Genomic DNA, 54,820 nt, shown 5'->3' with positions numbered 1-54,820 from the left:
ACCCGGCAGAAAGCGCGATGATCGCGGGGCTTTTGACCGCGCCAACACGGCTCGCGCCCACCAATGACATTGAACGTTCGCAGGCGCGCGCGGCAACGGTCTTGCGCCTGATGAACGAGCAGGGGTTTCTGGATGATGCGGAAACCAAGCGCTGGCAGAACAATCCAGCCGAGCTTTCGCAGGTGGCGCAGGCCAAGGCGGGCGGGTATTTTGCCGATTGGGTGATGAGCACGGGACCGGAGTTCTTTACCAAGAACACCACCGAAGACGTGGTGATCTCCACCACGCTTGATCGCCGGATTCAAAAAGCGGCCGAAGAGGGGCTGCGCTGGGTATTTGACAATAAGGTGCGCGAAGGCTCCAAAGCGGAAGCGGCGATTGTGGTGATGTCCGCCGATGGCGCCGTGCGCGCCATGGTGGGGGGGCGCAAGACCAAAGTGTCGGGTGCCTTCAATCGCGCGGTGCAGGCCAAACGCCAGACAGGCTCGGCTTTCAAACCCTTTGTCTACGCAACCGCGCTTGATCTGGGCTATTCCCATGTCGATACGGTGCTGGATGAACCTTATTGTCTGAATATCCCCGGCTCCGGCCAATGGTGCCCGCGCAATTACACCAACAAGCATTATGGCCAGGTGTCCCTAGAATGGGCGCTGCAGAATTCTCTGAACGTGCCAGCGGTGAAAATCTCCGAGGCGGTCGGGCGCGACAACGTACGCAAAGTGGCGGAAGATTTCGGCATCGTCAGCGATCTGGCCAACGGTCCGGCGCTGGCGCTGGGCGCCTCCGAGGCCTCGCTGCTGGAAATGACGGGTGCCTACGCCGGTATTCTGAACGGTGGCTCTTCGGTGACGCCCTATGGTCTGGTGGAACTGCGCTTGCAGGGCGATACCGAGCCGATGATGGGCTCGGGCGGCGGCATTGGTGAGCGGGTGATCAGCGACGACGCCGCGCGCGAGCTGATCTATATGATGGAAAAAGTTGTCTCGCAGGGCACCGGGTCGCGCGCCAAGATCGCGGGCTGGGAAATTGCGGGTAAGACCGGCACCACAAGCGCCGCCAAAGACGCCTGGTTCATTGGGTTCACCGCAGATTATGTCGTCGGCGTCTGGATGGGCTATGACGATAACACCCCGCTGACGGGCGTCACAGGCGGTGGCCTGCCCGCCGAAATCTGGCACGAAGCCATGGTGCGCATTACCGACGGGATGTCGCCGCGTCCGCTGCCTGCCTTTACGCCGAAACGCAAACCAGCGCCGCCGCAGGCCACGACGCCGCGGCGCAACAACCGCGAGAATGTGCTGGAGCAATTGCTGAAAGGCCTGCTGGGCGTGAATTGACGGCGCTAGTTGCCAAGCACAACCGCTTCGACTCGGCGGTTGGCGGTGCGGCCCGCGTCAGTCAGATTGGACGCCACGGGTGCCAGATAGCCGACGCCCTGCGCTTCGAGTTGCGAGAGGGCGACGCCGTGATTGGTGACCAGGTGGTCACGGACTGCGGTGGCTCGTTTTTCCGAAAGGGCGATATTGTTTTCCAGGGCCCCGACATTGTCGGTGTGCCCCACCAGCGCGATGCGCAGATTTGGGTGATCTGCCAGATAGGCCGCGAGCGCATTCAGCGAGGCAAAATCGCGATCCTCAAGCACCGCTGATCCGGTTTCAAAGGCCAGATCATGCAGGATCGCATGTCCGCCCACGTCCAGCGCCTTGGCGACGTCACCGGGGATGGCGGGGTTTGCGACACTGGCCGGTGGCAGGGTCGGGGCAGCAGTGTCCTTAGCCAGCGACAGCGCAAGGCTCTCAGCGCCCGGCTGCACCGCGATCAGCTGGATCAGCCCGGCGCGATCGGTGCGACTGACCAAAACGCTGAGTGCTTCTTTGCCGGCCTCCGTGTCGCGCCGCGCAGAAAAGAAACGATAGTCGATCAGATCAACAAACATCTCTGGCGCAGGTAGCACCTCGGTTGCAAACCGAAAATCGAACCCGCCGCAGCTGCTTGCGTCGCAATCCAAGAGCACATCAAAGCCCGCCGCCAGGGCCTGGCGCCGCAACGGTTCGATCAATTGTTCGGTCGCAATACGCTGCCCATCAAGCTGCCAGATCTGGCGCGAAACATAGCCGGTCATCGGCAGGCTGGGCAGATGCCCGTCAGCGAACCGACCCGTGGGCACATCATAGCTGCCCTGTTCGGTCACTTTATCAACCGTCAGAAAACTGCCCGCTGGCATTGAAATTTCCAATGCGCCCAGCGTGCCGGGAAAGAGGAAGACTGCGACAAGGCCAAAAATTCGGATCATCGGAACTGTGCGTGGTACTCAGGGTTGGGTTGCATCATCGTGGCGCTGGCCACACGGTTGGACATGTTGAAAAAGCCTGCAACATTGGCAATGTCCCAAATATCGCGATCCGTAAAGCCCACGTCACGCAATTTTTGTCGGTCCTGGTCCTCGATCGTGGCGCTTGCGGTTGTCATCAAGGCGGCAAAGTCCAGCATGGCGCGCTGCTTTTGGCTCAGGTCGGCCACGCGATAATTCATCACCAGTTGTTCGCCCAATGCCGGGTTGCCCGATAGCTGCCGCACCGCCGCACCATGGGCCACAAGGCAGTAAACGCATTTGTTGATTGCGCTGACGACCACTGCAATCATCTCGCGTTCAAGTTTGCTTAGGCCGCTCTCGGCCAGCATCAGGTTGTTGTAGATGCCGGTGAAGGCATTCAGCTTTTCGATGTCAAACGCATAGGCCTTGAGCACGTTTGGAATAAGACCGAGCTTTTCTGCGCAAAGGTCAAAATAGGCCTGAGTTTCTTCGGGCAGCGGCGAGACGATGGGCAGATCAAGTGCGGTTGGTGTGGCGGTGGCGGTCATGTGGGTCCTCTGGCAGGCTACGATAGTGATACGATCCGATCACATCCATGCCGAGAGACGAATACAAGCCATTCGCTGCGTCATTTGCCTCGGTGCAAATGACGCAGAGCGTTTCGGCCCCATTGGCCAAGGCCCAGAAAGCTGCACGCCTGACGGCCCAGCGGCCCAGCCCCTTGCCGCGATATTCCGGCAAAATTTCCAAAGCATGCAGCATGGCGATATTCTGGTGCCGCGCGACAAACCCGGTGCCCGCCGGGCTGTCCTGCCACCGGCTGATGAGACCAGTCTTTGGAAAGGGCGCGCGGCGCATGATTTCGATCCGATCAGGGCCGATGCCGCCCCGCGACCAGATGTCTTCCATGATTTTCAAAGGCTCCCATGCCGGGATGGCAACGGTGCGCGGCGGCAGTTCGGTAGCAAGGGCGCGGGCGGGGGCTGCGTAGATCACGCTTGGATCAGCGCGCAGGTATCCGGCCTGTTCCAGCCGCATGTCCAAGGCGCGCTGATCGTTGCGCACTTGAAACAGCGGGGTTTGACCAAGGGCGCGCATTGCCTTGGCCGCCCGGCCAAGATCAACGTCGGACTGAGGGCCCGCGAGTGTCGCCGCAGACACACGTTTTCCGCCGCCTTGCCCATCGCGTAGGGTGCAGCCGCCGCAGTCAAACTGCGCGGCGGCAGGCCAGGTGGCGTCCAGGGCAGCAAAAACCGCGTCAAGGGGGGCGCTGCTCATGAAAAAAGATTGGTCAGCTTCAGGACCGCGGCGTCGACCGCCGCTGCATCAGCGCAGCGCACGACGATATTGGACCCATAGGCCCCGTTTTCCTGAAACGGATAGGAGCCGATGGATACCTCTGGGAAGGCCCGCGCCAACTCTGCGAGAGGGCCGGCGATATCGCCTTCGCCCCGATCAACACGCACAGATTGCGAATAGAGCGCCGCGCCGCCTGATACGGTCGCCAGAACGCTGGCCACCATGGCCTGAAACACCGAGGGGACGCCGGCCATGACATGGACATTCTGCAAGGTGAACCCCGGTGCAATCGAGACAGGGTTGTCAATCAGCGTCGCGCCATCGGGAATGCGCGCCATTCTGAGGCGCGCGGCGTTCAATTCTTTGCCCGTCTGGTCGTAATGCGCCTGCAATAGCGCCCGTGCATCATCGCGCACGTCGATTGGCGTCGCAAAGGCCGCGGCGATACAGTCTGCGGTTATGTCATCATGCGTCGGCCCGATGCCACCGGATGTGAACAGGTGATCCACCGCAGAGGACAAGGCGCGCACCGCTGAGACAATGGCCGGGGCTTCATCGCGCACAACGCGGATCTCAAGCAAATCAATCCCGCGTTTGGCAAGCTCTTGCGCCAGATAATGCGCATTGGCATCCCGGGTGCGACCGGACAATATTTCGTCTCCGATGACGAGCATGGCGGCTGTGGGGTTGGGCATCGCTGGTCTCCGGTGGTTTGGCCGCAAGATACCCTGACGGCGCGGCGGGGCAAGTTATTTTGCGCCTGTCAGATCGGCCGTCGCAGCGTCAAACAGCGTGTGATCATCCATCGCACGCGCCAGGATCACCGCGCCCTCCAGAATGGCGATCAACTGCGCAGCGGCGGCCTTTGATCGCTCGCTCGTTTGGCCCTGACTGGCATAGACGGCCCGCAGCCAGACAAAATTGCGCGCAAAAAAATCGCGCGTTGTTTTTGCGACGGGTCTTGGCAACCCTTCGATTTCAGCGCCGAACATGCCGCACAGGCACATCAGACCGTCGTTCTTCAGCGCATTTGAAAAGGCCTCGATATATCGACGGATCATGACATCTGGCGCCGCGTCAGTGGGCGAGCCAAGCGCCGCAAGAAAACGATCAGTGTAACGCGCGGCCAAAGCTTCGCCGAGTGCTTCCTTGGTGGGAAAGTGATAATGCACTGAGGCAGATTTGATCCCGATTTCGGCGGCGATATCGCGAAAGGAAAACGCATTATACCCGCCCTGGCGCGCGGCGCGTTCGGCGATATCAAGGATTTTCTCGGCGGTGTCGCTGGATGGCATGGGATGTCCTTTGTTTACCTATGCCTAGATAGGCATTTTTTCGGCCCGGGCAAATACCCAATGCGGCTCTTTGCATTTTCGATGTGCTGGGTTAGCCAGACTTATGGTTTTTGCACAGCCCTTGATCCCCGCCACGTTGCTGCGTCGCTACAAACGTTTTCTCGCTGATGTCCGCCTTGAGGATGGTCGCGAGGTCACGGCGCATTGTGCCAATCCAGGCTCGATGCTGGGGTTGAAAGACCCCGGGATGCGCATTTGGCTCGAGCCAAACGATGACCCGCGCAAAAAGCTCAAATATGGGTGGCGTTTGGTGGAACATGCGGATGGGCATTTTACGGGCGTGGACACCTCTGTGCCAAACCGGGCGCTCAAGGCGGCCTTGCAAGCTGGCGAAATTGCCGAGCTCGCCGACTATGCGACGGTGCGGCCCGAGGTAAAATATGGACAGAACAGCCGCATTGATTTTCTGCTGCAGCGTACGGGCGCGCCCGATCTCTATCTGGAGGTCAAATGCGTCACACTGTTGCGCGCGCCGGGTTTGGGCGAGTTTCCCGATAGTGTGACCGCGCGCGGGGCCAAACATCTGGCAGAACTGACAGAGGTTGCCCAAAGCGGGCAGCGCGCCATGATGTTCTATCTGGTGCAGCGAACGGATGTGGCGCAGGTCACGCTGGCCGAGGATATCGATCCGACCTATGCGGCTGCATTTGACCGCGCGATTGCGGCGGGGGTTGAGGTGTTGGCCTATGATTGCCGGATTTCACCGCAAGAGATTCTGATCGGCAAGCGCGTGCCATTTGAACGCAGCCCCTCTGGTTCTTTGCGGTAAGGTCGCCTAAATAGGTCAAAACGTATGACAGGACTCGGAGACGCTCTATGATTGGCAGGGCCGGCAAAACCCGCGACGGGATCACGATCCACCAAGAGGTGGATTATGCAGGCATGCACAAGGCCGGCGCGCTGACAGCACGCATTCTGGACGAGATTGCCGAACATGTTTTCCCCGGTCAGACCACCGGCGAAATCGATCGTATTATCACCGATAAGGTGAACGAAGCGGGCGCGACCTCGGCGACCATCGGTTACAAAGGCTATCAGCACGCGAGCTGCATTTCGGTCAACCACGTGGTCTGCCATGGCATCCCCGGCGACAAAAAGCTGAAGGATGGTGACATTCTGAATATCGATGTGACCACCATCGTTGATGGGTGGTACGGCGATTCCAGCCGCATGTATGTGGCTGGGAAGCTGTCGCGCAAATGCGAGCGGCTGATTCAGGTGACACATGATGCGCTCATGAAAGGGATTGAGGCGGTGAAGCCGGGCAATACCTTTGGCGATATCGGACATGCGATCCAGTCCTATGCTGAAGGAAACCGCATGAGCGTGGTGCGTGATTTTTGCGGGCACGGGCTAGGCCGGGTGTTCCACTCGCCCCCTAATGTGCTGCATTACGGTCGCCCTGGCACCGGTCCGGTTCTGGAAGAAGGGATGTTTTTTACCATTGAACCGATGGTGAATCTTGGCCGCCCGGAAACCAAAGTGCTGGCGGACGACTGGACAGCGGTCACACGCGACAAGTCACTGTCTGCGCAGTTTGAGCATTCGGTGGGCGTGACATCAGGCGGGGTTGAGATTTTTACACTCTCCCCAGCCGGCAAGTTTCATCCGACCTACGCCTGATCCTTTCAGGGGCCGGATTCAAAGGGCGCGCAGGTCGCGCCCTTTTGTGTGTCAGTCATAGTCGATGGCAAAACGATAAAGATGCCAGGTGGCATGGCCCAGAAGCGGCAAGACCAGAACCAAACCTAAAAAGACCGGCACCGACGCCAGCGCCAATAAGGCCGCCACGATGGCTCCCCAGCCTAGCATGATCACGGGGTTCGTTTTGAACACCTTGGCCGAGGTGATGACCGCTTGCGGCAGGCCCACAGGGCGATCAATCAGCATCGGAAAGCTGATGGCCGCCACGATGAGGACCACCACCGCAAAACCGGCCCCAACCGCCATGCCAAGGACAATCATCGCCCAGCCTGCCGATGTGGTGAACACGCTACTAACAAACGCTGCGGTGCTTTGCGGCATCGCAGGGCCGAGTGTCACGCTGTAAATCGCAAAAGCGGCAGCCATCCACAGCATGAACCAGAAGAGCAGGAAGAGTCCCAGCATCATCACCGGGCCCACGACGCGCATGCGCAGCGCGTCAAAGGCAGCCCCCCAATTGGCCCGGCCGGTACCTTCGTTTTGTCGACTGATTTCATACATGCCAATGGACGCCACCGGACCAAGCAGCGCGAACCCGGCGGCCAGCGGGAAGAGCATTGGCAAGAGCGCTTGCTCAAACGCCAGGTAGACCAGCGCGATCCCTATGACCGGGTACACCAGACATAGCGCAAGCACATCGCTGCGAAATTGCATGACATCCCGCCAGCCCAGCCGCAGCGCGGTTTTGACGTGGTGCCAGCTGAGGACCTGTATGTTTGGCTGCGCCCCAACAGTGCCGCCCAGATGCGTTGCAACGTCGCTCGCCGAGCGCGAGGCGCTGCCAAGGGTTTTTGCCCCCCAGGACAGTGGATTGCCGATCGTGTCTACCATGTTCTCCTCCTTGTCATGGACAAGCAGGCCATTGTGACGAGGTGTCCGCTGAGACAGCGATGCTTTTTGTGCGTGTCCGCTCACAACCCGACGGCCCGCGATCTGCGCTAAGTGTAGCACATGACAGCAGATTTGTGATCACGATGGCGCGACAGCGCTGTTAGCGGTGCATTTCCAGAAAAGTCACGTGGGTATCGCCATATTTGCGCTGATCCAAAAGCGCGAAACCCTCGGGCGCAAGTTGCGGTGCGTTCTCTTCAAAAACAATCAGAGCCTCGGGCGCGAGCCAGCCCCCCGCACGCAGCACGGCAAGCGCCGCTTGCCCCAACCCTTTGCCATAGGGCGGGTCAAGAAACACCAAATCAAACGGCGCACCATCGCGCACAGGCAACCGTCTGGCATCGCGCGCAATCAGGGTGGTCTGCGCCTGACTGCGGGTGATTTTGATGTTCTGGCGCAGAAGGCTCTGGGATTTGCGGCCATCATCGACAAATGTGACGCTGGCGGCACCGCGCGACAGCGCCTCAAGACCCAAGGCACCGGTGCCCGCAAAAAGATCGAGCACATGCGCATCCGAAATCGGGTCGCCAAATTTGCCGCCCATAAGCACGTTAAACAGGCTTTCGCGCACGCGGTCCGTCGTGGGGCGCAAATGCGCGCCTGCATCGCCTTTGCCGAGCGATGCCAGGGCAACCCCGCGATATGTACCTGCGATGATCCTCATGCTTTGAGCAGCGCTTTCAGGTCCGTGTTCGGATCCGAAAGGACGGTCGGATCGGGCGATTTCCCCGCTTCGATCAGGCGTTTGCCGATCATGTAATCGCGCGGGGCGTTCATGGCATCGACCGCCAAGAGCTGCGGGCCTGCGTAATACCAGAAAGAGGCGCTGCCCGCGCCGGGTCGGCTGATGACGTGATCATACCCCGAATTAAGCCCCGCGATTTGCAGTTTGACGTCATATTGATCGGACCAGAACCATGGTTTGGCGACATAGGATTTTTGGTGGCCCATGATGTTGGCCGCGACACATTCTGCCTGATCAATCGCATTTGGTACGCTTTCGAGGCGAATGCGCTGCCCCCGGTAAGGGAAAGAGGCGCAATCGCCCGCGGCCCAGATGTTGGCGATACTTGTTGCACCGTATTCATCGGTGGCAATGCCATTGTTGAGCGCGCAGCCAGCGGCTTCGGCCAACGCGGTATTGGGGGCAATCCCGACGCCCACAATGACAAAATCAACCTCAAGTTTTTGGCCGTCACTCAATTCTGCGGCGGTGACATGTGCGGGGCCCGTCAGCCGCGCAAGTCCGGTGTTTTCCAAGATCGTCACCCCATGCGCTTGGTGCAATGCGCGGAAATAGTCTGAGGTTTCTTTGGCCGCCACACGCTGCAGGATACGCGGTGCCATTTCAACCAATGTGACCTCCAGCCCTTTTTGCGCGGCCACCGCCGCCGCTTCGAGGCCAATGTAACCGCCGCCCACAATCAGCGCGTGTTTTCCGGCCTGAAATTGCGGTGCCATCGCATCGGCATCCGCTAGGTCACGGACGGTATAAACGCCCTCCAGATCGCCACCGATGGCGGCGGGCAAGGCGCGCGGCGTTGATCCGGTGGTCAGCACAAGGTGATCATAGTTCAGCGTATCATCCCCCACCCTCAGAACCTGCTGCCCGGCGTCGATGTCCGTCACGGTCTGGCCAAGGCGCAGATCGATATTCTGTTCGTCATAAAAAGAGCGCGGCCTGAGATAGAGCCGGTCCAACGCCATATCGCCCAGCAAATAGGCCTTGGACAGCGGCGGGCGCTGATAAGGCAGCGCGGTTTCGGCACCGATCAATGTGATCTGCCCGTCAAACCCGTCGTTGCGCAGCTTTGCAACGCAGGATGCCCCGGCCTGCCCGGCCCCCACCACGATGACATGCGTCATGACTTACCCTATGTTTTTCCTTGCCGCTTTGATCGCAGACCCTATATCCGAGGTCTAGGTAACGCAAACAGGAGATGCCAAGTGACCATTACTATCGGGGGTAAATTGCCAGACGCCACCCTCTCACGCCTTGGGGCAAATGGCCCGGAAAGCGTGGCACTCTCAAGCCTGACCGCAGGTCGCAAGGTGGTGCTATTTGGTCTGCCAGGGGCCTTTACAGGTACCTGCTCGACCGCGCATGTGCCCAGCTTTATTCGCAATATGGATGCGCTGAAGGCCAAAGGCGTGGACGAAGTCATCTGCCTGTCGGTCAATGATCCGTTTGTTGTGGCCGCCTGGGAAAAGCAAACCGGCGCAAACGACGCGGGCATTGTGTCGTTGGCGGATGTCAAAAGCGAGTTCACCAAAGCCGCAGGCATGAATTTTTCGGCCCCTGACATTGGCTTTCACGATCGTTCAAAACGCTATGCGTTGGTGGCCGAAGACGGTGTGGTCAAAGCCATTGAAGCCGAAGAAACCCCCGGCACCTGCGACATTTCTTCGGGCGACTCGATGGTTGCCGCGCTCTAACGGGCCCAGAGAAACGACTTTAGACTAACGGCGCGTTATGCGCCGTTTTTCATAGGCTGTTCATTTTGCGCGCCAGTTTCACATCCTGCGCGGACAGCCCGCCCACATCATGCGTGGTCAGCACAACCGTGACCTTGTTGTAGGTGTTGCACCATTCTGGATGATGGTTCCACTTTTCGGCCCAGATCGCAGCTTGGGTCATCCAGCCAAAGGCCTCAACAAAGTTCTCAAACGTGAAGGTCTTGCTGATGGCATCCCGATCTTCCAGCACAGACCAGCCACTGTCCAAAAGCGGGCCAAGCATGGCGTCGCGCGCTGCGGTGCTCAGAATTTCGGTCATTCCTGTTCCTCCCGGTGTTCGTTGCGAAACGGCCCAAAGCGGGTCATCACTTCGATCTCTTCGCTGACGGCCTCCCGCTCTGCGACCAGATATCTGTCAATGGCTTCGGCAAATCCCGGATCAGCGATCCAATGCAATGAGTGGGTTTCTGCAGGCAAATAGCCGCGCGCTAGTTTGTGTTCGCCCTGCGCGCCGGCCTCCACCTTGGCAAGCCCATGGGCAATCGCCCAGTCCATCGCCTGATAATAGCAGACTTCGAAATGCAGGCAGTCATGATGTTCGATACAGCCCCAATAGCGACCAAACAACGTGTCACGCCCGATGAAATTCATGGCCCCGGCGATAGGGCTGCCGTGACGTTCTGCCAGAACCAGCAGGATGTCATCGCGCATGGTCTCATGCATGATGTCAAAGAACGCCCGCGTCAGATAGGGTGATCCCCATTTTCGGCTGCCGGTGTCCTGATAGAACGTCCAGATGGCGTCCCAATGTTCCGGCTGAATTTGGTCCCCGGTATAGTGCCGCAGCTCGCCACCAAAGCGCTGCGCCCGTGCACGTTCTTTGCGGATGGTTTTGCGTTTGCGCGAATTGAGGCTGGCGAGGAACGCATCAAAATTTGGATAGTCGGCATTGGTCCAGTGAAATTGCTGGCCCCGGCGATGCATGAGCCCCAGCGATGCGCCGGTCTCGACCTCGGCGGCGGTGCAAAACGTTGCATGCAACGAGCTGAGCTGATTTCGGTTCGCGATCTCGACCGCGCCTTGCATCAATGCTGCCATTCCGATGTCTTCAAAGCCCGGCCTGACCAGAAAGCGCCGCCCGGTGGCCGGGGTAAAGGGGACAGCAATCTGCAGCTTCGGATAATAGCGCCCGCCGGCGTTCTCATAGGCATGGGCCCAGTTATGATCAAAGATATATTCGCCCTGGCTGTGACCCTTGGCATAAAGCGGTGCGCAGGCGATCAGCTGATGCTCGGTATACGCCGCAAGATATTGCGGCTGCCAGCCCGTGCCCGGACCAACCGACCCGCTGTCTTCCAGCGCCAGCAGAAAGCGGTGGGTGGTAAAGGGATCAAGCGGGCGCTGTCCGGCGCGCGCCGCCGGGTCTGCGCAGGCATCCCAATCGCTCGCCGGAATGCCTTTCAGGCTTGGATGAACCTCAATGGTGATGGCGGTATCGCGCATGTCTGCCCCCTGCCATTCCATAGTTGGCCCCGCCGCTTGCTTAATCAAGCCGGATGGGCGGCAAGATATTGTTCAAAGGTGATGTTTTCTGCAATCTTGCGCGCTTCTGCCTCGTTTTCGGGGCTTTTGACGGTCCAGCACAGGATATGCGCCCCGGCCGCTTTCAGCGCAGCCACACGCGGCCGGGCCAGATCGGCGACCTCATGGCTGATGAAACATGCGCCAACGGCCTCATAATCCGGGATGGCGCGCAAACGGGTGCAGACCGTAGCGGGCAGGGGGGACCAATTTGCCGGATCATAGGCGCTGGTCACAAGGCCACGCGGTACATCGGGCAGCACCTCGGCGAGTTTCGCAACCGAATGCGGGTTAAATGACATCACCGCAAGCGGGCCAGAATACTCCCGCAACACCTCCGCAGCCTTGGTTTCCAGATCGCCCACGTTCGGGCCCATCTGCCCGTCCTGGTCCTTGAACTCGATCAGCAGCGGCACCTGCCCATCCACCAGTGTCAGCACCTCGGCAAGTGTGGGGATTGTTTCATCGCCCCCTTTGAGCCGGATGGTGCTGAGGTCTGCCACGGTGGTGTTGCGAATGCGGCCGGTGCCCTGCGCCAGCCGCTCCAGCCCATAGTCATGAAACACCATCGGCGTGCCATCCTGCGCGGGCTGCAGATCGATTTCGATGCCGTAACCTGCGGCGATGGCCGCGCGGATCGCCGCGCGACTGTTTTCTGGCCGCCCGTCTGACACATCATGCAGCGCGCGATGCGCGATGGGATGTTTGAGAAACCCGGGATCGAGCTGGGTCATTTGATCTGGAAAATGCCTTCGATTTCCACAGCGACCCCAAAAGGCAGCGCGGCCGCGGAGACGGCAGATCGGGCGTGCCGCCCTGCGTCGCCCAACGCTTCGGCCAGGAAATCGGATGCGCCGTTGATGACCTTGGGCTGATCGCCAAATGCGGGGGTCGAATTGACAAAGCCGACCAGTTTGACCACGCGCACCAGTCGATCTAGATCGCCGCCGCAGGCCGCCTTGACCTGCGCGAGCAGCGCAATGGCGCAGGTTTTTGCTGCTTCTGCGCCTGCTTCGGTATCCATCGTGTCACCGAGTTTGCCGATGATCATGCCATTAGCGGTCACGGGAATCTGCCCAGAGACATGCACCAAGTCACCGACCTGAACATAGGGCACATAGTTGGCAGCAGGCGCAGGCGCGTCAGGCAGGGTGATGCCCATTTCGGCCAATTTGGTTTCAAAACCGCTCATGTTGAACTCTCCTTCGCAATTGCGCGCAGGCTAGTGCGGGCCGAAATGAATGAGAAGGGCGAAACGTCACCGACCTTAGTTTTCCCGAAACGCTGTTTCGAAATAGCTGGTGAAGGGTTCCAGCAGATAGGCCAGGGCGGAGCGCTCTTTGATCCTCAAAAAGCTTTGCACCGGCATGCCGGGGCGCAGGGCAACGTCGCTGGGAAGGGCGTCGAGCGCGGCCTCCGACAGCCGTATTTCGGCACTGTAATAGGGCTGGCCGCTGCGGGCATCCTCCAACACATCAGCAGAGATGCGCGTGACCTCTCCGGTCATTTTGGATGTTTGCCGCTGGTCCAGGCCCGGAAAAACGACATCCACCTGTTGCCCAGCATAGGCCTGGTCCGCCTGCGCGGGGGGGAGTTTTACGGTGACGAGGGTCAGCTTGTTTTGCGGTACAATGGCCATCAAGATGTCGGCAGGGCGGATCACAGCGCCCACCGAGTGCACTGCCAGGTCATGTACCACGCCCGAAACAGGCGCGCGGATGATTTTGTCGCCCGCGCGATCTTGCAGATCGGACAAGCGTTCGGTCAATTCGATCTCGCGGTATTGCAGGTCGCGCAGCGTGGTGATTGCCTCTTCTCGATAGGCGGCGGTTGCACGTTCTCTTTCGAGGGTGATTTCGCGGGATTGTCCTTTGGCCTGCGCGCGGACGGCGCGCAATTCGCCGCGCTGCCCGGCCAGGCGCGCCTCTTCACGCTCCAGCGCCAGCACCCGTGCCGCCTGTGTCAGCCCGCGCTCCAGCAAGGTTTTCTGCGAGGCCCGTTCCTTGCTGATGAGGTTGAATTGCCGATCAAGTGCCGTTTCCTGTGCCGTGAGGCCCGCCATGCGGTCATCGATCTGGGCCAATTTGAGCGTGAGCTGCATATGCGTCTGGCGCAGACTGTCCCGGCGCGCAGTGAACAGCCGCGCTTGCCCTTTGATGAGTTCGTCAATGTCGGGGTGGGTTGCCGCCCGGCGCAGCAAGCGGGGCGCAAAGACCGGGGCGCTGAGCCCATCGCGCTCTGCTTCCAGCCGCGCGCGGCGCGCCAGAAGCTCAAACAACTGGCCCTCCATGACGCTGACCTCTGATGCGAGCCGCTGCCCACGCAGGATCAGCAAGGGCTGCCCGGCGCGCACTGTATCCCCTTCGGCGATGCGCAATTCGGCAATTTGCCCGCCTTGGGGGTGCTGAACAAGCTGCCGCGCCGCCGAACTGGTCAACGTGCCTTCGGCGATGATGGCGGCGGCAAGCTGCGTTTGGGCCGCCCAGAGCCCAAAGCCGCCGATCATCACCCAGATCAGGACAAGGCCCATGATCACCAAACGTGGCATATGATCTGCCTCGCGCCGCGCCATCAGCCGGCGAGCCCCGTGGCCTGATTGGGCTGCACATCGGTATGGTTGCTGACGACATTACGCAGGACAGTATCGCGCGGCCCAAAGGATTTCATGGTGCCGCCATCCAGTAGCATCAGCATATCGCATTCGCGAATGGCGGCGGGACGATGCGCCATGATCAGCACCGCGCGGCCCGCGGCCTTGAGCGCACGGATCGCAGCGTTCAGCGCCTCGGCCCCGGGGTGGTCGAGGTTTGAATTCGGCTCATCCAGCACCACCAGGAGCGGTTCGGAATAAAGCGCACGCGCCAGGGCAATGCGTTGGATCTGCCCGCCCGAAAGCGCCTCGCGCCCAGCGTCGATCTGCGTGTCATACCCGTGCGGCAGACCGACAATCATGTCATGGGCATCGGCCCGCTTTGCCGCGGCAACGACGCGGGTGGCGTCGGCTTCAGGGGACAGGCGCGCGATATTCTCGGCGATGGTGCCATCAAAGAGCTGAACGCGCTGCGGCAGATAGCCGATATATTCGCTAAGCGCCTCGGGCGCGTATTGATCAAGGGCAGCGCCGCCAAGCCGTATCGTGCCGCTCACCGGGGCCCAGTTGGCGGTAATCGCCCGCGCCAGAGTCGATTTCCCGGCGGCCGAAGGGCCAATGACGCCCACGGCCTGACCCGGCGTGATTGAAAAAGAAATCAACCGAAGCGTCGGGCGCGTCTGGCCGGGTGGCACAATGGTCAGCCCGTCCACCACAAGATTTGCGCCGGGTTTGGGCAGATCGATGGGCCTGCGAGGCGGCGGATGTTGGGACAACAGACGGGCCAAAGACGCCCAGCCGGACTGCGCCCGCTGCAAAACTTGCCAATTGGCAATCAGTGCCTCGACCGGGGCCAAGGCACGCCCCAGCAGGATCGACCCTGCGATCATGGCACCCGCAGAAAATTGGCCGTGCAGGACCAGATAGGCCCCAAGTCCCAGCATCGCGGATTGCAGGATCAGGCGGCAGACCTTGATAAGCGCATTAAACCGCGCGCCCATGTCAGAGGCGCGCCTGTCTGCGGATCGGGCGTTCTGCCGGGCCTGTCGCCACCGTTCAAAAGCATTGGCTTGCATGCCCAGATTGCGCAGCATTTCAGCTTCGCTGCGTTGCTGTTCGGCCAGGGCGGTGGCGTGTTGCGTTCTTTGGCTCGCCTCTGCCGCTGGACCGCGCGTCAATATCTGGTTCAGGATGGCGAATAAGACCAAAACGCCGCCGCCGCAGAGCGCCAGCAGGCCAAGCAGCGGGTGAAAAAATGAAATCCCTGCCAGGAAAATTGGTGTCCAGGGCAGATCCAGAATCGCAATGCAGGCCGGGGAGCTGAGAAATCGGGTGATCGCCTCTAAGTCCGCAAGCGCCGTATCGCCCTGTGCCCGTTTTCCCTGTGGCGCGGGCGCAAGGGCGGCGTGAAATACGCGCTGCTCAACCTGAGTCTGAAGCCGCGCGGCCACGCGGGCCAAGATCCGGCCACGCAGATAGTCCAGCGCGCCCATCATCACGTAGAGAAACACAACAATCAGGGTCAGGCCAACGAGGGTTTCAACTGATCCACTGCTGAGCACACGATCATAGACCTGCAGCATGTACAGCGGCCCTGTCAGCATCAGCAGATTCGCCACCGCGCTGAACAATGCGACAGCCCAGACATACACACGATAGCGCCTGAGCGCGCTCTGCAATTCCTTCTTGCCAGATGATGAGGCTGTCTCTGTCATGCCGCCTTTCGAATTTCTGAGCATTTGTGCAATTATTTGGCGGGAAAGTGCCTGTTACTGCATTGCAACATCGCCGTGATGAAAACTAAGCTGGGTGTACCCGGGCCCTCGCTGTAAACTAAATGGGGACCAACAGTCTTAAATTGAGAATTACCGTGCTGCCATTTTTCCGCGCCCGGCTGACATCTTTCGGTCGTGCAATCGCTATTTCGCTTTCTTGTCTGATGGTTGCTGCCTGTGCAGCAAACGATGGATCTGTGTCCTCCGACGCGATTTATGACCCGCAAGAGGCGTCGAATCGGAAGGTCCATGAATTCAACCGTAAAGTTGATAAGATTGTCTTTAGGCCGGTTTCCAACGGCTATGGCACGGTCGTGCACGAAGATGCGCGCCTTTTGGTTTCCAACTTTTCCGATCACCTTTCGCTGCCTGCCGATATCGTGAACAACCTGTTGCAGGGCGACCTGAAGGGCGCGGGGGCCAATAGCTTTCGGTTGGTGTTCAACACGGTGTTCGGCCTTGGCGGCATCGGCGATCCGGCCACCGCAGTTCATGTGCCGCGTCGCGAGACCGATTTTGGCGAGACGTTTCATGTTTGGGGCATGAAAGAAGGTGCCTATGTTGAGCTGCCGCTCCTTGGCCCCTCGACAGAGCGCGACACCATCGGGACCATTCTGGATTTCACGCTGGATCCGGTTTCTGTCATTCTGCCGCGCCCGGAAAAATATATCGGCACGGTGGCAAATGTCGCTGACCGCATGGGGCAACGCTATGAGTTGCGGGGCACTATCGATTCCGTGCTCTATGAAAGTGCTGACAGCTATGCGCAGGCCCGCATTCTTTATTTGCAAAATCGCAGGTTTGAACTTGGCGGATCGTCAGAGGCGACCTATCTAGATCCATATGACGATCCTTATGCAGAGTAATAGGTGACGCAATGAAACGACGTGAGTTTATCGCATCTGCCGCAGCGCTGGCGCTGCTGCCGATGCAAGCCTTTGCGCTGACCACGGCGCAGGCAGAAGTTTTGGTGAACAAGGTTGTCGTCGATATCAACCGGGTGATTGCCTCGGGCAAATCCTTGTCCGGCATGATCGCGGATTTTGAGGCGATTTTTAAGCGCTATGGTGATGTGAACATCATCGCGCGTTCTGCGCTGGGCGCGGATGCACGCCGCCTGTCTGCCAGCCAAGAGCGCGCTTATGTGTCGGCCTTCACGGGCTATATCTCGCGCAAATATGGCAAGCGGTTCAATGAATTTGTGGGTGGCCGGATCGAAGTGACCGGCGGGCGCCAGGTCAAAAGCTTCTTTGAGGTGCAGGCGACCGCCATTCTGCCCGGTCAATCGCCGTTTGGCGTGAACTTTCTTGTGTCTGATAAATCCGGCAAAGACCTGTTCTTTGACATGGTGATCGAAGGCATCAGCCTGCGCCTGACCGAAAAGAGCGAAATTGGCGCTATGCTGGATAAGAACCGCGGCAATATCGACGGGTTGATCGCAGATCTGAAAAAAGCGGGCTGAGGCCCGCGGCCTTGCAAAGGAAAACCGGGCAAAGCGCCCGGTTTTTTTGTTTTTGTCGCCGCCTGTTAAGCGTCCTGCCGCGATTTTGGCAGGATGAGATTGAGCAGAATGCCTGCAATCCCCGCCAGACCAATCCCCGAAAGCGTGAAGCTTTCGCCAAAGGGGATCGCCAATCCGCCCAGGCCGATCACCAGGATGACGGAAACAATCACCATATTGCGCGGTTCTGACAGGTCTTCGCTGCCGATCTTGGTCAACACGGTCAGGCCGACAACCGTCACCATGCCGAACATCAGGATCATGATCCCGCCCATCACCGGCATCGGAATGGTCGACAGCGCGCCGCTGATCTTGCCAATGAACGAAAACGCGATCGCAAATAGCGCTGCCCATGTCATCACGGCCGGGTTAAACGCGCGGGTCAGCGTCACGGCCCCGGTGACTTCGGAATATGTGGTGTTGGGTGGCCCACCCAGCAGGCCCGCAAAGGTCGTGGCCAGACCATCGCCCAGCATGGTGTTCTGAATGCCGGGGGTCTTCAGATAGTCTTTCTTGGTGACGCCACCGATGGCGATGATGTCGCCGAAATGCTCGATGGCCGGGGCGATGGCGACGGGCAGGATAAACAGGATCGCGGCCCAGTTAAGCTCTGGCGCAACAAAGGCCGGTATGGCCAGCCAGGGCGCATTGGCAACCGGCGCGGTGTCGATCAGGGTTTGTCCGGTGACGGCCCCCATGATGAGCGCGGCGAGATATCCGGCGATCACGCCAAAAATGATCGGGACAATGCGCATCATGCCTTTGCCGCGCAGGGCAAAGAACACCGTGGTTCCCAGTGAAACACCCGCGAGAATAAGCGCGGTGGATTTCGGCATGATCTGCGTATCCCCCGCAAGGCCCGTCGCCATGTTGATCGCAACAGGCGCCAGCGCAAGACCGATCACCATGATGACCGGGCCAACCACCACAGCCGGCAAGTAACGATGCAGCCAGTCACTGCCAAAGAAACGGATGAGAAAGCTGATCACGACATAGAGCAGGCCCGCTGCGGCAAGACCGCCAGTGGTCGCCGCAAGGCCCCAGGTTTGCACGCCATAGATAATCGGCGCGATAAAGGCGAATGACGACGCCAGAAAGACCGGCACTTTGCCGCGGGTGGTGATCTGAAAGATCAGCGTGCCCAAACCAGCAGTGAACAAGGCAACGCTTGGGTCCAGCCCTGTCAACAATGGCACCAGCACCAGCGCACCAAAGGCCACAAACAACATCTGTGCGCCGACCAATGCCTGCCGGGCGGAAAAATTATACTCTGTAGAATGAATGTCTTGGCTCATGAACCACTCCTTGGGAAAGCTTTGCCTGTGCATAGCCAAAGCGACTGCGGAGGTCATCATGCAAACATGAAAAAAGCCCCAGCTGTTGCTGGGGCAGGAAGGCTTTGTGAAAAGCCGCGGGAAATTCTGTTACCAGTCAGTTGGGCCTTTTTCGGCAAAGGCATTGACCAGAAAATCAATAAAGGCGCGGACCTTGGGCTGGGTAAATCGGCCGGGGGGATACACCGCGTAGATGCCTTGCGTTTCCATCGGAAGCTCGGGGATCGCATCGACGACCAGGCCTTGCTCCATCGCTTCGGCGTAAAGAAAGCTTGGCAGATAGGCGATGCCCAGTCCGGCGATGGCCGCGTTCAGCAGCGATTGCCCGTCATTCACCGACAGCCAGCCCGCGGTGCGGACCTGCCGTTTTTCGCCGGAGGGGGCGGTCAGCTTCCAGACAGCGCCATTGGACTGGCTGGAATAATGCAGCAGCTTGTGCTCGTTCAGATCATCAATCTTTTGCGGCCGCCCGTGTTTTTCCAGATAGTCCGGGCTTGCGATCATGCGTTTGGTGGTTTCGGTCAGCTTGCGGGCCCGCAGTGAGCTGTCTTCCAGCTCGCCAATGCGGATTGCCATGTCAAAGCCTTCCGAGATCAGTTCAACATAGCGGTTGTTCAGCACCATGTTCACGGTGATTTCAGGGAAATCCGCGAGGAATTCGCCCAGCACCGGAGACAGATGATTGACACCAAAATCGGTCGCAACACTGATGCGCAGCAACCCTGATGGCGCGGTTTGCATGGATGTCACCAGTGCATCCGCCTCGCCAGCATCATTCAGAACGCGGCGGGCGCGATCGTAATAGGCAAGGCCAATTTCCGTCGGACTGACGCGCCGCGTGGTGCGATTAAGAAGCCGCGCTCCAAGGCGCGCTTCCAGACTGGAAACATGTTTGGAGACAGCCGATTTAGAGATGCCCATCTTTTTCGCGGCATCCGTAAATCCACCCTGGTCAACGACCGTGGCAAAGGCTTCCATTTCCGTAAGGCGATCCATCTCGCGTTCCTTGATGACATTTCTTGTTCCTTCAATGATTGAACCTGAAATGGGGCATGAAAGGGGCGGGGTGCAGACAATATCTGGGTTTTGTCGCGGATCGTGCAACAGGTGGAAACAGCGCTGTTTCGATTTCAGGGGTGATCCGCGCGCAGCTCAAAGAGAGCACTAAAGGCACGCTGTCCCTCTGGTGTAAACACGAGCGTTCGGCTGTTTTCGATCCGCCGCGTCCATCCGCGCGTTATAAAATGGGACAGAAAGGCGCGGCCCAATTGCCCGGCCAGATGAGATGTCCGGGCGCTCCAATCCAAACAGGCGCGACAAAGCGGGGCTTTGCTTGGGGGCAGGGACGCCAAATCAATCCCGAATTCGGAAACAAAAGCCTTGCCGGATTCTGTCAAGATTATGGCGTTTGGGTTTGCGTTGATGTGACCGCGCCGCAAAAGCGAGTCGTACATTGCAACGCCCATGTCCCCGGCAAGATGGTCATAACACACGCGCGCGCGCCGCATCGCGACATCGCGCGGCCCGGGCCGGCTGCGCAATTGGCCGTGCCCGGCGGCCAGACCCATCAGCGCCTCCAGCGTTTCGGCCACTGCGTCGCTGGTCAATGAAAAGTATTTGTGCCGCCCCGACTTGCGCGGCGCGACCAATCCGCCACGCTCAAGTTTGGCCAGGTGGCTGCTGGCCGTTTGCGGGGTGACACCAGCCTCAAGCGCCAATTCACTGGCTGTGAGGGCCTTGCCGCTCATCAGTGCCGTCAAAATGTTGGCGCGCGCGGGATCACCGATCAGCGCGGCGACTTCGGCGATATTCGGACCTTCTTTCATACTTCGATCATTGCCGAAGCATGCCCGCAGGGCAAGTGCCTATACTTCGAGAAAACAGGAGACCCCCATGCTGACCTGCATCATTCGCTACCATATCGATCCCACAAAGCACGCCCAATTTGCGCAATATGCCCGCAACTGGGGCACAGCCATCCCGCGCAACGGCGCGGACCTGATTGGCTATTATGCCCCGCACGAAGGGTCCACCACATTGGCCTATGGGATCTATAATGTCGCGAGCCTCGCCGATTACGAAGCCTATCGCGCGCGGCTCGCTGCGGACCCTCTCGGGCGAGAAAACTATGAATTTGCCCAATCCGAGCGTTTCATATTGCGTGAGGACCGGACATTTCTGAAACTGGTGTCAGCGCCACATGGGGACACGCGATGATTGCCGTCATATTCGAAGTGGAAATCGCCGACGGGCGCAAAGCGGATTATCTGGCCATTGCCGAAGAGCTGAAGCCGCTGCTGTCGCAGATCGATGGGTTCATCTCGGTTGAACGCTTTCAAAGTCTCACAAATCCCGGCAAGCTTCTGTCGCTGTCCTATTATCGCGACGAAACCGCGCTGGATGCCTGGCGGCAGCTCGACAAACACCGCGGCGCGCAGACGGCCGGGCGCGCAGGGATCTTCCGCGACTACCGCCTCAAGGTGCTTCACGTGATGCGTGATTACGGCATGACGGATCGCGCGGAGGCCCCGCAGGACAGCCGCGCAACCCATGGCTGACAGGGTTCAGAGAGTCGCGGCCAGCCGGACGCCCTGATCAATCGCGCGTTTGGCATCCAGTTCCGCCGCCACATCCGCCCCGCCAATCACATGGCAGCTACGCCCTTCTTCGATCAGCGCGTCTGCGAGGCTGCGCTCGGGCAACTGGCCCGCACAGATGACCACCGTGTCCACATGAAGCACCTCGGGCCGTTCGCGGGCCGCGCCAAAGCTGATGTGCAATCCGGCATCGTCGATTTTCTCGTAATTGACGCCGCCGAGCATGCGCACATCCTTGTGGCGCAAAGCCATGCGGTGAATCCAGCCTGTGGTCTTGCCCAGATCTTTGCCAAGCGCCTTGGCGCGGCGTTGCAGAAGCACAACCTTGCGGGCGGGCGGTGCAGGCTGCGCGCCTTCGGGCGCGATGCCGCCGCGATGCTCTGCCGGATCGGCCACGCCCCATTCCTGCATCCAGTCCGGGATGGACAGGCTTGGGCTCTCGCCCGCATGCACCAGATATTCGGCGACATCAAAGCCGATACCGCCCGCGCCGATGATGGCGACATTCTGCCCGACATCAGCCTGCCCGCGCAGCACGTCCAGATATCCCACGACTTTCGGGTGGGTAATGCCCGCGATATCCGGCACCCGCGGCGATACCCCGGTGGCAATGATCACCTCGTCAAACCCACGCAATCTCTCTGCTGTGACGGATGCGCCCAGCTTGCGGGTGACGCCGAGTTCGGTGAGCATCGTGTCAAACCAATTGACGAGGCCAAAGAACTCTTCTTTGCCGGGCACCTGTTTGGCAACGTTGAGTTGCCCGCCAATCTGATCGGCGCGGTCAAACAATGTGACCCTATGGCCGCGTTCGGCGGCTGTCATCGCGGCTGAGAGGCCTGCCGGGCCAGCGCCGACTACAGCGACGGTTTTGTGGGTCTCTGCCTTAGTGATGGTAATCTCGGTTTCATAGCAGGCGCGGGGGTTCACGAGGCAGGTCGAGATTTTGCCGCTGAACGTGTGATCAAGGCAGGCCTGATTGCAGGCGATGCAAGGCGCGATGGTATCTGCGCGCCCGGCCAGGGCCTTGGCGATGAAATGGCTGTCGGCCAGAAAGGGGCGCGCCATGCTGACCATATCGGCGCAGCCCTCGGCCAGCACGGTTTCGACCACGGCTGGCGTGTTGATACGGTTGCTGGCAATGATGGGGATCGACACTTTGCCCATCAATTTCTGTGTCACCCAGGCAAAAGCGCGGCGCGGCACGCTGGTGGCAATCGTGGGAATGCGCGCTTCGTGCCAGCCGATGCCGGTATTGAGCAGCGTCGCGCCCGCCGCTTCGATCGCTTGCGCCAGCGTCACCACCTCGTCGTGGGTGGACCCCTCGGGCACCAGATCAATCATGCTGATGCGATAGATAATGATGAAGTCCGGCCCAACCGCGTCGCGGCACCGGCGCACCACCTCCAGCGGCAGGCGCATGCGGTTCTCATAGCTGCCGCCCCATCGGTCGGTGCGCTTGTTGGTGTGGCGCACGAGGAACTGATTGAGGAAATACCCCTCAGATCCCATGATCTCAACGCCGTCATAGCCCGCCTCGCGGGCGCGCAGGGTGGCCGTTACGAAATCAGCGATCTGCTTTTCGATGCCCGCTTCGTCCAGCTCTTTGGGCGGGAAGGGAGAGATCGGGGATTTGATCGCCGAGGCGCTGACGCAATTCGGCCCGTAGGCATAGCGCCCGGCATGCAGGATCTGCATCGCGATTTTGCCGCCATTGGCGTGCACGCGGTCGGTGACAATGCGGTGATTGGCGATGTCCTGATCGCTGAACAGGCCTGCCGCGCCGGGAAAAACGCCGCCTTCGGCATTTGGGGCCATGCCCCCTGTCACCATCAGGCCAACACCGCCGCGCGCCCGATCGGCGTAAAATTCGGCGACGCGATTCCAATCTTTGGTTTCTTCCAGACCCGTGTGCATTGAGCCCATCAACACACGGTTTTTCAGCGTGGTGAACCCCAGGTCGAGCGGGGCAAAAAGATGTGGATGGCCGGTCATGTCATTCTCCGAAAGTCTTGCGGAAAGACTGCCGGGTTTGCCCAGTGCTGTCATTGGCTACGTGACGTAAAGGGCGGTTGCGTCAACCTTTTGTTCAGCTCGTTTCCAGACAATGGCGGCGGAAGGCGCGTTTGAGCATATCAAGTTCGGCGCGCAGCAGGTCCATTTCGGCGCGAATATCCTCGGCCAGGGGTTCGCCAGCGACAATGGTGATCGTGTCCAATGTCTGCTGCGCCTGCTGATCGCGGATCAGGATGGTATGGACGCCATCTGCGATCAGCGTCGCGGGGATCGGAATGCGCAAATTCCAATGGCCTTCACCACGTTCGGTCAGGCCGATTTTTTCGAGCGGCTTGTCTTGATGCGTCACTTCGAGGATCGGTTGATCTGCGTCCGCTGTCTCGGCGGTGACAATGCCTTCCCACATGCCTTCCAGAAGGCGGGTCTTGCTGATGCTATAGGCGCTCATCGTGGTTTCCTTTCTCGCCTCAGACTTCGGCGCGAGGGCGGCGGCTGAAGGTGACATCCCGCAGGATCACTTGGTTCATTTCCGGCCCCTCGAAAATCAGATCAATCCAGGCCTTTTCAATGCGTTTTTCATTCAGGCGCGAATAGGCAAGGTCAAATTCGACCATGATGTCTTCTTCGTGCAACGGCAGTTCACGCACGATCTGTTCGGTATTGGGACCATGTTTGATGTTGAGGCGCGCAAAAATTTCCAGTGGTTTTTCCATCTCTACAATGGTGTCCATGCGCACAAGGTAATGTTTGTTCAGATTGCTCAACGCCTCTTCGGGCAGTTCGATCACCAGCGACAGGAACGAGCCGTCAAAGCGGAAAACATCCAGGCGCAGCCCAAAAGGCGCAAGATCCTTTTCGCGCAGGTTGCGCAGCTGGCGCAGGGTCAGTTCCGAGATTTTGCAGTCGTGAAACAGCGTGACCTCATCGCCCAGGCCCTCCTGGCTTTGGACGGCCACCATGCCCTGAACGGGCAGGCTTTCACGCCACAGATGCGGGCGCCAGGCCCAATCGGTCCCATGGGGTTTATGGAAGGTGTTTGACCCGATGATCGGCAGGGCCAGACGGCCATCCGCAATTGAGATCAGGGTATCAAGATGTGCGCGCAGCCGCCGCGCGGCAAACCGGCGTCGCCGCAGCTGTGCCAGGTCAGCTTCGGACGCTTCTTGCGCGGCCTGTGCCCAAAACCGGGCCACGCCGCGTTGAAAGAACTTCTGAAGTAGACTGCGCGATTGCTGTCCCATACGGCCCCGTTCCGTCTTTCGTCTCTTTGAGCGCGCTGTTCTCGGAAACAATTCGCGCCGCTGTTAATGATTGTGTAGCCGATTGGTTTATATGAGACAAACGCCCAATTCCGGGCCGGAGCATTCCAGCGTATTTTGTGACCGATCAGATGCGGTCAGCGCGGGGTTAACGCAGGCGGCTTGACCGCTGCGTGTTGCGCGCCAGTTCTTCCAGCAAAACACGGCCGGCATCGCCCAGAACGGCGCCGTTCTCCGGGCCATACACCGCAAAGGTGACAAGCCGTTCATTCAGCAAAAGCGCCCCGCGCCAATGGGTTGGGTCCGCCCCGGCAAGCGTTTGTGCGCGCGCGTCGGTGATGCGTTTGACCGTCAGGCCATTGATACGGCTGTCAAATCGCTGACCTTCGCCCAAAGCAGCCCCGAGATCTCTGGGCAGGCTGCCTTCGGTCAGCGGGCTGCTGATGCTGACCGTCAGAATGCCCCGATCCTGCGGGTGCTGCGCCGGGGCCCCTTGCAACGTGCCGCATTCGGCGATCAGCGCGAAATGCGCCGTGCCAATAACTGCCGGGTCAACGCAGTAATGTTTCGGTGCTTTGACGATAACCGCGCCATCCGCGAGCTTGCGCTGGCGCAAAAGGTTCGCATTGTCGCGTTCCGGCCGCTCAAGCCCAGACAGGAACCCGCGCCGCTCGGTGCTATCGCCGCTGACCGTGGGCACACATGCGGTCAGTGCCCCGAAGACCAGAACAGAAAGCGCGATGGTGCGAAGATTGGAAAGGCGCGACATATGGACCCCGAAATTCTGATGGCAAAGGGATAGCCCAAGGGGGAAATTCCAGCAAGCAAAGCGCTGTACCTATAGGCTGAAACTCGCTAGGTGAAGGGCATGTCGCGATATCAGAACCATCAGCAATTGATTGATCCGGCCCGTGCCAGCGCAGGGGTGCCGCGTCTGCTTTTGGGGTTTTTGTGCCTGATGATTGCCAGCACAGCGCTGAACCTGGCGCTGGTCCAGATCTTGCGGGATGCCTCCGAAGGCTCAACCTTGATGGCTGAGCTGCGTGACGGCACATCGGCCCGCGCTGTCTTGATCACGCTTTTTGCCTTTCTTGCGCCTGCCGCCGCGCTCTGGGTGGTGACACGCCTTGTGCACCGCCGCTCGATCCTTGGGCTTGTCGGGCCGCTGCGCATCGCCTTTCGCGATTTCTTCAAGGTGTTGCGCCCGGCGCTTGTGTTGGTGGCGGTGGTGTTCATCCTGCCCACCCCCGAGGCGCTGAAGCCGCAATTTCACATGGGGTTTGCCAGCTGGCTTTTGCTATTGCCACTTGGGCTGGCCGCAATTTTTGTTCAGATCAGCACCGAAGAGCTGATCTTTCGTGGGTATCTTCAAAGCCAGCTGGCGGCGCGGTTTGCCCATCCCGTGGTTTGGTTGGCAGTTCCCAGTGTGCTTTTTGGCTTGCTGCACTACGCGCCGGGGACCTATGGCGATAACGCCATACTTGTTGCGGTTTGGGCGACCGCGTTTGGGGTGATCGCGGCGGATTTGACCGCGCGGGCGGGCAACCTTGGCCCGGCATTGGCGCTGCACTTCGTCAATAATGTCGCCTCGATCCTGATCATGTCGTTTTATGGCTACTGGGATGGCCTTGCGTTGTTGCACGTCGGCTATGGGCCGGGTGACACGGATATCCTGCGCATGGCATTGGTCATTGAATTGCCCTTTCTTCTGTGCTTTTGGCTTGTGGGGCGCATTGCCATCAGGCGTTGATTGCAATTCCTGTCATTGCAGCTTATCTCGTGAATGTTTCGCGAATTAGGGGTACTTCGTATGAACTGGATCACAAATTACGTCCGTCCTCGGATCAATTCGATTTTCTCGCGCCGTGAGGTGCCGGAAAATCTGTGGTCCAAATGCGGCGAATGCGGCACCATGCTGTTTCACCGTGAGCTGAAAGAAAACCTGAACGTCTGCACGCAATGTGATCATCACATGGCCATTTCCCCGCGTGACCGGTTTGAGGCGTTGTTTGACGGCGGCATTTTCACCGAAGTTTCTGTACCGGCACCAATCACTGACCCGCTGCAGTTCAAAGACCAGAAAAAATACCCCGAGCGCATGAAAGCCGCGCAAAAGAAAACCGGCGAAAAAGAAGCGATGCTGGTGGCCGAGGGCGACATTGGCCGCACGCCGATCGTGGCCTGCGCACAGGATTTTTCGTTCATGGGCGGTTCGATGTCGATGTATGTCGGCAATGCCATTCTGGCGGCGGCAGAACGTGCGGTGGCGATGAAACGCCCGCTGGTTCTGTTTTCCGCGGCGGGCGGCGCGCGTATGCAAGAGGGCATCCTTGGCCTCATGCAAATGCCTCGCACCACCATTGCAGTTCAGATGCTGAAAGAAGCCGGTCTGCCCTATATCGTTGTGCTGACCCATCCAACCACCGGGGGTGTGACTGCCTCTTATGCGATGCTTGGTGATGTGCAGATTGCGGAGCCAAACGCGCTGATCGGCTTTGCCGGCGCGCGCGTTATTCAGCAAACCATTGGCGAGCAACTTCCCGAAGGTTTCCAGCGTGCCGAATACCTGTTGGATCACGGTATGTTGGACCGTGTGACCAAACGGACCGAGCTGCGGGAAGAGCTGATCACGATTGTGCGGATGCTGATGGATCTGCCGCCTGCGGTCAGTGGCGATTTGCCATCGCCCGAGCAGGTTGCCGAGGCTGAAAAGGCGACGGCCGAAGCGCCAGCGCCGGCGGACGCCAAAGCCTGATCCCTGTTGCCGTTGAGCTTGGCGTGGAATTTCGCTAAGGCCGTAGCCAGCTGAAATTTCACGGATACTGCCATGGCTGACCACACCTCTGACGCCATTTTGCAGCGCATGATGGCGTTGCACCCCAAGGTTATTGATCTGACGCTGGATCGCATGTGGCGTCTGCTTGCGGCGCTGGGCAATCCGCAGGATCAGCTGCCGCCGGTGATTCACATTGCCGGGACCAATGGCAAAGGGTCCACTTTGGCGATGATCCGCGCCGGGATTGAGGCGATGGGCAAGACCGCCCATGCCTATACGTCCCCACATCTGGCGCGGTTTCACGAACGTATTCGTCTGGCCGGAGAGTTGATCTCTGAGGATGCGCTGACCGAAATCCTCGATGAGTGTTATGCCAAGAACGGCGGCACCGATATCACTTATTTCGAAATCACCACCTGCGCCGCGCTCCTGGCCTTTGCGCGCACGCCGGCGGATTACACTTTGCTTGAGGTCGGGCTGGGGGGGCGTCTGGACGCCACAAATGTGATGACACCCAAGGTCAGCGTGATCACCCCGGTGTCGATTGACCATGAGCAATTCCTGGGCAATACGCTGGCCAAGATCGCTGGTGAAAAGGCGGGGATCATCAAACGCGGCGTGCCCTGTGTGGTCGGCCCGCAGAAGGATGACGCGCTGGAGGTGATTGAAGCCACCGCTATGCGGCTGGGCGCGCCGCTACTCGCATATGGGCAGCACTGGCATGTCAGCACCGAACGCGGCCGTTTGATTTTCCAAGACGACACCGGCCTGCTGGACTTGCCGATGCCCGCGCTTTTGGGCGCGCATCAGGTGATCAACGCGGGGGCCGCGCTGGCCACCCTGCGCCATCTGGGTGCGGATGAAGCGGCCTGCGAGGCGGCGATGTGCGAGGCGCATTGGCCCGCGCGTATGCAACGATTGAAAACCGGCCCGCTGGTTGAGGCGGCGCCAGAGATTGAACTGTGGCTGGACGGTGGGCACAACGCCGCCGCGGGCGAGGCGATTGCTGCGCTTTTGGCAACGCTGCCAGAGCGGGAAACCCACCTGATTTGCGGCATGTTGAACACCAAGGATATCGCCGGATATCTCAGCCCGATGAAGCCACATGTGGCACGCTTGACCGCTGTGTCGATCCCGGGTGAGGCCAATACGCTCCCGGCGGAGGCGACGGCCTTGGCAGCCACTCAGGTCGGTATGCCAGCCGAAATTTCCGAAGATGTCGCCAGCGCTCTTAGCAAGATCGCGGCACAGTCGCCGCGGGCTCGGGTGCTGATTTGCGGCTCCCTTTATCTTGCGGGGGCGGTGCTGCGCGAAAACGGATAATTTTTTTGCGGCGTAAGCCGTTGAAACGACTCAGTTCTACGAATCGGCACCTGCCCGATTCGCGGAAATCGAATCATCACCTCTTGACCGATTCGATTCGGGTGCCGTATAGTCGGTTCAATGAACTTTTTTCAATGATGGCAGTGGGATAGAGGTGGCCGAGCAGCGCATCTATTCCTAAATGCAGGCAAAAATTCATCGAGTTTCAGGGGATGCTTCGGCGTCCCCTGTTTCGTTTCTATATGGCGCTATTGGCCCGAATCTCGGCCCCAATCCGCATCCTGCATTTCGCGCAACCGGCTGGCGGTGCGTTCAAATTCAAACGTGCCTTCGCCTTCCAGATAGAGCATTTCAGGCTGCGCAGCGGCAGAGCAGATCAGCCGGACCTTGGCCTCATACAGCGCGTCAATCAGCGTCACGAAGCGCTTCGCTTCGTTAAAGTTATTGCGGCTGAGGTTGGGGATATCCTCAAGCACCAGCACTTTCAGGGCCTCTGCGATGGCAAGGTAGTCGGCAGGCCCCAGCATCTTGCCGCAGAGATCAAAGAAACTGGCGCGGCCCACGCCGTTGCGATAGGCGGGGATTTCAACTTCGCGTCCCTTTACGGTCAGCATCAAGGGGCGTGCATTGCCGCCGCTGAGGTCTTCGAAAATTTGACGCATCTGCGCGCTGGCCTCGCCGCGGGCTTGCACGAAATAGACCTGTTTGCCGGACAGGCGGTTTTGCCGATAATCCGTGGGCGACACCATTTCCCAAACCACCATCTGGTCTTTCAAAATGTCGATGAAGGGCAAGAAAAGCTGCCGGTTCAGGCCGTTTTTGTAAAGGTCATCGGGCACCCGGTTTGAGGTGGTGACAACCGTGACGCCCGCGTCAAACAGCATCTCAAACAGCCGTCCGACAATCATCGCGTCGGTGATGTCAGTGATCTGCATTTCATCAAAGGCCAACAGCCGCACATCCTCGGCCACTTTGGCGGCAACCGGGGCCAGCGCATCTTCCACCCCGTCTTGGCGTGCCGCATGCATGCCGGCGTGAATTTCCTGCATGAAGGCGTGAAAATGCACGCGCCGCGCGGGCACGTCGAGGTGATCAACAAAAAGATCCATCAACATGGACTTGCCGCGCCCGACACCGCCCCACAGATACAGGCCTTTGACCGGCTCAATCTTGGGTTTTTTGAACCAGGATCGTTTGGGCACCGGGGCGTTCAGGGCCGCACGGATTCGGTCAAATTCAGGCAGCACCGCTTCTTGCGCCGGGTCATGCGAAAGTTTGCCCTGGGTCACCAGGTCCGAATAAATCTGTTCGAGCGTTTTCATGCGCTTTGGATAGCCTGCCGCGCAGAATTTGGGAAGCGGCGCAGTGCTGCATCACAGCCCGTGACGGGAGGTTGCACAAAAACTGATTTGAATTGGGGCACATCTTTCGCATGATGGGGGGAGCTTTGGGAGGTTTTGATGACCCGTACGCCCCTGTTTACACCCGTCCTCATCGTCGGTTGCCTGATTATCCTTGTGTCGTTTGCGATCCGGGCAAGTTTTGGTGTCTTTCAGATTCCCATTGCCGAAGAATTTGGCTGGCTGCGCGCAGAATTTTCAATGGCGATCGCCATCCAGAACCTGGCCTGGGGTATCGGGCAGCCGTTGTTTGGGGCATTGGCGGAAAAGATCGGTGATCGCAAGGCCATCGTTCTGGGCGCGCTGATCTATGCGGCGGGCCTTGTGCTGTCGTCCTTTGCGGTCACACCAGAGGCGCATCAGCTCTATGAGGTGCTGGTTGGTTTTGGCGTGGCCGGGACCGGGTTTGGCGTGATCCTGGCCGTTGTGGGCCGCGCCAGTTCCGATGAGAATCGCTCGATGTCATTGGCGATTGCGACGGCTGCAGGCAGCGCCGGGCAGGTTTTTGGCGCGCCGCTCGCGGAATGGATTCTCAGTTTTACCAGCTGGCAGAACACCTTCCTGATCTTTGCAGCGGCCATTCTGGCGGTGCTGCTGGCCTTGCCGCTCATGCGTTCGCCGCAGCCGGTCAGCAAGGCCGAGCTCGAAGAAAGCATGGGGCAGATCCTCGGCAAAGCCATGCGCGATCCGACCTATACGCTGATCTTTCTGGGCTTTTTTTCCTGCGGTTATCAGCTGGCGTTTATCACCGCGCATTTCCCGGCGTTTGTGACCGAGGTTTGCGGCGCAATCGACCCAACCGGCATTCTGGCCTCTGTCGGCATTGGCACTACCTCGCGGCTTGGCGCGGTGGCGATTTCGCTGATTGGATTGGCCAATATCGCGGGCACGTTGCTCGCCGGATATCTGGGCAAACGTTATTCTAAAAAATACCTGTTGGCCGCGATTTATACCGGGCGCACCATTGTCGCCGCGGCCTTTATCCTGACGCCGATGACCCCTGCCACGGTGATATTATTTTCGATTGCGATGGGGTCTCTCTGGCTGGCAACCGTGCCGCTGACCTCGGGATTGGTCGCGCATATCTATGGGCTGCGCTACATGGGCACGCTTTATGGCATCGTATTTTTCAGCCACCAGCTTGGCAGCTTTCTTGGGGTCTGGCTGGGCGGGCGGCTGTATGATGCCTATGGCAGCTATGAGGCGGTCTGGTGGATCGGTGTCGGCATCGGGGCGTTTAGCGCGATTGTGCACCTGCCGATCAAAGAGCGCCCGTTGACCGCCGCCGCAGGGGCCTAAGCCGCTTCTTCAGTCGTCAGCAGCCCTTCGGCCACCAGCCGGTCAGCCCAGCCCTGCGGGCCTTCGAACAAATGGGTTTTCCAGCCGCGCGCATGGGCCGTGGCGATGTTGTCGGCGCGATCATCGGTAAAGAGCAGGCGATCCGGTTCGATCCCGCTGTCTTCTTCGACATGCTCATAGATGCGGTTGAATGGCTTCACCATTTGCAGCCGCCCCGAGATGTACTCGCGGTCAAATTCGCCGAGCACCGGATAGACCTTGACTGCGGGGGGCCAATTTTCCACCCCGAAGTTGGAAAGGGCAAAGACCTGAATGCCTTTGGCCCGCAAGGCGCGTAGTAACCGCCAGGAGTGATCAATGGCGGGGCTGGCCATGTCGAACCAATTGTCATGCCACATGCGGATTTCATCGCCCCATTTGGGGTTTTCTTCGGCGAAATCATAGATGCGGTCTTTAAACGGCGCGCCTAGATCGATGTCGTTGTTCATGTCGTGCATGTCGAGTTCGGCGAACATGGCCTTGCGCCGCTCCTCGCCAATGGCCTTGTCATAGAACCGCTCTGGGTCCCATTCGATCAACACGTTTCCGACGTCAAAAATGACTGCTTCGATTGGCATGAATATCGACCCTATTTCTGCGGTTTTGCGGCTTTTGCGGCGCGAATGTCGCGCTCTAATGCATCTAAAAAACGGCTGCGGTCAGCTTTGGAAAAAGCTTTGCCACCGCCCTGACGGAAAGGATCAGCGGAGCGAAGGTCAGTCATCAAATCCCGGACCGCCAAGGCCTGGCCCACGTTGCGCTCGTTCAATGGCTCGCCGTTGTGCTTCAGCACTTTGGCGCCTGCCTCGACGCATTTCGCCGCCAATGGAATATCGCCGGTGATCACCACATCGCCAACGCCTGCCCGGTCGGCGATCCACATATCAGCGACGTCCGGGCCCTCGGGCACGATGACGTTTTCAATCAGCGGGTTCACCGAAGGCCGCAAGCCGCCGTTGCTGACCACATAGACCTTGAGCTTGTGGCGGGTCGCGACCCGTTCCACTTCGGCTTTGACCGGACAGGCATCGGCATCGACGTAAATGTCGGTCACTTTTTCGCCTCAGCCTTCATCTTGGCCCGGGTGGCCTTTTTCTCAGCTTCACGCTCTTTGCGTTTTGCTTTGAATTCTTCGGGGATCGGCATGCGATTAAACGCATCCAGGCCGGCAATACGATAGGCTTCGGCGAGGGTTGGATAGTTGAAGGTATTTTCAACAAAGTAATCCACGGTGCCCTTGAGGTTCAAAACAGCCTGCGCGATGTGGATCAGCTCTGTTGCGCCTTCACCGACGATCTGCACCCCCAGCAAGCGGCGGGTTTTCAGCGACAGCAGCATTTTCAGCATGCCATGTTCCAGCCCCATGATGTGCCCGCGCGAAGTTTCGCGAAAACGGGCCACGCCGACTTCATAAGCGATGCCGCGCTCTTGCAGCTCTTCTTCGGACATGCCGCAGGTGGAAATTTCCGGCACCGAATAGATGCCATAAGGAAACCACGGGCTTTCCGGCAGTGTCGGGGTTTCAAGCGCGTGACAGGCGGCAACGCGCCCCTGCTGCATCGAGGTTGATGCCAGGCTGGGATGGCCGATCACATCGCCGGCGGCATAGATATGCGGCACCTCGGTCTGATAGTTCTTGCGATTGACCGAAATGCGCCCACGGTGATCCGTTTCCAGGCCAACCGCCTTCAGGTTCAGCCGATCGGTCGCGCCCATGCGCCCGGCCGCAAACAGCAGCATTTCGGCGCGCACGTGTCGACCGTTGGCCAGCGAAACCTCAACCATATCCTCGTGCTCTTCGACTTTTTCAATCGCCGAGCCAAGGCGCAGGTCCACGCCGTTTTCGCGGATCTGGTGGGTGAAATCTTGGATGAGCGTCTTGTCGATGAAGTCGAGAAAACTATCGCGCGGCTCAATCAGAGTGACTTTGACATCCAGCGCCGAGAACATGGTTGCGTATTCGACGCCGATGACGCCCGCGCCGACCACAACCAGGGACCGCGGGATGCGCGCCATATCCAGAAACTCGTCGCTGTCCAGAATGTTGGTGCCGTTAAATGGCACCGTATCCGGGCGGTAGGTTTTGGTGCCGGTTGCGATCAGGAAATTGTCAGCCGTCAGTCTGGTGGTTTCCCCGGCTTCGGTCGCGACCTCGACTTCTTTGGGGCCGACGAATTTTGCCACGCCGTTTAGCGTATCCACATGGTTGCGGTTGAACTGGTGTTCCAACACGTCAACTTCGTAATCCAGCGTCATATGCAGCCGCGCCTTGAGGTCTTCGGCTTTGATTTCCTCTTTGACGCGGTAGCTGCGGCCGTAAAACGTGCGTTCCCGCCAGCCAGACAGGTTCAGCACGGTTTCCCGAAGTGTTTTGGAGGGAATGGTCCCAGTGTGCACCGAAACGCCGCCAAACCGGTCTTTGCGGTCAATGACCAGCACTTTGCGTTTCAACTTGCCAGCTTGGATCGCTGCCGCGCGTCCGGCGGGGCCGGAACCAATGATGATGAGGTCGTAGTGTGACATAGTTAATCCGCGTAAAGGGCTTCTGCATGGAAAGAGATATGATCTTCCATATAGGTCGAAACAAAGAAAAAGCTGTGGTCATAGTCAGGTTGCAGCCGCAGGGTGGCGGGTTGCCGTTTGCGGGCAATCGCCTCGGCAAGGACGTCGATGCGCAGCAGGTCGATGAACTGATCGTCCGTGCCCACATCAATCAGCATCGGCCCGTCAAAGCCCTGCTGAGTCATCAGATAAGATGCGTCATGGGCCTGCCATGTATCGCGGTCATCGCCCAGATATGCGCTGAATTGTTTTTGGCCCCAATCGGAGGCAATTGGGTTGGAAATCGGCGCAAAGGCAGAGACAGATTTAAAGCGCCCCGGCAGTGACATCGCAAGTGTCAGCGCGCCATGGCCGCCCATCGAATGACCTGTGATCGCTTGGCGCTCCATATCAAGCGAAAATGCCTCTGCCAAAAGCTCGGGCAGTTCAGAAGCGATGTAGTCCCACATGCGGAAATGCGCGGACCAGGGGGCCTGCGTGGCGTTCACGTAAAAGCCTGCCCCTTGGCCGAGATCAAAGGCGTCATCATCCGCGACATCACCGCCCCGTGGGCTGGTGTCTGGAAAGACAAGCGCAATGCCCTGTTCCGCCGCCCAGGCCTGCGCGCCCGCTTTGGTCATCGCGTTTTCATGGGTGCAGGTCAGGCCGGACAGAAACCACAAAAGCGGGACGGGGCCGTCTTGGGCCTCGGCTGGCAGGAACAGGCCAAACGTCATGTCGCATTGGCAGCTGGTCGACGCATGGGTGTAAACGGCCTGCGTCCCGCCAAAACACTTGCTTTCCGAAACTTTCTGCATCTAGCCCTCCGAGGTTTGCGGCATGGCTAACGCATCGTTGCAGCCAAGGGCAAGCAACCTGCGCCGAAAGAGCAGAAATTTACGACAAATGGCTAAATTATCAGCGTGCTTACCCAGCTGATGACAAGCGAAACTGTGATGATCGACAGCGCGGTTGTGATCAAGATTGAGGCCGAGACACGCTGCGGGGCGACCCGATAGTGTTGCGCCAGAATAAAGACGTTATTGGCAACCGGCAGCGCCGAGGCAGTAATGATCACCGCCGCGGCAAAGGGATCAACATCAAACACCCAAAGCGCAAAAAAGGCGACGGCCAGCGGGTGCAGCGCCAGTTTGCACAGGGCGATCCATCCGGCAACATAGGGGCGCTCTGCCGATTTGGAGGCAAGACTCGCACCGATGGCAAACAAGGCCCCCGGGGTGGCGGCAGCACCGAGCAGCACCAGGAATTCGTCTAGAACGACGGGCATCGGCAGGCTGAGCCCGGCCCAGATCAGGCCGGTCGAAATGGCAACAATCATCGGATTTCGGATCAGGCCGAGCGCCACGGTTTTGAACAGGTGCAGTGTCAGGCGACCATCGCGGCCAACATTGATCAATATGACGATAAGCGACGCAAAGAAGACGGAATCCACAATCAGAACCAGCATATTGGGCCCAAGTGAGGCTTCGCCCAGCAGCAGGCTGAGCATGGGAATGCCAAGAAATCCGACGTTGCCGATGACAGCGCATTGCGCCTCTACGGCGGCTTCGGGGATGGTCTGTTTGCGCCAGAGCGCAATGGCCGTTGCGATCAGGTAAACCAGCAGCGATCCCGCAAGATAGGCAAAGATGACTTTCCAATCGACCGCCTCTGCCAGTGAAAGATTGGCGGCAAAGCGAAACAGCATTGCCGAGAGGGCAAAATAAAACACGAACTTTGTGAGATAGGCGGTCGCTTCCTCGCTAAAGAAACGGGTGCGCCCGGCCCAATAGCCAAGGCCAATAATGGCAAAGAACGGCAAGGTTTTGAGAAAAATCGCAAGCATACTTTGATTGCTAGCGCTTATTTAGCGATCTGCAATCAGAATGTGATCACCCCGATCCAATCAACACGCCTGCAGCAAAGACAAGCGCGCCGCCCATCACCACTTGAAACGCCGCGCGGAAAAACGGCGTTTCCATGAATTTGTTTTGGATCCAGGCGATGGCCCAAAGTTCAATGAACACCACGATGATGGCAATGACCGTGGCGGTCCAAAAATCGGTGATGAGGTAGGGCAGCGCGTGCCCAAGCCCCCCGACCGTGGTCATGATGCCAGAGGCGAACCCGCGTTTGATAGGTGAGCCGCGACCGGACAGCGCGCCATCGTCACTTGCGGCTTCGGTGAAGCCCATCGAAATGCCCGCCCCGACGGAGGCCGCCAACCCAACAAGAAACGTGGTCCAGGTGTCCTGGGTGGCAAAGGCGGTGGCAAAGATTGGCGCGAGGGTGGATACCGAGCCGTCCATCAAGCCAGCGAGGCCGGGCTGTACCCAGGTCAGAATGAACTGCCGTTTGGCGGTTTCGTTTTCCGCGTCCCGGGTTTCATGATCCAAATGGGTGTCTTCCAAATCCTGCGCCGTGGATTGGTGATCTGCCTCTGCTGCCGCCAAATCACCCAATAGTTTGCGCGTCGCCGCATCTGTGCTGCGCTGGGCGGCTTGCCGGTAGAAACGTTCCGCCGTGCGCTCCATCTCTGCGGCTTCGGCCCGCAGGCGCGCCACGTCGAGATTCTTGGTCAGCCAGACCGGGCGCCGGGCATAGGCCCCGGCGACATGCTCACGCCGGATCAGCGGAATGGTTTCGCCAAAGCGCGCAATATGCAGATCAATCAGCTGCTGGCGATGGCCATCTTCCTCCAGCGCCATGCCGTCAAAAACCTGGGCCGTCGCCGGGTAATCCTCGCGCAGGGATTGCGCGAAACTCCGAAAGATTCGGGCGTCGTCTTCTTCGTTTGAAATGGCCAGAGCGATGATTTCCTGCTCGCTCAAATCGCGGAAATGCCGCCTCTGTGTGAAATAACGCATATGGCCCTCAGTTTAGAATGGTTCTAGGTTAGAGGCGTGTTTCCGCCAAGGCAATACATTTGAGTCCTTGTGAAAACTAAACTGATCAGTTTATATTTGAACCCTCATATTCAAAGGGCGCTATGAATTCTCAATCCCCACTTACGCGGAAGGGCCGCAAGGTCGATCAGGTGCTTCATGGCGCGCGCGAAATTTTTCTACGCGACGGCTTTGAGGGCGCAAGCGTCGATGATATCGCCCGGGCGGCTGGCGTATCAAAGGCCACGCTCTATAGCTATTTTTCCGACAAGCGGCAGCTTTTTCAAGAAGTTGTACAGAGCGAATGTGATCGCATGGCGACACGTATTGTTGGTCAGATCAATGAAAACGCCCCCGTGCGCGAGCGGCTGATTACAGCAGCCTATGGGGCGGGGCGCTTTATCGTCTCTGATTTTGCGCAGCGCATTTTTCGCATTTGCGTCGCAGAACGGGATCGGTTTCCCGAGCTTGGGCAAGCCTATTATGCCAGTGGGCCGGCAAAAGGACATGCTGAGGTGCGTTATCATCTGAAATGCGCGGTCGAACAGGGCGAGCTGGTGATCAACGATATCGATATGGCCGCCCATCAGTTCACTGAACTGTGCAAAACGCGCGTGTTCATACGCGCATGTTTTGGGGTGCAGTCTGATTTTTCGGATGACGAAATGAAAGAAATCGCAACCGAAGCGGTCGAGACTTTTTTGGCGCGCTACGGCGCCTAGTGGCCGGGCGCGCGCGGCGCGCCCAGCCTAACGGCATCAATATTCGACAACAGCGCGAATGGATTTGCCTTCGTGCATCAGATCAAAGCCATCGTTGATCTGATCCAAGGTCAGCTTGTGTGTGATCATTGGGTCGATTTCGATCTTGCCGTCCATGTACCAATCGACAAATTTCGGCACATCGGTGCGGCCTTTGGCACCGCCGAAAGCAGTGCCTTTCCAAACGCGCCCCGTCACAAGCTGGAAGGGGCGGGTCGAAATTTCTGCCCCCGCTGGCGCGACCCCGATGATGACGGAAACGCCCCAACCACGGTGCGAACATTCTAGCGCGTCGCGCATGACCTCAACGTTGCCGGTGGCGTCAAAAGAATAATCGACGCCGCCAAAGGTATCTTTCTCGGTGGTGGTCAGCTTGATGATTTCTTCCGTGACCGAGCCATCAATTTTCGACGGGTTCACGAAATGCGTCATGCCGAATTTGCGCGCCATATCAGCTTTGGAATCATTCAGGTCCACCCCAATGATGGTGTCCGCCCCGGCCATACGCAGCCCCTGAATGACGTTCAGGCCAATTCCGCCAAGACCAAAAACAGCGGCGGTTGAGCCGATTTCGACACCGGCGGTGTTGATCACCGCGCCAATGCCGGTGGTGACGCCGCAGCCAATATAACAAATTTTGTCAAACGGCGCGTCCTTGCGCACTTTGGCCAGTGCGATTTCCGGCATGACGGTGTGATTGGCAAAGGTCGAGCAGCCCATGTAGTGATAGATCGGCGTGCCATCGAGCATGGAGAATCGCGTGGTCCCATCCGGCATCAACCCCTGACCCTGCGTGCCACGAATGGCGGTGCAGAGGTTGGTTTTGCCCGAAAGGCAGGCGTGGCACTCACGGCATTCGGGCGTATAAAGCGGGATCACATGATCGCCCGGCTCGAGCGTGGTGACGCCTTCGCCCACTTCCAGAACGATGCCTGCGCCTTCATGGCCCAAAATCGCTGGAAACAGACCTTCCGGATCAGCGCCAGAACGGGTGAATTCATCGGTGTGACACAGTCCCGTGGCTTTGACTTCGATCAGAACCTCGCCCGCTTTTGGGCCTTCCAGGTTCACATCCATGACTTCAAGCGGTTTGCCGGCCTCAAGGGCGACGGCGGCGCGTGTGCGCATCATAGCTTATCCTCCGTTTGATTGCGGATATTGTCGGTCAACCCAAGCTTCGCTGCAAGTGCTGCAGCGACAGCCGTGGCAACAGATACGACAGACGGTTATTTGCGATAGCTTTTGTGACAGCTGCTGCAGCTTTGCCCAACGGCACGCATGCCCGCGCCCAAACGCGCGATGTCAGACACATCCAGCGCCTCTGCAGCGTCGCGCATGTTTTGGGATTTTGCGGTAAAATCGTCGAAGTTTTCCCAGACGGAAGCGCGCGCCTCGCTGACCGGGTCGCTGGCGTTGACGGTAAACAACGCGGGCGTCTGCGCGGCAACCTCTATCAAGATGGCCTTGGCCTTCGCGGCGGCGTCTGCGTCAAAGGTGGTTCTGCCGCGGGCCATGTTGCTCAACAGTTTGCTGGCCTGTTGCGCCTGACCCATGGCATGCATCCGTGCTTTGACATGCGGATCGCTCACGCCGGAATGGGCCAGGGCTGCCCCGGTCAGCGCAGTGATGACCAACACGGCGGCGATTGTCTTTTGAAACTTCATGAAAGGGCCTCTTCTTGGGTGCGAACGCGATGGGCCGCACCCTATCGCAAGGGGCCTGAAAGAAAAGTGCTTTTCGGGAAGAGCCCCCGACGGCGCATCTGGGTGGGGGCAAGATAAGAGGCCGTCGGGGTAGCGGTTATTTTCGCTATGATCCCTTTATTGCAGCACCCTTGGGCGGATTCGGGGAAGCGAAGGGGCGATTTGCCGCTGAATCTGCGGCAAAATCTGGGCGCGCACAACTTATTGTAAACTTGATTTATTTCAGGATCGGGGTGACACTGTCTGTATGAACATGTCTCCAACCACCCCATTTCCCGGAGCGCAGGCCACACAGACACAGGTGGCATTCCATCGCACTGAATTGAATATCATCCTATCGCTTTACGGGCGAATGGTGGCGGCCGGTGAATGGCGCGATTACGGGATTTCCAACCTGCGGGATGTCGCGGTCTTTTCAGTGTTTCGCCGCACGGCAGAGCATCCGCTTTATCGCATTGAGAAACGCCCAAAGCTGCGCAATCGGCAGGGGCTATATGCGGTGATCGGTATGGATGGGCAGATCTTGAAACGTGGCCACGATCTGAAGTCGGTTCTGCGCGTCTTGGAACGCAAACTTATTCGCCCGATCGACTAGACGCCAATGCAACCCGTTTGCGCGCTGTGACCGGCCCGTCGCCCTGCGCCGCGATGCGCTGCACCGCCGCCTCAATCCCTTCATAGGTCACGCACATGTGGTGCGCATTGGCATGAATGAGCCGCCGCTCATCGGCCACAAGGGCGACATGGCCCTTCCAAAACAGCAGATCATTCCGCGCAAGCGGCGCATCCTCGGGCAAGACTTCGCCAAGCTGTGCCTCTTGCAGGTCGCTGTCTGCCGGGCAGGGGATGCCACAGGCCAGAAACGCCGCCTGCACCAGCCCGGAACAATCAATGCCAAACCGGCTGTTACCGCCCCAAAGGTAGGGCGTATCCAGATAGAGCTTGGCCTCTGTGAGGGGATCGGGCTGGCGAAAGTCGATCGCGCAGCAATGCACCAGGGGCACGAAGCCTTCGGCGATTTTGAGGAAGCCGTTTTCCTCGGTCTGCCCATGCAGGCTGCAGCCGTGGCTCAGGCGCATCAGGTCACGGGATTTGAAATGAGGGCGCTCATAGACATGGGTGGCCGCTGCCGCGATGCGGTGGGTTGGCGCGGGCACCGCCGCGAGCGAGGATTTTGGAACATAGCCGACATAGCCGTCTTTCTCGGCTTTCACGAAGGCCCAGCCCTCATGCATCTCGTAGACGCCCACAGACTCCCCGAACAACAGCTGCCGGTCCCGGTGTCCTTCTGGGGAGGACATCAGATCGACCATCGGCCAATGCACCGCATAGGGTTCAGGATCGACATAGGAAACGCCCGGCCAGACCGCGCGCAAACTGGGGTCGGCGACGCGTTTGTTGGCGGCAGTCAGGCGGCGGTCTCTCACAGGTTCAGCACTTTGGGCAAAGCTTCTAGGATGGCGCGCGCGCCCATGCCCACCCCACCTTTGGGACGGGCGGGCTTGGCGGAGGGGTTCCAGCCGTAGATGTCAAAATGCGTGTAACGCCCGGTATCGACAAAGCGGCGCAGAAACAGCGCGGCGGTGATCGATCCGGCAAAGCCGCCGCTGGGCGCGTTGTCCAGATCGGCAATGCCGGGTTCGATCATGCTTTCATAGGCGTCCCAAAACGGCATCCGCCAGAGCGGGTCCGCCACCGCATGCCCGGCCGCCTCCAGCGCGGCTGCCATGCTGTCCTCTTCGGCATAATAGGGCGACAGATCAGGCCCCACTGCCACACGCGCTGCGCCGGTCAGTGTCGCCATCGAAATGATTTGATCCGGCGCTTCTTCGGCGGCGAGCGCCAAGGCGTCCGCGAGAACCAGACGCCCTTCGGCATCTGTGTTGTTGATTTCCACGGTCAGCCCCTTGCGCGAGGTCAGGATGTCACCGGGCCGGAAGGCATTGCCGCTGACGGCGTTTTCCACCGCCGGAATCAGCACGCGCAATTGCAGCGGCATGTCCTGCGCCATGATCATATGCGCAAGGCCCAGGACTGTGGCTGCGCCGCCCATGTCCTTTTTCATAAGCCCCATGGAGGCACCAGGTTTCAGATTCAGACCGCCGGTGTCAAAACAGACGCCTTTGCCAACCAAAGTCAGCGTTGGGCCGCGTGTCCCCCAGCGCATGTCCAGCAGGCGCGGCGCCTGCGACGCGGCGCGGCCGACGGCGTGGATCATCGGGAAATTCTGTTGCAAAAGGTCATCGCCTTTGATGACCGCGATCTTGGCACCAAATTGCTGGGCAAGGGTGTGGGCTGCTGCATCCAATGCGTCAGGGCCCATATCGCTGGCCGGGGTGTTGATCAGATCGCGCGTCAGGGCTTCGCCCGCGGCAATGCTTTCAATCTCTGCGCGGTTCACGCCGTCCGGGCAGGCCAGCGCAGCGCCCGGCTTGGCCTGATCGCGGTAGCGGTCAAACCTGTATTGGGCCAGAAGCCACCCCAGCAGTTCGGTCTCTTGCTGGTTTTCAAAGGACGGTGGTTTGCTGGCGATCTGAAAGGTTGCGCCCGGCAGCTTGGGCTGCGCGGCCGCGAGCGCAAATCTTCCGCGCTTGCGCGTGTCTGCCGACCCATAGCCGACAACGGCCCCCGCGCAGCTGCCATCAGGCGCCGGCAGAACCGCGCAGCTCCCGATCTCGGCGGTAAAACCAGTGGCCTGCAGCCATGTTTGTATCGCTTGCGTCTGATCCGTGCACCAGGCAGCAAAAGAGTCGGTATCAACGATATGAAGCGGAAGGGCGCCTTGGGCGTCGGTGGCAAAAGTCAGGGGCATAGGGTCATCTTTTGAGTTGCCGTTTTTGACAGCCTAGCTGCCTAGTGACTCGCTGCAACAGAATTCGCACGCCGCCGGGCGTGATAGGCGCAGGCAGGTTTCCGGGCCGCCGTGGCGTTATATGTCCAAGATCGGATTGATTGTGGCTTTTCCCTCGAAATTTTTGAAAGATCAGCGTATCACCGCAGAACGCGCGGAACGGAGATAACATGAAATACGCCAAGCAATTGCCCGCTTATCTGATCCAACGGTTCAAAGGTTGGAGAGCGACCAGCTATGAGAACAACAAATCCTGGTATCGCCATTTGGGCGAAGAAGGCCAGCACCCGCGCGCAATGGTGATTTCCTGTTGCGACAGCCGCGTGCATGTCACCTCGATTTTCGGCGCAGATCAGGGCGAATTTTTCATTCACCGCAATATCGCCAACCTCGTGCCCCCCTATGCGCCAGATGGAGATCATCATGGCACCTCGGCTGCGATCGAATACGCGGTGTCGGCGCTCAAGGTCGCGCATGTGATCGTGCTGGGCCATTCGTCTTGTGGCGGGGTGCAGGGCTGCATCGATATGTGCAAGGGCAACGCGCCGCAGCTAGAAGCCAAGGAAAGCTTTGTTGGCCGTTGGATGGATATCCTGAAGCCGCGCTATGACAGCGTTGCAAAAATCAAAGACCCGGCAGCGCAGGCCCGGGCCCTTGAAAAACATGCCGTCCTGGCCAGCTTGGAAAACCTCATGAGCTTCCCGTTTGTCAAAGAACGTGTCGCGGCCGGGCAACTGACCATTCACGGGGCCTGGCACGATATTGCTGAAGGTGGTGTGGAGGTCTACGACAACGAAAGCGACAAATTCGTTGCGCTCTGAATAGGCTCTAATATGGCAAAAGGCACCCGGCTGGGTGCCTTTTTTCGGTTTGCAATGCGCCGAAAGTTAAACGGACACTTTGCTCAGCAGAGCCTCGCGCTCGGTTGCGCTGCTTGGGGCGTTGTGCACCACTTCGCCGCGGGTGAGCGCAACGAAATGATCCCCAAGCCCATAAGCAAAATCAAAAAACTGTTCGACCAGAATGATCGCCATGTCGCCCCGGTCCCGCAGATAAGAAATCACCTGACCGATCTGCTTGATGATATTGGGCTGAATGCCTTCGGTGGGTTCATCCAGCAACAAGAGCTTGGGTTTCGTCACCAAGGCCCGCGCAATCGCAAGCTGCTGTTGCTGCCCGCCGGACAAATCCCCGCCGCGCCGATTGCGCATGTCTTTCAGCACGGGAAAAAGCTCGTAGATTTCATCCGGCACCATGCGCTCTTCGCGGGGCAGGCAGGCGTAGCCGGTTTCAAGGTTTTCGCGCACGGTCATCAGCGGAAAGACATCGCGCCCCTGCGGTACATAACCAACGCCCATCCGCGCGAGCTGAAAGGCGGTTGCGTTTTGTGCCACGTCGGTTCCATCCAGCCGCATGACCCCGCCCGAGCGCGCATGGGTGCCGGATATGGCCTTCAGCAAAGAGGTCTTGCCCACCCCATTTGTGCCCATCAGGCAGGTCACTTTGCCCAACTCCGACGTCAGTGAAACATCGTAAAGAATCTGGGAATGGCCGTAATGCAGCGTCAGGTTTTCGATATTCAGCATCTTTAGCGTCCTAGATATACGTCAATGACTTCGGGGTTTTGGGTCACGTGATCCAGCGAGCCTTCGGCCAGAACCGACCCTTCGTGCAGCACCGTGACCTTGCAGTTAAGGCGGCGCACGAATTCCATGTCATGTTCCACCACGACCACGGCGCGGGTTTTGGCGGCCTCGACCAGAATTTCGGTGGTCTTTTCGCGCTCGGCCGGGGTCATGCCCGCGGCGGGTTCGTCGACCAGCAAAAGCCGGGGCTCTTGCGCCAGCAACATGCCGATTTCCAGCCACTGCTTTTGACCATGGCTTAGTTCACCGGCTTTGCGGGTCAGCTGCTCGGTCAGGTTGGTCTGTTCGGCGATGGCTTCGATCCGGTCAGAGCCGTTTTGGGTTTTGCGATAAAACAAAACTTCAAATGGCCCGCGCGGGTTCTTCAGCGCCATGGCGAGGTTTTCGCGCACGGTTTGCTCTTCGAACACCGTGGGTTTCTGAAATTTACGGCCAATCCCGGCGCGCGCGATGTGGCTTTCAGAGCGGCCAATGAGGTTGATCGACTTTTCCCCCCACAGCACGCGCCCTTCATCAGGTTTGGTTTTGCCGGTCACGATATCCATGAACGTGGTCTTGCCCGCCCCATTGGGACCGATGATGGCCCTGAGTTCGGGTTCATTGATCTGAAAGGCGAGGTTGTTGATCGCCTTGAACCCGTCAAATGAGACCGAGACGCCGGACAGTTCGAGAAGCGCGCTCATTGGGATTTCCTTGTGAATTTGTCAAAGAGCATGCCGATGCCCCCTGGGAAGAACAATGTGACTGCAACAAAGGACAGGCCCAGAAGAACCAGCCACCATTCGGTCCATTGGATGGTGTAAAAGCCGAGGTTTACATTTGGCGCGCTGCCGCCGGTGAACCAGCTGGACAGGAGCGAGACAAAGGCGGTGCCAATCACGGCACCATAAAGCCGCCCGCGCCCGCCGATAGCCACCCAGACCGCCAGATAGATCGAGGCGATGGGCGCAATTTCGGCCGGATTGATGATGCCCGCCTGCGGGTAATAAAGCGCCCCGGCGATCCCGGCGACAATGGCCGTCAGCGTGAACACGAAAAGCTTGTAGCTTTCGACATGGTAGCCCAGAAACCGCACCCGGCTTTCATCGTCGCGAATGGCGCGGATCACGCTGCCCATCTTGCCCGACAGCACCCGTGCAAACAGCACATAGCCCGCGCCGAGGGCGACAGCGGACGCCCAGAAGAACGCCATGGAGACGACCGATTGCGGCACCGCTTCAAATCCGGGGATATTCTGTAGCCCCGAAAGACCGTTGTTGCCGCGCAGGCCACTGTCGTTCTGAAACAGATACAGCGCCAGCGCCAAGGTCATCGCTTGCGTCAGGATCGACAGATAGACCCCTGTGACGCGCGAACGGAAGGCCAGCCAGCCAAAGATCAGCGCCAGAAAGCCCGGCACCAGCACCACCAACAGCAACTGCAGCAGCAGGCTATCGGCAAAGGCCCAGATCAGCGGAAATTCGGACGAGCCGACCACGCCAAAAATCTGCGTCGCAATGGCGTCATTCACTTCGGCCGGGGTGGGCGGGATCAGCCGGGCAGAGAGGTTCTCAACCACGATGGCTTCGGTGCGCGCATACATCAGCCACATGCCGACCGCATAACCCCCGATGCCGAAAAAGGCGAAATGCCCCAGGCTCAGGATGCCGCAATAGCCCCAGACCACATCCATCGCGATGGCGACCAGACAGAGGCACAACACCTTGCCGAGCGTTTTCACAAAAGATGTCGAGATCAGGCCCGCCCCCGTGGCTTCGGCCAAGACCGTCACGCCGAGGGTGAAAGCAGCCAGGCACAGCAGGAACCAGAGGACAGAGGGATTGTTTGCAATAAAACTGCGTTGCATCGGATCAATCTCCTGCCGCACGGCCTTTGAGGGCGATAATGCCCTTGGGCCGAAATTGAATGAAGAGGATGATAAACAGGATCATATAGGTCTGCGCGGCCAAGGTATTGGACGGGTTGAGCCATTCGACCCCCTTCTGGAAGGTGCCAATCATCGCGGCCCCGGCCAATGTGCCCCAAACATTGCCCACGCCGCCGACCACAACGGTCATGAACGACTGCACAATATAGTCAGAGCCCATCTCGGAGGTCACTTTGGCAAAGAGGCCGATGGCCACGCCAGCGATCCCGGCGATGCCAGAGCCAAGCCCGAAGGTCATCATCTTGATCTTGTCTGGGTTGATCCCCATCGAAGCCGCCATGCGCGGGTTTTGCGTCACGGCGCGCACCTCAAGGCCTAGGCGGGTTTTCTTGAGGATAAAGAGCAGCAGCCCAAGGAACAGGAGCGCCAGCACAAAGATCGCGATGCGGATATAGCTGATCTGCACCACGTCGTTGATGACCCAAGCGCCATCCAGCCAACCCGGTGAGGTCAGCGGGCGCGCCTGCGTGCCAAAAATGTTTTTCGCCAGCTGTTGCAGCGCAATCGAGATCCCGAAGGTCGCCAGCAAGGTTTCCAGCGGGCGATTGTAGAGCCAGCGAATGACCGTGCGCTCCATCAACACACCCGCCGCAAAGGTCACGGCGAAGGCCAGCGGCAGCGCGACAACCAAGGACAGCGTATAATTGGTGATGAATTGCTGCACGACATAGCCCGTATAAGCACCCATCATGATGAATTCACCGTGGGCCATGTTGATCACACCCATCACGCCAAAGGTGATGGCCAGACCGACGGCGGCAAGAAAGTAAATCGAGGCCAGCGAAATGGCATCAAGCCCAAGATCTGCGGCCTGGTTGAGGCCGACGCGGGTATTGACCGCTGACTGCGCCTCTTTGGCCGCAGCGGTCACTGCGTCGTCTTGATCAAGGTAGATTTCGTAAATCCCCCAGTCTGCCAATGCTGCGTCAATATCTTCTTGGGTCACGCGCGCGGGCACGACATCAGATGCGGCCAGCGCATCATAGGCCTTGGCGCGCGCATCCAGCGTATCAAGCTGGGCAATCGGGATACCTGCGACACGGCCACCATCGACATAGCTTTCCAGCGCCAGGCGAATCTCGTTGTCGCTGATGGTCGCCGGAAGCCCGCTGGTTTCCACGAGCAGCGTGTAGGCCTCGGTGCGGCTGAGGTCCTCGCCAACTTCAAGTTGACGCGCGATGTTTTCGCCATCGGGCAGCGCCTGCGACGCCGCAACGCGAGTTTCCAGAATTTGCGACAGCACGGCGCGGCCTTCGACACTCAGGTCGCCTGCAATGGCTTCAATCGCCGCAACGCGGTCTGCGCTGCTCTCGCCAAAACGCGCCATGAGGTAATTGGCAAGGCGTTGCTTGCGCAGTTTCAATGTCGCATCGCTCTCGCCGTCGATCGACGCGCGCAGCGGTTCGATCTGATCGGCACTCAGGTTGCGCGAAATCGCGTTGAGCGCATCGGTGCGGCGGTTGATATCCGGGTCGCTCAGTTGAAATTGCACCAGATATTGCGCGATGACTTTACGGACGCCGCCATTGGGTTTGATCTGTTTGATGTCGCTGGCAGAAACCTCTGTGGCGACTTCGGTGCCGCCTGATACGTCTTTCAGCGTATAGGTCTTGCCGGTCTTGTCGGCGTAGAAAAACAGCCCATCCGCCGCGCGCTGATAGACCTCTTTGTCCTGCCAGTTCTGCAAAAATTCTGGAACCTGCGGCAGACCGGAGCCCACCAGCGCATCCAGCACTGGGGTCACGTTCTTGCGCGAGGGTTTCGCAATGATTTTTTCGTGGGTCTGTAAGAGGGCCTGTAGGTCTTGGGCATGCGCCGTCAAAGGCAAGCAAAGCGCCGCCAGCACGAATGTCAGTAGTCTGATCATGGGAGTGTTCGCCGGATAAGGAAAACCGAGGGGCGTGCCATCACGCCCCTCGGTGTATTGGTCTTAGTAGTTGGATTTGATCTGTACGCAGCTTGCGGTTTCGGTGTTGTACATACCGCAACCCAGATCTTTCCAGTCAGACTTCAGCACTGCGGAGGCAGGCAGGAAGTCAGTCCAAGCATCGCCTGGCACTTCTTCAGTCTTGGAAATGATGTCAAACTGACCGTCTGCTTGAATCTCGCCGATCAGCACTGGTTTCGCCAGGTGATGGTTTGGAAGCATGACAGCTGTACCGCCGGTCAGGTTCGGGAACTCTTGACCGTACATTGCGGTGCGCACAGCGTCGACATCGGTGGTGCCCGCCGCTTCGACCGCGTTCACCCACATGTTAAAGCCGATATAGTGGGCTTCCATTGGGTCATTGGTCACGCGCTCTGCACCGGCATAGGCTTTCCATGCGTCGATGAACTCAGCGTTGGATTCGGTTTCAGCGGATTGGAAGTAGTTCCAGGCCGCCAGGTGGCCAACAAGGTTGGATGTGTCCAGACCGGACAGTTCTTCTTCACCCACGGAGAAGGCCACAACTGGGATTTCGTCAGCAGAGATGCCGGCCGCTGCCAGTTCTTTATAGAAGCCGATGTTTGCGTCGCCGTTGATGGTGGAGATGACACCGACAGATTTGCCGTCTTCGCCCAGAGCCACAACATCCGCAACGATGGTCGCCCAGTCAGAATGGCCAAACGGTGTGTAGTTTACAAAGATGTCGTCTTTAGCAATGCCGTTGTCTTGCAGGTATTGCTCAAGAATGTTGTTGGTGGTGCGTGGGTAGACATAGTCAGTGCCCAGCAGCGCGAATTTCTCAACGCCCAGCTCTTCCAGGAAGTAGTCCACCGCAGGGATCGCCTGTTGGTTCGGGGCAGCGCCTGTGTAGAATACGTTTTTGGAGGATTCTTCACCTTCGTACTGAACCGGGTAGAACAGCAGGCCGTTCAGCTCTTCGATGACCGGCAGAACGGATTTGCGGGACACCGATGTCCAGTTGCCAAAGATCACGTCCACTTCGTGTGTGGTCAGCAGCTCGCGTGCTTTTTCAGCAAACAGTGGCCAGTCAGATGCAGGGTCGACAACAACAGGCTCGATCTCACAGCCCAGTACGCCACCTTTTGCGTTCTGCTGTTCAACCAGCATCAGCATGGTGTCTTTCAGAGTGGTTTCGGAAATGGCCATCGTACCGGACAGCGAGTGAAGAACGCCAACTTTAACCGGGCAGTCTGCCGCCATAGCCGCGCCGGCCATGACCGTCAGGGCCGCTGCACTGGTGAGAGTTTTAGAAAACAGGTTCATTTTTAGCTCCTCGCGAAGCCTGCAGATTGTTGCGCAGGGTTGCACAACCGCGTAGCAGTAGCTTCGCAACTATCGTTGCATTTCGTGTGGCGGCCGCTTCGAGGTCCAATTCGTATGGCCGTCACACACCCACATCCCATCATGTTCGCGCCGCGATGCGCTTGGGTGGCCTTAGAAAAAGGCTGAAGTGGCGCTACACCAATATTTAGATGTGTGAACGCGCCGGTTTGGACGCGGTTGTCTAATTTTTAATCGAATGCGAGGCATGATGTCTAAAAATTAGGCGTAGGCGCGGGGTTTCGTGTATGATTTGAGAGAATCGTCATCACATTCCGGCGCTGTTGATGAAAGATGTGGCAGAGCGATCAAGAAAAGGAATGTCTGCCATTAACGCCCCCTTAAAAAATTCACCCGCGTTTGCCGTCGGCCCGGTGCCACGCACGCAGGGCATGCTGACGCTCAGCAGCAAGCGTATTGGTGCGCGGAGCGGTATTGACCGCTTTCGGGCTCAGGGCGCGATGAAGGGGCTCTTCTCGCGTGGTGATGATGTTGAGGCGATCTTGATCAATACGTCGGGTGGTCTGACCAGCGGCGATCAATTGACGCTTTCGCTGCACGCCGGACCGGACAGCAAAATGACCGCAACCACCCAAGCGGCAGAGCGGGCCTATCGCGCAGATGCGGGCCGCGCCCGAGTTTCAACCCATCTGCAAATTGACGCGGGCGGGCAGATCAACTGGTTGCCGCAAGAGCTGATTTTGTTTGAAGGCTGCAAGCTGAACCGCAGCCTCACAGCAGATCTTGCGCCAAACGCCCGATTGCTGATGGTGGAGCCGGTGGTGTTTGGCCGCGCGGCCATGGGTGAGACGTTAAAAGATATCGAATTTGAGGATCGCATCCGCATCCACCGCGATGGCGCGCCGCTTTACAATGACGCCCTGCGCCTCATGGGCGACATGACCCGTCACCTGGCTGGGCGAGCCGTTGCGCAGGCCGGGGCTGCCATGGCGAGTGTGGTTTATGTCGCGCCGGATGCGATGGCCCATCTTGCCCCCATACGCGCCATGTTGCCACAGACGGCGGGCGCAAGCCTTCTGGCGGACGATTTGTTGGCCATCCGATTGATTGCCGCCGACAGCTATGAGTTGCGCCGCAGCCTTCTGCCCGTTCTGGATCGGCTCAGCCGCGACGGGCTTCCGACTTCTTGGAGACTATAGAAATGAACCTGACCCCCCGCGAGAAAGACAAACTTTTGATTGCCATGGCCGCCGAAGTCGCACGCAAACGGTTGGCGCGCGGTGTGAAATTGAACCACCCGGAAGCCATTGCCCTGATCACCGATGCGGTGGTCGAAGGCGCGCGAGATGGCCGCTCTGTCGCTGATATGATGGAGGCCGGGGCCACCGTCGTGACCCGCGAGATGTGCATGGCGGGCGTGCCCGAGATGATCCACGACGTGCAAGTCGAGGCGACCTTTCCCGACGGCACCAAGCTTGTCACCGTTCACAACCCCATTCGATAAGGAGATCCGCCCATGAAATTCGCTTTGCCACTTGTCCTGCTAGCCAGCCCCGCCGCCGCCCATACCGGCGTGCATCTGCATCCGCATGGGGTTGAACCCCTGCTGATTGGCCTCGCGCTGATTGCGGTTGCCGGTGTGGCCGCCAAACTGGCCTTCGCAAAATGATCCCCGGTGAATTGTTCCCGGCAGCGGGCGAGATTGAGCTGAACACAGGCGCACAAGCCATATCCATGATGGTGGCCAATACCGGCGATCGTCCGGTGCAGGTGGGCAGTCACTATCATTTTGCCGAAACCAACCCGGCGCTTGATTTTGATCGCGACGCCGCGCGCGGTCTACGGCTTGATATCGCCTCGGGGACCGCTGTGCGGTTTGAGCCGGGCCAGCGCCGCGAGGTGCAGCTGATCCCGATTTCCGGCGCGCGCAAGATCTACGGATTTAACCAGAAAGTGATGGGGGCGCTCTGATGCCAGCCAAAATCAAACGCTCCGACTACGCCGCGATGTTTGGCCCGACCGTGGGCGACAAACTCCGCCTGGCGGATACAGATCTGATTATCGAAGTCGAAAAAGACCTGACCGGCCCCTATGGCGAAGAGGTCAAATTTGGCGGCGGCAAGGTCATTCGCGATGGTATGGGGCAATCGCAAGTCACCCGCGCCGAGGGGGCGGTGGATACCGTCATTACCAATGCGCTGATCGTCGATCATTCGGGGATCTTCAAGGCTGACGTTGGCCTCAAAGACGGCCGCATTTACAAGATCGGCAAAGCCGGCAACCCGGATACCCAGCCGGGCGTCGACGTCATTGTCGGCCCCGGCACCGAGGTGATTGCGGGCGAAGGGCGCATTCTGACCGCAGGCGGCTTTGACAGCCACATTCATTTCATCTGCCCGCAGCAGATCGAAGATGCGCTGCATTCCGGCCTGACCACGATGCTGGGCGGGGGTACCGGCCCGGCCCATGGCACCTTGGCGACAACCTGCACGCCGGGTCCTTGGCATATTGGCCGCATGATGCAGGCTGCAGATGCCTTTCCGATGAACCTGGCCTTTGCGGGCAAGGGCAATGCCAGCCTGCCCGCCGCATTGGAAGAGCAGATTAAGGGCGGTGCCTGCGCACTAAAGCTGCACGAAGATTGGGGCACAACGCCTGCGGCGATTGATTGCTGCCTGTCCGTGGCGGATGCCATGGATGTGCAGGTGATGATCCACACTGACACGCTGAATGAATCCGGTTTTGTCGAACACACCGTCGGGGCCATGAAAGGCCGGACGATCCACGCCTTTCATACCGAAGGGGCCGGGGGTGGCCATGCGCCCGATATCATCAAAATCTGCGGCGAAGATCACGTGCTGCCCAGCTCAACCAACCCGACCCGGCCCTTTACGGTGAACACCATCGAAGAGCATCTGGATATGCTCATGGTCTGTCATCACCTGGACAAGTCGATCCCCGAGGATATCGCTTTTGCCGAAAGCCGCATCCGCCGCGAGACGATTGCCGCCGAGGACATCCTGCATGACATGGGGGCGTTTTCGATTATCGCCTCGGATTCTCAGGCCATGGGCCGCGTGGGCGAGGTGCTGATCCGCACCTGGCAGACCGCAGACAAGATGAAAAAGCAGCGCGGGCGTCTCGCCGAAGAGACCGGCGACAATGATAACTTCCGCGTGCGCCGCTATATTGCCAAATATACGATCAACCCGGCGATCGCCCATGGCTTGAGCCATGAAATTGGCAGCATCGCCGAAGGCAAGCGCGCTGATCTGGTGCTTTGGAACCCGGCGTTTTTTGGGATCAAACCGGAAATGGTGCTTTTGGGCGGGACAATTGCAATGGCGCAGATGGGCGACCCCAATGCGTCCATTCCGACGCCACAGCCGGTCTACAGCCGCCCGATGTTCGGGGCCTACGGCCGCAGCGTTGAAAACTCTGCCGTCACCTTCGTGTCGCAAGCCGCCGCAGCCGATGGGTTGCGCGACCGTCTCGGCCTCGCCAAACAGACCATCGCCGTAGAGAAGACGCGCGATATTGGCAAAAAGGATCTGCTGCTAAACAACGCCACCCCCACCGTCGAGGTGGACCCGGAAACCTATGAGGTGCGCGCTGATGGGGAGCTTTTGACCTGCCAGCCTGCCACCGAGCTGCCGATGGCGCAGCGCTATTTCCTGTTCTGAAGGAGGCGAATATGACCACGCTGCCTTTGGCGCAGACCCTGCACCGCCATGCCCATGATGCAGATGGCACGGTGACGCTAGATTACGATGGGCGTTTCTTGCGCCGCAAACGGCTGATCACCGATCAGGGCTGGCCGTTTGTGATCGATCTGGAAAAGACCACGTCGCTTAATCACGGGGATTGCCTCGCATTGGATGATGGCCGTTTTGTCGAGGTGCGCGCCGCCGTTGAGGAAGTGCTGGTCGTGACCGGCGCGCCATTGCATCGGCTGGCCTGGCACATTGGCAATCGCCATACCCCCTGCCAGATCGAAAGCAATCGACTGCTGATCCAGAAGGATCCGGTCATCCGGCACATGCTTGCGCATCTGGGGGCGGACATCACTGAGGCGCAGGAACCTTTCACGCCGGAAGGTGGGGCCTATGGCCATGGCCGCACCCATTCACATGAGCACGGCGCATCCGCGCATGACCATTCACATGCAGGATCCCATGAGCACAGCCATTGATCCGCGCCTTCTGACTCTGACCCAATGGCTGTCGCCCGCCTACCCGGTGGGCAGCTTTGCCTTCTCGCATGGGCTGGAAAGCGCCATCGCCAATGGGTGGGTGCACGATGAGGTCAGCCTGCAGGGCTGGCTGAACGATCTGTTGCACCACGGCAGTGGCAAGGCGGACGCAATCTGGATCAGACTAGGTTATGAGGCCCCAGATGCCGCGGCCGTGCTGGCGCTGAATGCTGAAGCCAAAGCCTTTGCGCCTGCGGCGGAACGTCTGCGCGAAGCAACGCGGCAGGGCGCTGCCTTTGCCCAGATCACGGCTGATGTCTGGCAGATCACCCTGCCGCCGCTTTTGATGCCTGTGGCGCTGGGCCGCGCGGCGCATCTGCTCGGGCTCGACGTCACCGCCGCCACGACGCTTTACCTGCAGGCCTTTGTCAGCAATCTTGCCAGCGCAGCGCAGCGCCTGATGCCGCTGGGGCAAACCGGGGCGCAGCGCGTTATTGCGCAGATGGTCCCCGCCTGTCTGGCCTGCGCCAGGGCCGCGGCGACGGCGCAGTTGAACGATATCGCCTCCTCCGCTTTCCTGTCGGATGTGGCGGCGATGCAGCACGAAACACTCCAGCCAAGGCTTTTTCAATCATGACCCAAATGCATGGCCCTATCCGTATTGGCATTGGCGGCCCCGTCGGCGCGGGCAAAACCACGCTGACAGCGCGCCTCGCCGAGATCCTGAAGGACAGCTATTCAATCGGCGTGATCACCAATGATATCTACACGCAAGAGGACGCCGAGGCGCTGATGCGCCAACAGATCCTGCCCGGCGATCGCATCATCGGGGTGGAAACCGGCGGGTGCCCGCATACCGCCATTCGCGAAGATGCCTCCATCAACCTCGCAGCTGTGGCCGAGATGCAGGCCCGCCATCCGGATCTTGAGGTGGTGCTGATCGAAAGCGGCGGCGACAATCTTTCGGCCACGTTCAGCCCCGAGCTGGCGGATGTGACGGTCTATGTGATCGACGTGGCTGCGGGCGAAGAGATCCCACGCAAAGGCGGGCCGGCGATCACGCGCTCCGATATTCTGGTGATCAACAAAACCGATCTCGCCCCGCATGTCGGTGCCTCGCTTGAGGTGATGCAGACGGATGCGGCCCGCATGCGCGCGGAGCGTCCGTTTTTCTTCACCGCGCTGCGTCATGGCACCGGGGTGGCGGCGGTTGTGGCCGCGCTCAAGGAGATTTCGGGTTTGAACTGACCCTGCGAGTCGCCGTTTTGTGGGTGACTCGGGCGTCAAAGCGGTGCCGTTTGGGGGGATCGCCGCCAAATCGGGGCTGCCGGGCGGATTTTGCAGCGCTTTGCCGTTGCGATTTCGCTGGGTAGGCGACTGTTAGCGCAGAAAGTTTACGCATAAGTATCTGGTTTTATTGGTATATTTTAGAAAGTTAATAGTTTTGTGCATTTTCTATGAAAAAGCGCTTGCGGGTTTTGCGGGGAAACCTTAGAACCCCCTTCACCGGCGGCGCTGAGGCGCACAACGGCGGGTCAGACGGGAAACGGAGCGGTGCTCTGGGGGTCGTTTGAA

Annotated in this window: 60 protein-coding genes (1 of these 60 cut by a window edge); 23 read left to right on the top strand and 37 right to left on the bottom strand. The window is 59.1% G+C overall.

Translation table 11 applies throughout. The annotated features are described in order from the left end of the window. Window positions 1–1,337, top strand: partial view of a transglycosylase domain-containing protein gene (locus N6L24_RS04855; RefSeq protein ID WP_271843534.1) — the 3' portion only. It extends 826 nt beyond the left edge of the window; the window shows 1,337 of its 2,163 coding nt (coding positions 827–2,163); its start codon lies off the left edge, out of view; its stop codon occupies window positions 1,335–1,337. Between the two features lie 5 nt (window positions 1,338–1,342). Here N6L24_RS04855 and N6L24_RS04850 read toward each other — a convergent pair whose 3' ends face one another. Genes N6L24_RS04850 through N6L24_RS04830 form a run of 5 tightly spaced genes read right to left on the bottom strand, consistent with a single transcriptional unit; the run spans window position 1,343 to window position 4,908 of the window. Then, on the bottom strand, window positions 1,343–2,293 hold the full coding sequence (locus N6L24_RS04850) for an OmpA family protein (protein WP_271843533.1): 951 nt from the start codon (window positions 2,291–2,293) through the stop codon (window positions 1,343–1,345). Then, window positions 2,290–2,862, bottom strand: coding sequence for a peroxidase-related enzyme (locus N6L24_RS04845; RefSeq protein WP_271843532.1), 573 nt, complete (start codon window positions 2,860–2,862; stop codon window positions 2,290–2,292). The genes N6L24_RS04850 and N6L24_RS04845 overlap by 4 nt, the downstream gene beginning before the upstream one ends. Continuing rightward, the gene (locus N6L24_RS04840; RefSeq protein WP_271843531.1) at window positions 2,831–3,592 is read right to left on the bottom strand and encodes a GNAT family N-acetyltransferase; all 762 of its coding nucleotides are present in this window, start codon (window positions 3,590–3,592) and stop codon (window positions 2,831–2,833) included. Before N6L24_RS04840 ends, N6L24_RS04845 begins: the two co-directional genes overlap by 32 nt. Next, window positions 3,589–4,308, bottom strand: a complete 720-nt coding sequence (locus N6L24_RS04835; protein WP_271843530.1) for a competence/damage-inducible protein A — start codon at window positions 4,306–4,308, stop codon at window positions 3,589–3,591. Before N6L24_RS04835 ends, N6L24_RS04840 begins: the two co-directional genes overlap by 4 nt. Window positions 4,309–4,362: 54 nt before the next feature. After that, the gene (locus N6L24_RS04830) at window positions 4,363–4,908 is read right to left on the bottom strand and encodes a TetR/AcrR family transcriptional regulator (protein ID WP_271843529.1); all 546 of its coding nucleotides are present in this window, start codon (window positions 4,906–4,908) and stop codon (window positions 4,363–4,365) included. Window positions 4,909–5,011: 103 nt separating this feature from the next. On the opposite strand from N6L24_RS04830, the gene sfsA reads away from it, so the two are divergent. After that, window positions 5,012–5,737: a DNA/RNA nuclease SfsA gene (sfsA, locus tag N6L24_RS04825; protein WP_271843528.1), complete on the top strand. Its 726-nt coding sequence runs from the start codon at window positions 5,012–5,014 to the stop codon at window positions 5,735–5,737. Window positions 5,738–5,784: 47 nt separating this feature from the next. After that, window positions 5,785–6,591 carry a type I methionyl aminopeptidase gene (gene map / locus N6L24_RS04820; RefSeq protein WP_271843527.1) on the top strand — a complete coding sequence of 269 codons (807 nt, stop codon included), beginning with the start codon at window positions 5,785–5,787 and terminating at the stop codon, window positions 6,589–6,591. 51 nt (window positions 6,592–6,642) lie between these two features. On the opposite strand, the gene N6L24_RS04815 is transcribed toward map, so the two are convergent. The 3 genes from N6L24_RS04815 to N6L24_RS04805 form a co-directional block, all read right to left on the bottom strand. Further along, the gene (locus N6L24_RS04815; RefSeq protein WP_271843526.1) at window positions 6,643–7,503 is read right to left on the bottom strand and encodes a DUF2189 domain-containing protein; all 861 of its coding nucleotides are present in this window, start codon (window positions 7,501–7,503) and stop codon (window positions 6,643–6,645) included. Window positions 7,504–7,663: 160 nt separating this feature from the next. After that, a complete protein-coding gene (gene rsmD / locus N6L24_RS04810) occupies window positions 7,664–8,227 on the bottom strand; it encodes a 16S rRNA (guanine(966)-N(2))-methyltransferase RsmD (protein ID WP_271843525.1) in 564 nt (187 codons plus the stop codon). Beyond that, window positions 8,224–9,429, bottom strand: a complete 1,206-nt coding sequence (locus N6L24_RS04805) for an NAD(P)/FAD-dependent oxidoreductase (protein ID WP_271843524.1) — start codon at window positions 9,427–9,429, stop codon at window positions 8,224–8,226. The genes rsmD and N6L24_RS04805 overlap by 4 nt, the downstream gene beginning before the upstream one ends. Window positions 9,430–9,510: 81 nt before the next feature. Here N6L24_RS04805 and N6L24_RS04800 point away from each other — a divergent pair, with 81 nt between their 5' ends. After that, the gene (locus N6L24_RS04800; RefSeq protein ID WP_271843523.1) at window positions 9,511–9,999 is read left to right on the top strand and encodes a peroxiredoxin; all 489 of its coding nucleotides are present in this window, start codon (window positions 9,511–9,513) and stop codon (window positions 9,997–9,999) included. Window positions 10,000–10,048: 49 nt separating this feature from the next. On the opposite strand, the gene N6L24_RS04795 is transcribed toward N6L24_RS04800, so the two are convergent. The 6 genes from N6L24_RS04795 to N6L24_RS04770 all read right to left on the bottom strand — a co-directional run bounded on the left by N6L24_RS04795 (window position 10,049) and on the right by N6L24_RS04770 (window position 15,906). Next, complete coding sequence (locus tag N6L24_RS04795; RefSeq protein ID WP_271843522.1) at window positions 10,049–10,339, bottom strand: 4a-hydroxytetrahydrobiopterin dehydratase; 291 nt, start codon at window positions 10,337–10,339, stop codon at window positions 10,049–10,051. Beyond that, window positions 10,336–11,523: a GNAT family N-acetyltransferase gene (locus tag N6L24_RS04790; RefSeq protein ID WP_271843521.1), complete on the bottom strand. Its 1,188-nt coding sequence runs from the start codon at window positions 11,521–11,523 to the stop codon at window positions 10,336–10,338. The genes N6L24_RS04795 and N6L24_RS04790 overlap by 4 nt, the downstream gene beginning before the upstream one ends. A gap of 44 nt (window positions 11,524–11,567) precedes the next feature. Beyond that, window positions 11,568–12,335 (bottom strand): glycerophosphodiester phosphodiesterase family protein, encoded by a 768-nt coding sequence (locus N6L24_RS04785; RefSeq protein ID WP_271843520.1) that lies wholly within the window; start codon window positions 12,333–12,335, stop codon window positions 11,568–11,570. Next, window positions 12,332–12,793, bottom strand: a complete 462-nt coding sequence (locus N6L24_RS04780) for a RidA family protein (protein ID WP_271843519.1) — start codon at window positions 12,791–12,793, stop codon at window positions 12,332–12,334. Before N6L24_RS04780 ends, N6L24_RS04785 begins: the two co-directional genes overlap by 4 nt. 75 nt (window positions 12,794–12,868) lie before the next feature. Continuing rightward, a complete protein-coding gene (locus tag N6L24_RS04775; RefSeq protein ID WP_271843518.1) occupies window positions 12,869–14,149 on the bottom strand; it encodes an HlyD family type I secretion periplasmic adaptor subunit in 1,281 nt (426 codons plus the stop codon). Between the two features lie 23 nt (window positions 14,150–14,172). After that, window positions 14,173–15,906, bottom strand: coding sequence for a type I secretion system permease/ATPase (locus tag N6L24_RS04770; RefSeq protein ID WP_271843517.1), 1,734 nt, complete (start codon window positions 15,904–15,906; stop codon window positions 14,173–14,175). 257 nt (window positions 15,907–16,163) lie between these two features. Here N6L24_RS04770 and N6L24_RS04765 point away from each other — a divergent pair, with 257 nt between their 5' ends. Both N6L24_RS04765 and N6L24_RS04760 read left to right on the top strand, forming a co-directional pair. Then, a complete protein-coding gene (locus N6L24_RS04765) occupies window positions 16,164–16,832 on the top strand; it encodes an MlaA family lipoprotein (protein WP_271843516.1) in 669 nt (222 codons plus the stop codon). A gap of 11 nt (window positions 16,833–16,843) precedes the next feature. Continuing rightward, window positions 16,844–17,428 (top strand): MlaC/ttg2D family ABC transporter substrate-binding protein, encoded by a 585-nt coding sequence (locus N6L24_RS04760; RefSeq protein WP_271843515.1) that lies wholly within the window; start codon window positions 16,844–16,846, stop codon window positions 17,426–17,428. Between the two features lie 65 nt (window positions 17,429–17,493). On the opposite strand, the gene N6L24_RS04755 is transcribed toward N6L24_RS04760, so the two are convergent. From N6L24_RS04755 to N6L24_RS04745, 3 genes are all read right to left on the bottom strand, one after another. Next, a complete protein-coding gene (locus tag N6L24_RS04755) occupies window positions 17,494–18,762 on the bottom strand; it encodes a uracil-xanthine permease family protein (protein ID WP_271843514.1) in 1,269 nt (422 codons plus the stop codon). Window positions 18,763–18,891: 129 nt separating this feature from the next. Beyond that, on the bottom strand, window positions 18,892–19,797 hold the full coding sequence (locus N6L24_RS04750; RefSeq protein WP_271843513.1) for a LysR family transcriptional regulator: 906 nt from the start codon (window positions 19,795–19,797) through the stop codon (window positions 18,892–18,894). 134 nt (window positions 19,798–19,931) lie between these two features. Then, window positions 19,932–20,627: an ArsR/SmtB family transcription factor gene (locus N6L24_RS04745; RefSeq protein WP_271843512.1), complete on the bottom strand. Its 696-nt coding sequence runs from the start codon at window positions 20,625–20,627 to the stop codon at window positions 19,932–19,934. A 67-nt stretch (window positions 20,628–20,694) separates the two neighbouring features. Here N6L24_RS04745 and N6L24_RS04740 point away from each other — a divergent pair, with 67 nt between their 5' ends. Together N6L24_RS04740 and N6L24_RS04735 are read left to right on the top strand one after the other, a co-directional pair. Next, entirely contained in the window at window positions 20,695–21,018 is a 324-nt protein-coding gene (locus N6L24_RS04740) for an NIPSNAP family protein (protein WP_271843511.1), read from the top strand. Continuing rightward, window positions 21,015–21,359 carry an antibiotic biosynthesis monooxygenase family protein gene (locus tag N6L24_RS04735; protein WP_271843510.1) on the top strand — a complete coding sequence of 115 codons (345 nt, stop codon included), beginning with the start codon at window positions 21,015–21,017 and terminating at the stop codon, window positions 21,357–21,359. Before N6L24_RS04740 ends, N6L24_RS04735 begins: the two co-directional genes overlap by 4 nt. 6 nt (window positions 21,360–21,365) lie before the next feature. Here N6L24_RS04735 and N6L24_RS04730 read toward each other — a convergent pair whose 3' ends face one another. The 4 genes from N6L24_RS04730 to N6L24_RS04715 form a co-directional block, all read right to left on the bottom strand. Further along, window positions 21,366–23,393 (bottom strand): NADPH-dependent 2,4-dienoyl-CoA reductase, encoded by a 2,028-nt coding sequence (locus tag N6L24_RS04730; RefSeq protein ID WP_271843509.1) that lies wholly within the window; start codon window positions 23,391–23,393, stop codon window positions 21,366–21,368. Window positions 23,394–23,487: 94 nt separating this feature from the next. Further along, window positions 23,488–23,862, bottom strand: a complete 375-nt coding sequence (locus tag N6L24_RS04725; RefSeq protein WP_271843508.1) for a hypothetical protein — start codon at window positions 23,860–23,862, stop codon at window positions 23,488–23,490. A gap of 19 nt (window positions 23,863–23,881) precedes the next feature. Further along, on the bottom strand, window positions 23,882–24,655 hold the full coding sequence (locus tag N6L24_RS04720; RefSeq protein ID WP_271843507.1) for a DUF6478 family protein: 774 nt from the start codon (window positions 24,653–24,655) through the stop codon (window positions 23,882–23,884). Between the two features lie 166 nt (window positions 24,656–24,821). Next, window positions 24,822–25,442, bottom strand: a complete 621-nt coding sequence (locus N6L24_RS04715) for a hypothetical protein (RefSeq protein WP_271843506.1) — start codon at window positions 25,440–25,442, stop codon at window positions 24,822–24,824. Between the two features lie 99 nt (window positions 25,443–25,541). Between N6L24_RS04715 and N6L24_RS04710 the strand changes: the two genes are divergently transcribed. From N6L24_RS04710 to N6L24_RS04700, 3 genes are all read left to right on the top strand, one after another. Then, complete coding sequence (locus tag N6L24_RS04710) at window positions 25,542–26,423, top strand: CPBP family intramembrane glutamic endopeptidase (protein WP_271843505.1); 882 nt, start codon at window positions 25,542–25,544, stop codon at window positions 26,421–26,423. A gap of 60 nt (window positions 26,424–26,483) precedes the next feature. Then, window positions 26,484–27,428 carry an acetyl-CoA carboxylase, carboxyltransferase subunit beta gene (gene accD / locus N6L24_RS04705; RefSeq protein ID WP_271843504.1) on the top strand — a complete coding sequence of 315 codons (945 nt, stop codon included), beginning with the start codon at window positions 26,484–26,486 and terminating at the stop codon, window positions 27,426–27,428. 72 nt (window positions 27,429–27,500) lie between these two features. Further along, on the top strand, window positions 27,501–28,772 hold the full coding sequence (locus tag N6L24_RS04700) for a bifunctional folylpolyglutamate synthase/dihydrofolate synthase (protein WP_271843503.1): 1,272 nt from the start codon (window positions 27,501–27,503) through the stop codon (window positions 28,770–28,772). Between the two features lie 248 nt (window positions 28,773–29,020). Here the strand turns inward: N6L24_RS04700 and zapE are convergent, their stop codons facing one another. Further along, window positions 29,021–30,094 carry a cell division protein ZapE gene (gene zapE, locus N6L24_RS04695; RefSeq protein WP_271843502.1) on the bottom strand — a complete coding sequence of 358 codons (1,074 nt, stop codon included), beginning with the start codon at window positions 30,092–30,094 and terminating at the stop codon, window positions 29,021–29,023. Window positions 30,095–30,232: 138 nt separating this feature from the next. Here zapE and N6L24_RS04690 point away from each other — a divergent pair, with 138 nt between their 5' ends. Next, complete coding sequence (locus tag N6L24_RS04690) at window positions 30,233–31,471, top strand: MFS transporter (protein ID WP_271843501.1); 1,239 nt, start codon at window positions 30,233–30,235, stop codon at window positions 31,469–31,471. Here the strand turns inward: N6L24_RS04690 and N6L24_RS04685 are convergent. The 6 genes from N6L24_RS04685 to mbfA form a co-directional block, all read right to left on the bottom strand. Further along, window positions 31,468–32,088: an HAD-IA family hydrolase gene (locus tag N6L24_RS04685; protein ID WP_271843500.1), complete on the bottom strand. Its 621-nt coding sequence runs from the start codon at window positions 32,086–32,088 to the stop codon at window positions 31,468–31,470. The two genes, N6L24_RS04690 and N6L24_RS04685, sit on opposite strands and share 4 nt — an antisense overlap. Before the next feature lie 11 nt (window positions 32,089–32,099). Next, complete coding sequence (locus tag N6L24_RS04680; RefSeq protein WP_271843499.1) at window positions 32,100–32,564, bottom strand: YaiI/YqxD family protein; 465 nt, start codon at window positions 32,562–32,564, stop codon at window positions 32,100–32,102. Further along, entirely contained in the window at window positions 32,561–34,033 is a 1,473-nt protein-coding gene (gene sthA / locus N6L24_RS04675) for a Si-specific NAD(P)(+) transhydrogenase (RefSeq protein ID WP_271843498.1), read from the bottom strand. Before sthA ends, N6L24_RS04680 begins: the two co-directional genes overlap by 4 nt. Window positions 34,034–34,035: 2 nt before the next feature. Next, window positions 34,036–34,869 (bottom strand): S-formylglutathione hydrolase, encoded by an 834-nt coding sequence (gene fghA / locus N6L24_RS04670; RefSeq protein ID WP_271843497.1) that lies wholly within the window; start codon window positions 34,867–34,869, stop codon window positions 34,036–34,038. A 92-nt stretch (window positions 34,870–34,961) separates the two neighbouring features. After that, window positions 34,962–35,897, bottom strand: a complete 936-nt coding sequence (locus N6L24_RS04665) for an AEC family transporter (protein ID WP_271843496.1) — start codon at window positions 35,895–35,897, stop codon at window positions 34,962–34,964. Window positions 35,898–35,943: 46 nt separating this feature from the next. Further along, window positions 35,944–36,918: an iron exporter MbfA gene (mbfA, locus tag N6L24_RS04660; protein ID WP_271843495.1), complete on the bottom strand. Its 975-nt coding sequence runs from the start codon at window positions 36,916–36,918 to the stop codon at window positions 35,944–35,946. A 122-nt stretch (window positions 36,919–37,040) separates the two neighbouring features. Between mbfA and N6L24_RS04655 the strand changes: the two genes are divergently transcribed. After that, window positions 37,041–37,658, top strand: a complete 618-nt coding sequence (locus tag N6L24_RS04655) for a TetR/AcrR family transcriptional regulator (protein ID WP_271843494.1) — start codon at window positions 37,041–37,043, stop codon at window positions 37,656–37,658. Between the two features lie 36 nt (window positions 37,659–37,694). Here N6L24_RS04655 and N6L24_RS04650 read toward each other — a convergent pair whose 3' ends face one another. Then, a complete protein-coding gene (locus tag N6L24_RS04650; RefSeq protein WP_271843965.1) occupies window positions 37,695–38,825 on the bottom strand; it encodes an S-(hydroxymethyl)glutathione dehydrogenase/class III alcohol dehydrogenase in 1,131 nt (376 codons plus the stop codon). Between the two features lie 98 nt (window positions 38,826–38,923). Further along, on the bottom strand, window positions 38,924–39,361 hold the full coding sequence (locus N6L24_RS04645; RefSeq protein WP_271843493.1) for a c-type cytochrome: 438 nt from the start codon (window positions 39,359–39,361) through the stop codon (window positions 38,924–38,926). 286 nt (window positions 39,362–39,647) lie between these two features. Here N6L24_RS04645 and N6L24_RS04640 point away from each other — a divergent pair, with 286 nt between their 5' ends. After that, window positions 39,648–39,995, top strand: coding sequence for a DUF2794 domain-containing protein (locus N6L24_RS04640; protein ID WP_442872581.1), 348 nt, complete (start codon window positions 39,648–39,650; stop codon window positions 39,993–39,995). On the opposite strand, the gene N6L24_RS04635 is transcribed toward N6L24_RS04640, so the two are convergent. Then, window positions 39,976–40,827: a C40 family peptidase gene (locus tag N6L24_RS04635; RefSeq protein WP_271843492.1), complete on the bottom strand. Its 852-nt coding sequence runs from the start codon at window positions 40,825–40,827 to the stop codon at window positions 39,976–39,978. The two genes, N6L24_RS04640 and N6L24_RS04635, sit on opposite strands and share 20 nt — an antisense overlap. Continuing rightward, the gene (locus N6L24_RS04630) at window positions 40,824–42,212 is read right to left on the bottom strand and encodes a leucyl aminopeptidase family protein (RefSeq protein ID WP_271843491.1); all 1,389 of its coding nucleotides are present in this window, start codon (window positions 42,210–42,212) and stop codon (window positions 40,824–40,826) included. The genes N6L24_RS04635 and N6L24_RS04630 overlap by 4 nt, the downstream gene beginning before the upstream one ends. 209 nt (window positions 42,213–42,421) lie before the next feature. Here N6L24_RS04630 and N6L24_RS04625 point away from each other — a divergent pair, with 209 nt between their 5' ends. After that, the gene (locus N6L24_RS04625) at window positions 42,422–43,072 is read left to right on the top strand and encodes a carbonic anhydrase (protein ID WP_271843490.1); all 651 of its coding nucleotides are present in this window, start codon (window positions 42,422–42,424) and stop codon (window positions 43,070–43,072) included. 66 nt (window positions 43,073–43,138) lie between these two features. On the opposite strand, the gene urtE is transcribed toward N6L24_RS04625, so the two are convergent. The 5 genes from urtE to urtA all read right to left on the bottom strand — a co-directional run bounded on the left by urtE (window position 43,139) and on the right by urtA (window position 49,035). Continuing rightward, window positions 43,139–43,837 carry an urea ABC transporter ATP-binding subunit UrtE gene (gene urtE / locus N6L24_RS04620; protein WP_271843489.1) on the bottom strand — a complete coding sequence of 233 codons (699 nt, stop codon included), beginning with the start codon at window positions 43,835–43,837 and terminating at the stop codon, window positions 43,139–43,141. Window positions 43,838–43,839: 2 nt separating this feature from the next. Further along, window positions 43,840–44,580 carry an urea ABC transporter ATP-binding protein UrtD gene (gene urtD / locus N6L24_RS04615; RefSeq protein ID WP_271843488.1) on the bottom strand — a complete coding sequence of 247 codons (741 nt, stop codon included), beginning with the start codon at window positions 44,578–44,580 and terminating at the stop codon, window positions 43,840–43,842. Then, window positions 44,577–45,743, bottom strand: coding sequence for an urea ABC transporter permease subunit UrtC (gene urtC / locus N6L24_RS04610; protein WP_271843487.1), 1,167 nt, complete (start codon window positions 45,741–45,743; stop codon window positions 44,577–44,579). The genes urtD and urtC overlap by 4 nt, the downstream gene beginning before the upstream one ends. 4 nt (window positions 45,744–45,747) lie before the next feature. Further along, window positions 45,748–47,691: an urea ABC transporter permease subunit UrtB gene (gene urtB, locus N6L24_RS04605; protein ID WP_271843486.1), complete on the bottom strand. Its 1,944-nt coding sequence runs from the start codon at window positions 47,689–47,691 to the stop codon at window positions 45,748–45,750. Between the two features lie 63 nt (window positions 47,692–47,754). Beyond that, entirely contained in the window at window positions 47,755–49,035 is a 1,281-nt protein-coding gene (gene urtA / locus N6L24_RS04600) for an urea ABC transporter substrate-binding protein (protein WP_271843485.1), read from the bottom strand. Window positions 49,036–49,412: 377 nt separating this feature from the next. Here urtA and N6L24_RS04595 point away from each other — a divergent pair, with 377 nt between their 5' ends. From N6L24_RS04595 to ureG, 8 genes are read left to right on the top strand one after another with little or no spacing between them, the layout of a single operon-like run. After that, window positions 49,413–50,252, top strand: coding sequence for an urease accessory protein UreD (locus N6L24_RS04595; RefSeq protein WP_271843484.1), 840 nt, complete (start codon window positions 49,413–49,415; stop codon window positions 50,250–50,252). A 2-nt stretch (window positions 50,253–50,254) separates the two neighbouring features. Continuing rightward, window positions 50,255–50,557, top strand: coding sequence for an urease subunit gamma (locus N6L24_RS04590; RefSeq protein ID WP_271843483.1), 303 nt, complete (start codon window positions 50,255–50,257; stop codon window positions 50,555–50,557). A 12-nt stretch (window positions 50,558–50,569) separates the two neighbouring features. Further along, entirely contained in the window at window positions 50,570–50,722 is a 153-nt protein-coding gene (locus tag N6L24_RS04585; RefSeq protein ID WP_271843482.1) for a hypothetical protein, read from the top strand. After that, on the top strand, window positions 50,719–51,024 hold the full coding sequence (locus tag N6L24_RS04580) for an urease subunit beta (RefSeq protein ID WP_271843481.1): 306 nt from the start codon (window positions 50,719–50,721) through the stop codon (window positions 51,022–51,024). Before N6L24_RS04585 ends, N6L24_RS04580 begins: the two co-directional genes overlap by 4 nt. Beyond that, on the top strand, window positions 51,024–52,736 hold the full coding sequence (ureC, locus tag N6L24_RS04575; RefSeq protein ID WP_271843480.1) for an urease subunit alpha: 1,713 nt from the start codon (window positions 51,024–51,026) through the stop codon (window positions 52,734–52,736). The genes N6L24_RS04580 and ureC overlap by 1 nt, the downstream gene beginning before the upstream one ends. A gap of 11 nt (window positions 52,737–52,747) precedes the next feature. Then, on the top strand, window positions 52,748–53,245 hold the full coding sequence (locus N6L24_RS04570; protein ID WP_271843479.1) for an urease accessory protein UreE: 498 nt from the start codon (window positions 52,748–52,750) through the stop codon (window positions 53,243–53,245). Then, a complete protein-coding gene (locus tag N6L24_RS04565) occupies window positions 53,160–53,882 on the top strand; it encodes an urease accessory protein UreF (protein WP_271843478.1) in 723 nt (240 codons plus the stop codon). Before N6L24_RS04570 ends, N6L24_RS04565 begins: the two co-directional genes overlap by 86 nt. Beyond that, complete coding sequence (gene ureG, locus N6L24_RS04560) at window positions 53,879–54,493, top strand: urease accessory protein UreG (protein WP_271843477.1); 615 nt, start codon at window positions 53,879–53,881, stop codon at window positions 54,491–54,493. The genes N6L24_RS04565 and ureG overlap by 4 nt, the downstream gene beginning before the upstream one ends. The last annotated feature ends 327 nt before the right edge of the window (window positions 54,494–54,820 follow it).

The organism is Cognatishimia sp. SS12 (assembly GCF_028369055.1).
GTDB lineage: Bacteria > Pseudomonadota > Alphaproteobacteria > Rhodobacterales > Rhodobacteraceae > Cognatishimia.
This window is presented reverse-complemented; position numbering and strand designations above follow the sequence as displayed.

Coding starts and splice junctions, on each gene's coding strand:
- N6L24_RS04850 (WP_271843533.1), bottom strand. CDS start 2,293: ATGATCCGAATTTTTGGCCTTGTCGCAGTCTTCCTCTTTCCCGGCACG.
- N6L24_RS04845 (WP_271843532.1), bottom strand. CDS start 2,862: ATGACCGCCACCGCCACACCAACCGCACTTGATCTGCCCATCGTCTCG.
- N6L24_RS04840 (WP_271843531.1), bottom strand. CDS start 3,592: ATGAGCAGCGCCCCCCTTGACGCGGTTTTTGCTGCCCTGGACGCCACC.
- N6L24_RS04835 (WP_271843530.1), bottom strand. CDS start 4,308: ATGCCCAACCCCACAGCCGCCATGCTCGTCATCGGAGACGAAATATTG.
- N6L24_RS04830 (WP_271843529.1), bottom strand. CDS start 4,908: ATGCCATCCAGCGACACCGCCGAGAAAATCCTTGATATCGCCGAACGC.
- sfsA (WP_271843528.1), top strand. CDS start 5,012: ATGGTTTTTGCACAGCCCTTGATCCCCGCCACGTTGCTGCGTCGCTAC.
- map (WP_271843527.1), top strand. CDS start 5,785: ATGATTGGCAGGGCCGGCAAAACCCGCGACGGGATCACGATCCACCAA.
- N6L24_RS04815 (WP_271843526.1), bottom strand. CDS start 7,503: ATGGTAGACACGATCGGCAATCCACTGTCCTGGGGGGCAAAAACCCTT.
- rsmD (WP_271843525.1), bottom strand. CDS start 8,227: ATGAGGATCATCGCAGGTACATATCGCGGGGTTGCCCTGGCATCGCTC.
- N6L24_RS04805 (WP_271843524.1), bottom strand. CDS start 9,429: ATGACGCATGTCATCGTGGTGGGGGCCGGGCAGGCCGGGGCATCCTGC.
- N6L24_RS04795 (WP_271843522.1), bottom strand. CDS start 10,339: ATGACCGAAATTCTGAGCACCGCAGCGCGCGACGCCATGCTTGGCCCG.
- N6L24_RS04790 (WP_271843521.1), bottom strand. CDS start 11,523: ATGCGCGATACCGCCATCACCATTGAGGTTCATCCAAGCCTGAAAGGC.
- N6L24_RS04785 (WP_271843520.1), bottom strand. CDS start 12,335: ATGACCCAGCTCGATCCCGGGTTTCTCAAACATCCCATCGCGCATCGC.
- N6L24_RS04780 (WP_271843519.1), bottom strand. CDS start 12,793: ATGAGCGGTTTTGAAACCAAATTGGCCGAAATGGGCATCACCCTGCCT.
- N6L24_RS04775 (WP_271843518.1), bottom strand. CDS start 14,149: ATGCCACGTTTGGTGATCATGGGCCTTGTCCTGATCTGGGTGATGATC.
- N6L24_RS04770 (WP_271843517.1), bottom strand. CDS start 15,906: ATGACAGAGACAGCCTCATCATCTGGCAAGAAGGAATTGCAGAGCGCG.
- N6L24_RS04760 (WP_271843515.1), top strand. CDS start 16,844: ATGAAACGACGTGAGTTTATCGCATCTGCCGCAGCGCTGGCGCTGCTG.
- N6L24_RS04755 (WP_271843514.1), bottom strand. CDS start 18,762: ATGAGCCAAGACATTCATTCTACAGAGTATAATTTTTCCGCCCGGCAG.
- N6L24_RS04750 (WP_271843513.1), bottom strand. CDS start 19,797: ATGGATCGCCTTACGGAAATGGAAGCCTTTGCCACGGTCGTTGACCAG.
- N6L24_RS04745 (WP_271843512.1), bottom strand. CDS start 20,627: ATGAAAGAAGGTCCGAATATCGCCGAAGTCGCCGCGCTGATCGGTGAT.
- N6L24_RS04740 (WP_271843511.1), top strand. CDS start 20,695: ATGCTGACCTGCATCATTCGCTACCATATCGATCCCACAAAGCACGCC.
- N6L24_RS04735 (WP_271843510.1), top strand. CDS start 21,015: ATGATTGCCGTCATATTCGAAGTGGAAATCGCCGACGGGCGCAAAGCG.
- N6L24_RS04730 (WP_271843509.1), bottom strand. CDS start 23,393: ATGACCGGCCATCCACATCTTTTTGCCCCGCTCGACCTGGGGTTCACC.
- N6L24_RS04725 (WP_271843508.1), bottom strand. CDS start 23,862: ATGAGCGCCTATAGCATCAGCAAGACCCGCCTTCTGGAAGGCATGTGG.
- N6L24_RS04720 (WP_271843507.1), bottom strand. CDS start 24,655: ATGGGACAGCAATCGCGCAGTCTACTTCAGAAGTTCTTTCAACGCGGC.
- N6L24_RS04715 (WP_271843506.1), bottom strand. CDS start 25,442: ATGTCGCGCCTTTCCAATCTTCGCACCATCGCGCTTTCTGTTCTGGTC.
- N6L24_RS04710 (WP_271843505.1), top strand. CDS start 25,542: ATGTCGCGATATCAGAACCATCAGCAATTGATTGATCCGGCCCGTGCC.
- accD (WP_271843504.1), top strand. CDS start 26,484: ATGAACTGGATCACAAATTACGTCCGTCCTCGGATCAATTCGATTTTC.
- N6L24_RS04700 (WP_271843503.1), top strand. CDS start 27,501: ATGGCTGACCACACCTCTGACGCCATTTTGCAGCGCATGATGGCGTTG.
- zapE (WP_271843502.1), bottom strand. CDS start 30,094: ATGAAAACGCTCGAACAGATTTATTCGGACCTGGTGACCCAGGGCAAA.
- N6L24_RS04690 (WP_271843501.1), top strand. CDS start 30,233: ATGACCCGTACGCCCCTGTTTACACCCGTCCTCATCGTCGGTTGCCTG.
- N6L24_RS04685 (WP_271843500.1), bottom strand. CDS start 32,088: ATGCCAATCGAAGCAGTCATTTTTGACGTCGGAAACGTGTTGATCGAA.
- sthA (WP_271843498.1), bottom strand. CDS start 34,033: ATGTCACACTACGACCTCATCATCATTGGTTCCGGCCCCGCCGGACGC.
- fghA (WP_271843497.1), bottom strand. CDS start 34,869: ATGCAGAAAGTTTCGGAAAGCAAGTGTTTTGGCGGGACGCAGGCCGTT.
- N6L24_RS04665 (WP_271843496.1), bottom strand. CDS start 35,897: ATGCTTGCGATTTTTCTCAAAACCTTGCCGTTCTTTGCCATTATTGGC.
- mbfA (WP_271843495.1), bottom strand. CDS start 36,918: ATGCGTTATTTCACACAGAGGCGGCATTTCCGCGATTTGAGCGAGCAG.
- N6L24_RS04655 (WP_271843494.1), top strand. CDS start 37,041: ATGAATTCTCAATCCCCACTTACGCGGAAGGGCCGCAAGGTCGATCAG.
- N6L24_RS04650 (WP_271843965.1), bottom strand. CDS start 38,825: ATGCGCACACGCGCCGCCGTCGCCCTTGAGGCCGGCAAACCGCTTGAA.
- N6L24_RS04645 (WP_271843493.1), bottom strand. CDS start 39,361: ATGAAGTTTCAAAAGACAATCGCCGCCGTGTTGGTCATCACTGCGCTG.
- N6L24_RS04640 (WP_442872581.1), top strand. CDS start 39,648: ATGAACATGTCTCCAACCACCCCATTTCCCGGAGCGCAGGCCACACAG.
- N6L24_RS04630 (WP_271843491.1), bottom strand. CDS start 42,212: ATGCCCCTGACTTTTGCCACCGACGCCCAAGGCGCCCTTCCGCTTCAT.
- N6L24_RS04625 (WP_271843490.1), top strand. CDS start 42,422: ATGAAATACGCCAAGCAATTGCCCGCTTATCTGATCCAACGGTTCAAA.
- urtE (WP_271843489.1), bottom strand. CDS start 43,837: ATGCTGAATATCGAAAACCTGACGCTGCATTACGGCCATTCCCAGATT.
- urtD (WP_271843488.1), bottom strand. CDS start 44,580: ATGAGCGCGCTTCTCGAACTGTCCGGCGTCTCGGTCTCATTTGACGGG.
- urtC (WP_271843487.1), bottom strand. CDS start 45,743: ATGCAACGCAGTTTTATTGCAAACAATCCCTCTGTCCTCTGGTTCCTG.
- urtB (WP_271843486.1), bottom strand. CDS start 47,691: ATGATCAGACTACTGACATTCGTGCTGGCGGCGCTTTGCTTGCCTTTG.
- urtA (WP_271843485.1), bottom strand. CDS start 49,035: ATGAACCTGTTTTCTAAAACTCTCACCAGTGCAGCGGCCCTGACGGTC.
- N6L24_RS04595 (WP_271843484.1), top strand. CDS start 49,413: ATGTCTGCCATTAACGCCCCCTTAAAAAATTCACCCGCGTTTGCCGTC.
- N6L24_RS04590 (WP_271843483.1), top strand. CDS start 50,255: ATGAACCTGACCCCCCGCGAGAAAGACAAACTTTTGATTGCCATGGCC.
- N6L24_RS04585 (WP_271843482.1), top strand. CDS start 50,570: ATGAAATTCGCTTTGCCACTTGTCCTGCTAGCCAGCCCCGCCGCCGCC.
- N6L24_RS04580 (WP_271843481.1), top strand. CDS start 50,719: ATGATCCCCGGTGAATTGTTCCCGGCAGCGGGCGAGATTGAGCTGAAC.
- ureC (WP_271843480.1), top strand. CDS start 51,024: ATGCCAGCCAAAATCAAACGCTCCGACTACGCCGCGATGTTTGGCCCG.
- N6L24_RS04570 (WP_271843479.1), top strand. CDS start 52,748: ATGACCACGCTGCCTTTGGCGCAGACCCTGCACCGCCATGCCCATGAT.
- N6L24_RS04565 (WP_271843478.1), top strand. CDS start 53,160: ATGGCCATGGCCGCACCCATTCACATGAGCACGGCGCATCCGCGCATG.
- ureG (WP_271843477.1), top strand. CDS start 53,879: ATGACCCAAATGCATGGCCCTATCCGTATTGGCATTGGCGGCCCCGTC.